Raw genomic sequence first — 57,671 nt, 5'->3', positions numbered from 1 at the left:
TACTGACCACCGCCCTGGCCAACAGCCGGACCTTCGTCATTGGCGCCAGCATCGCGCTGGTCGCCGCCGCCGGCGCCTTCATGCTGCTCGGCAAGAGCTTCATGCCGACGATGGACGAAGGCGACATGATCATGCAGCTCGAAAAGCTGCCGTCGATCGGCCTCGACCAGACCATCGCCATCGATAGTCGGGTCCAGCAGGCGATCCTCGCCCAGGTACCCGAGGTCAAGGCGATCGTCGCCCGGGCCGGGGCGGATGAACTCGGCCTCGACCCGATGGGCCTCAACCAGACCGACACCTTCATGGTGCTCCAGCCGCGCGACACCTGGCGCAACCCCGACCCGGCCTGGCTGGCCGACCAGCTGCGCGGCGTGATGGCCGACTTCCCGGGCATCGGCTTCTCGTTCACCCAGCCGATCGACATGCGGGTTTCCGAAATGCTGACCGGCGTGCGCGGCGATCTGGCGATCAAGATCTACGGCCCGGAGCTCGCCACGCTGAATCGGCTGGCCGGCGAAGTGGTGGCGACCATCAAGAAAGTCCAGGGCGCCGAAGACACCTTCACGCTGAAGAACGACGGCGTGCAATACCTGAAGATTGCCGTCGACCGCCTGGCCGCCGGCCGCTTCGGGCTGAACATCGACGACATCCAGAACGATCTGAAGTCGCTGCTCGAAGGCCGCAATGTCGGCATCGTCATCGACCAGGGGCGGCGCGTGCCCGTCGTGCTGCGCGGCCCAAGCAGCCTGCTCAACTCGCCGGCCGACTTTGCCGCCCTGCGCCTGACCTTGCCGAACGGCGCCAGCGTGCCGCTGGCCAGCATTGCCAAAATCGAGCGCATCGACGGTCCGGTCAAGGTCGACCGCGAAAATGCCCAGCGCTACGTCGTCGTCCAGTCGAATGTCCGCGACCGCGACCTAGTCGGTTTCGTCGAGGATGCCAAGGCCGCCGTCGGCCGCGACGTCAAGTTGCCGCAGGGCTACCAGCTGGCCTGGGGCGGCCAGTTCGAGAACCAGCAACGAGCCGCGGCGCGGCTGATGGTCGTCGTCCCGGTGGCGCTGGCGCTGATCTTCTTCCTGCTCTTCTCGACTTTCCGTTCGGTCCGCCAGGCGCTGCTGGTTCTCTCCAACGTGCCCTTCGCGATGATCGGCGGCGTCTTCGGCCTGCTGATTGCCGGCGAATACCTGTCGGTCCCGGCCTCGGTCGGCTTCATCGCGCTGCTCGGCATTGCCGTGCTCAACGGCGTCGTCATGGTGACCTATTTCAACCAGCTGCTGGCCCGTGGCCTGGCGGTCGGCGACGTCGTCGTCGAAGGCGCCAAGCGCCGCCTGCGGCCGGTGCTGATGACCGCCAGCATCGCCGCCTTCGGCCTGTTGCCGATGCTCTTCGCGACCGGCCCCGGCTCCGAAGTGCAGCGCCCGCTGGCCATCGTCGTCATCGGCGGCCTGGTCACCTCGACCGCCCTGACGCTGGTCCTCCTCCCCATCCTGTTCCGTCGCTTCGGTGTCAAAGACACCGTCGCCTTTAGCGAGGCCCGCCATGGCTGATGTCCTGCTCACCCTGATCATGCCCAACGATGTCGCCCAGCATGTCGAGGACCTGCTGCTCTCCCGCCCCGATCTCGTCCCCGGTTTCACCGCCAATTTGGCCGAAGGGCACGGTTCCGTCGTGCCGCTGGTCGAACCCGCCGAACTGGTCAGCGGCCACGCGCCGCGCACCGTCATCCGCACCGTCGGCCCAGAAGCCGACAAGCGCGAGATGCTGGCGCTGATCAAGCAGGAGCTGCCGCAAGCCAACATCTTCTTCTGGCTGGTGCCGGTCATCGACAAGGGGCGGCTATGAACAAGATCCTCGCCCTCCTCGTTGCCGGCCTGGCCGGCACGGCCGGCGCCGCCGAACCGGCGCCCAACCTGCCGCCGGCCGAAATCGTCGCCCGCGTCCTCGCCGCCCATCCGACGGTGCAGGCCGCCGGCAGCCAGATCCAGGTCGAGGAAGCCAACCGCCAGCGCCTGGAAGCCGGCCCCTACGAATGGAGCATCCGGCTCGGCGGCCAGCAGCGCAAGGCCTACCCGAGCACCGGCCCGAACGAGCGCTTCAACGAATGGAATGCGGCCATCGAGCGACCGCTGCGCTTGCCCGGCAAATCCTCGCTCGATGGCGAGCTGGGTGCGGCCGGCGTCGCCCTGGCCGAAACCGCGCGCGGCGATGCCCGCCATGAAACCAGCCGCAACCTGTTGAAATCCTGGTTCGTCTGGCTCAAGGAAAATGCCTCGGCCACCCAGTGGAGCGAGCAGGTCGCGTTGCTGGAAAAACAAAGCAAGGCCGTGCAACGGCGCCAGCAACTCGGCGACGCCGCCCGCCTCGAAGCCATCCAGAGCGAGGCGGCGCTCGCCCAGGCCGCCGCCCAACAGGCCCAGGCCCAGGCTCGCCAACGCACGGCGGGCGAAGATCTGAGCCGGCGCTTCCCCGGCCTGCCGCTCGTTGCGCCGCGCAGCATCGCCGAGCCGGTGCCGATTGCCGGCGACGCCAACGAGTGGATCAACGCCATTCTCGAACACAACCATGAACTCGGCGTGGCGCGCGGCGAAGTGCAGCGCGCCCAGATTCTTGCCGGACGCAGCGGCCGCGACCGGGTGCCCGATCCGACCTTCGGCCTGCATGTCGCGCGCGAACGCGGCGGCGAGGATCAGATCGTCGGCGCCTACATCAACATCCCGCTACCGGGCGGCGCCCGCCGCGCCACCGCCAATGCCGCGCTGGCCCAGGCCGATGTCGCCGGCCGCCAGGAAGCGGCCGCCTTGCAGCGCATCACCGCCGAGGCGGCGGCGCTCTATCACACGGCAAGCGCCGCGCATGCCTCCTGGCAATCCAGCCGCAGCGCGGCCGAACGGCTCGGCCAGGCGGCCGACCTGACGGCCCGCGCCTACCAGCTCGGCGAAGGCAGCCTGAACGACCTGCTGGCCGCCCGTCGCCTGGCCAACGAAGCGCAGCTGGCGACCCGCCTGCTCCAGCTCGAAGCGCTGGAACTGCGCTACCGCCTGCTGCTCGATACGCACCAGTTGTGGGATCTCGACGAGGACACGCCGGCCGGCGAATAAGCCATGCACAAGATACTGGTCTGGGACTGGCCGGTCCGCCTCGGTCACTGGCTGATGGTCGGCGGCTTCATCGTCGCCTGGCTGACCGGCGACAGCGAATACTTCCGCCGGCTCCATGTCGGCGCTGGCGCGACGGTACTGGCGGTCGCCATCTTTCGCCTGCCCTGGGGCTTCATCGGCACCCGTTATGCCCGCTTTGCCGATTTCGTGCGCGGCCCGACCGCCGTCCGGGACTACCTGGCCAACCTGCTCAAACTCGAACCAGCCCACCAGGTCGGCCACAATCCGGCCGGCAGCTGGGCCATCGTCCTGCTGCTCGGCCTCGCCATCCTGACCGGCCTGACCGGCTGGGCAACGGTCAACGAGCTCGGCGGCCACTGGCTGGAAGAAGTGCACGAAGGCCTGGCGACGGCGATGCTGACCGTCGTCTTCATACACCTCGCCGGCGTCCTCTCGGGCAGCCTGCTGCACGAGGAAAACCTGGTACGCGCCATGCTGACCGGCCGCAAGAAGGGGAATGCCGACGAGGCCATCCCCTCGGCCCGGCCGCTCGCCGCCGTTGTGCTGCTGGCCTGGGTGGTCGCCGCCGGCTGGCTGATCGCCAGCTGATAGAATCCGGCCATGCGCATCCTGCTTGTTGAAGACGATCCCCAGCTCGGCGACGGCCTGACCATCGGCCTGCGCCAGGCCGGTTTCGCAGTCGACTGGGTGCAAGATGGCATGGCCGCCGACCACGCCTTGCAGAGCGAGATTTTCGATCTCGTCGTCCTCGACCTCGGCCTGCCCAAGCTCTCCGGCATGGAAGTGCTAAGCCGGGCCCGCGGACGCGGCCAGACCATGCCCATCCTCATCCTGACCGCCCGCGACGCCACCGGCGACAAGGTCTCCGGGCTCGATGCCGGGGCCGACGATTACCTCGTCAAGCCGATCGACCTCGACGAGCTGACCGCCCGCCTCCGCGCCCTGACCCGGCGCAGCGCCGGGCGCGCCGACCCGCTGCTGACGCACGGGTCTATCGTCGTCGACCCGGCCGCCCACAGCGTCACGCTGGCCGGCCAGGCGGTCGAACTGTCGAGCCGCGAATTCTCGCTGCTCCAGATGCTGCTCGAAAGCGCCGGCCGGGTACTGACCCGCAGCCAGCTCGAACAATCGATCTATGGCTGGCGCGACGAGCCGGACAGCAATGCCCTCGAAGTCCATATTCACCATCTGCGCAAGAAGCTGGGCAGCGACCTGATCCGTACGCTGCGCGGCGTCGGCTACACCATCGCCAAGTGACCACCGCCTGGTTCTCGCTGCGCCGCCGCCTGCTCGGCCTCCTGCTCGGCGGCGTCGCCGCCGCCTGGCTGGTGACCATGGTCTTCAGCTACCTCGATGCGCACCATGAAGTCGACGAACTGTTCGACGCCCAGCTCGCCCAGGCGGCGCAAACCCTGCTCGCCCTAGCCAGTCACGACGGTGGCGACGGCATCGAGGATCTCGGCGACATTACCCACAAGTATCAACGCCGCCTGCGTTTCCAGATCTGGCAAGCCGACGGCAAGTTGCTGATGCGCTCGAAAAATGCCCCGACCACCCCGCTGACCGAAGCCTACGGCTTCTCCGAGACGCGCGGTCCGGAAGGCCACTGGCGGCATTTCAGCCAGTGGAACGAGGCGCATGGCCTGCAGGTCCAGGTCAGCGAAAACCACCACATCCGCGACGACCTGATCGGCCACATCGCCTGGCGCCTGCTCTTCCCGGCCCTTTTCGGGCTGCCGCTGATCGGCTTCTGGGTCTGGCTGGCGACCCGCCAGGGACTGGCCTCGCTCGACGGGATCGCCCGCCAGATCGCCAGCCGCGCCCCGCAGCAGTTGCAGCCGCTCTGCCCGGCCTCGGCACCGGAAGAAATCCGGACCATGCTCGAAGCGCTGAACGGCCTGTTTCAGCGCGTTGAAACGGCGCTCGAAGGCGAGCGCCGGTTTACCGCCGATGCCGCCCACGAACTGCGCACCCCGCTCGCCGCCCTGCAGACCCAGTTGCAGGTCGCCCTACGGGCCCGCGACGGCGACGAACGCGACCGTTCGCTGCAGCAGCTGCAAAGCGGCCTGAGCCGCGCCTCCCATCTGGTCGACCAGATGCTGCAACTGGCCCGCCTCGACCCGGAGTCCGGTCTGCCCGATCCGCAAGCGGTCGATCTCGGCCGGCTGGCCGAAGCGGTCTGCGCCGACCTCGGTCCGCTGATCCTCGGCAAGAATATCGACTTCGACCTCGACGCCGCGGACGACTGCATAGTCATCGGCCAGAACGAATGGCTGCGCGTGCTGATCCGCAACCTCGTCGACAACGCCATCCGCTACACCCCGGACGGTGGCGCGGTACGCGTCAGCCTGAGCCGAGCCGATGGACATTGCCGGCTATCCGTTCAGGACAGCGGTCCGGGTATTCCGGTCAACGACCGGGCCGCCGTGCTGCGCCGTTTTCATCGCCTCGACCAGGGCGGCCAGCCGGGCAGCGGACTGGGGCTGGCGATTGTCGCGCGCATCGCCGAATTGCATGGCGCCCGGCTCGAACTGGGCGAAACGGCGGTCACCGGCGGCCTGACGGTGACGGTGCTCTGGCCGGCTTGAGCGGACCCGAGATGCCCCGAACTGGAGCATGGCGCACCAAAAGGATTCACTGCGGCCCTACCCGACGCGGCAAGCCCGAACATAAACCGTTGATAATCAAGATCTAGCAAAACAGTCGACGCGCAGCACGAGTTTTGCTTCAGAATATCGGCCTGCTTATTACCAAAGTCGTAATCGATGACCATCGTGCACCTCCTTGACCGCGCCCCGATCTCCGATGAAACCCCGCCCGAGGGAACTCGCCGGCTCATCAACGGCGAGGAACGTGTGTTCTACGATGGCTACTGGATCAAGAGCTACCCGGTTCCGGCCGATTCACTCGATGCCAAGAAGCGCCTGATCGAAGCGCTGACCCGCCGCCTGTTCAACCATACCGAACACGGCCTGAACATTCCGGGCACCCGGCTGGCCGAAGCGCGCCAGGCCTATACCGAGGAAACCGATCCCGGTCGGCGGCGCGTCAAGGGAGCGATGCTGGCCGGTACGCTGTTCAACCGGGCAACCGACATTTTCCGGAAACTGGTCGAACTGCAGGGCGACGGTATCGAAATCCGCAGTGACGATGCGCTGATGCGCGAATGTGGCAATTGCCTGCTCGAAGCCATGGAACTCGGCCGCTTCGTGCTGCACCGCAGCGGCGACGAGGGGATCGACGAGCTGTGGGGCGAACCGTTCCGCGCTTTTTCGATTCCGGTCGAAGACTTCTACGAAAGCCGCTACATCAAGATCGGCCAGAGCATGCGCGACATCGACAAAATCGCCAATGCGATGGTCGCCAACTTCACGCAGATTGCCCCCTTTGCCACCATCGAGTCGCCGATTCGCGACTTCGCCAACGCCGCCAAGGTGAAGACCGAAACCCTGCGCACCGACCCGGACATTTTCGAGGTCTGGTCCCGCTTGGTCACGGCGGCCGAACGCCTGGCCAACTATGCGCCGCAGCCAGCCCTGGTCGATCAGGCTTGCGCCGCCCACAATATTTCGGATGGCCTGCAATTGATTCGCAACGGCCGCGATCTGGTTTTTTACATCACGCGCGCCAGAACCCCGATGCCGAAAAGCACCCGTGAATACATCGAGCGCTGCGAGGTCTACCTGAAAACCGGCCTGGTGCCGATGATCCCGGCGCCGCTCCCGGCCTGACCTGGTCCTCGGCGAATGGCCCCGGCTACGGGCCGGCCAGCCGCCTCAGCGACTTTCCCGGACGGCCCGCAAGACGTCGGCCTCCAGCACCTGCGTATCGGTACCGAAGCAGCTCTGCGCTTCGATTTCCTCGATGACTGGCGCCTCGTCGACGCCGCTCTCGGCAGCTCCGACCAGATAACCATCGCGCTGCGCCTTCCATTGCGCCAGCGTCAATTCCTGTTCGGTCAGGCCGCCGCTCATACCGGGTGGCACTTCGGCACCCAATTCAACCAGCGTCCGGAAAACCTCGGTCCGCCCGCCGCGCAGCGCCATGCTCAAGGGCGATGTCGGCAGCCGGTTGTCGCCCAGATTGACCTTGCCACCGTGTTTGACCAGTTCGCGCACAATATCGCCAAAGCCCATGAAACAGGCGATCCCCATCGGCAAGCCCGGATCGCCCTGGCCATCGGCCAGTTCGGCCGGCGCCCCGGCCGCCAGCGCCGCCTGCACATCGGCCAGGCGACCGGAACGAATCGCCTTGAGCAGTAATAATTCCGAGCTCACGCTAGCCTCCCCCATCGATAGATATGCTGTTGGTTGATGTCTGCATGGTACCGGCTCGCGTCGCTCGTGTCAGTCGCGGTGCGCTCAAGTCAGTTAAAGTCCTGCCGATAGGGCTAATCCGCCGCAATTATTGATCTGCCTCGCCTTGCGCCGGCCGGCGGCTTTGTATAATCGATCGCTTATGGCAACCCATAATTCACTCGCGCAACACCTGCACCGGGCGGCTGACCAATACCCGGACGCCCCCGCCCTGCTGGCCGCCGAACGATCCTGGTCGTTCGGCGAACTGCTGGCCGAGATGCAGCATCGGGCCGCACCGCACGACGGCGCGCAAGACGCCGCAGTCGAACGCGGCGACAGCCTCCACCTGGCCCACCAGGCCTATGCCTGCAGCCAGGCAAAGCGGCCATTCTGGCCGGTGGACCGGGAGCCGCCGGCGACCGACGCCAAGCTGCCCGGCATCGCCCTGATCATCTCGACCAGCGGCAGCGAAGGCCAGCCGCGCGCTGTGCTGCTCGGCAATGCCCAGCTCGACGCCGCCGCTACGGCCGCCAACCAACATCTGCCGCTCGGCCCCGGCGACCGCTGGCTGAACTGCCTGCCGCTCTATCACATCGGCGGCCAGTCGATTCTCTGGCGCTGCGCCCGGGCGGCGGCGACGGTCCTGCTGCACGATGGCTTTGCCGCCCAGGCGGTGGCCGACGACCTGGCCCGCCAGCCGGTAACCCACATCTCGCTGGTCCCGGCCATGCTCGCCCGCCTGCTCGAACTCGGCGTCAAGCCGCCGGCCAGCCTGCGCGTTACGCTGATTGGCGGCGCCGCGCTGTCCTTGCCGCTCTATCAAGCGGCCTGCGCCGCCGGCTGGCCGCTGTTTCCCAGCTACGGCATGAGCGAAACCGCGGCCCAGCTGGCCACCCATGCGCCGGCCGATGGCCCGTGGCGCGAAGGTCTGGTCGGCCGGCCGATGCCGGGTCATGAAATCCGCATCGGCAACGATGGCCGCATCCAGCTGCGCGGCCCGCAGGTGATGCTCGGCTACCTCAACGGCGGCGGAGCCGATGCCGACGGCTGGCTGACCACCGGCGACCTCGGCGAGCTCGCGGCCGACGGCCGGCTGACCGTCACCGGGCGGGCCGACGACATGCTGGTCAGCGGTGGCCGCAATGTTCATCCGCTCGAAGTCGAATCCTGTCTCGCCGCCTGCCCGGGCGTCCGCGATGTCGCCGTCACCGGCCGCCCCGACCCGATCTGGGGCGACCTGGTAGTCGCCCTGATCGTCGGCCCGGCCGAACCGGCGGCGCTGCTCGCCCATGCCCGGCAGCACCTGCCGGCCGCCGCCGTGCCGCGCCAGCTGCTGTTTCTCGAACGCCTGCCGCGCAATCCGACCGGCAAGCTGGAGCGCGCCGCCCTGCGCCGCCTGGCGGCCGAAACCGGGAGCGCGGCGTGATCGACCGACTACACCGGCAACTGGCCGCGCCGGAACTGCTCAACCGCCTGCACCAGCTGGCCGGCGGCGCCCCCGCTTCGGCCCCGCTCAGCCTGCATCTCGATCTCGGCAAGCTCGACACCGACTGGCTGGACCAGTTGCCGGGCGGCCTACCCTTCTGGTATCGCGCGCTGCCCGCCCGGAACGAATTCCGGCTCGGCATCGGCCATGCCTTTCAGCTGGCCAGCGCCGGGGCCAACCGCTTTGCCGCCCTCGACAGCGCCTTTGCCGGGCTTTGCCAGCACTGGCGACATGAACGGCGACCACTGGCCTTTGCCGGCTTCGCCTTCGACGCCACCAGCAATGGCCCACTGCCCAACGCCCTGCTCGCCGTTCCGGCCATCCTGCTGGAGTGCATTGACGGGGCCTGCTCGGCCACCCTGAGCGTTCCGGCCGGGCGCATCGGGCAAGCGGTAGCCGACTGGCAGCTGTGCTTGAACTCTCCGGCCCGGCCCTATGCCGCCGAACTGCTGGAAAGACGCCCGGAAACGCTCGCCGAGCGCGCCTGGGTGGCCCGGGTAAACATCGCCTTGCGCGACATCGCAGGCGGCCGCATCGACAAGCTGGTCCTTGCCCGCAGCCGGAAAATCAAGGCCAGCCGGTCCTTTTCGCCCGCCCACATTCTCGGCTGCCTAGTCGGCCAACAACCGAACAGCCTGATCTACGCGCACGGCAACGGCCAGCAGACCTTCCTCGGAGCAACGCCGGAACGACTGGTTCGCCTGACCGACCGGCGAGTCGATGCCGATGCGCTGGCCGGTACCGCCTGGCCTGGCTCAATGGCGCTCGCCGAACAGAAAAACCGGCGCGAACAGGCATTCGTCGTGCACGCGGTTTGCACGGCCCTCGCCCCGCTTTGCCTCGCCCCGCCCGAAGTCGGCGCGGCGCGCGAGCACCCGGCCGGCGAGTTGCGCCATTTGCGCAGCCGGATCTCGGCCACGGTAAAAGCGGGAACCACCCTCTTCGACCTTGTCCGTACCCTGCACCCGACACCGGCCGTCGGCGGTTTTCCCGTCGCCCCCGCCCTCGACTGGCTGAGCGACCACCAGGAACAACGCCACGGCTGGTACAGCGGCGGCTTCGGGCAATTGAGCGCCGATGGCAGCGGTGAGTTTTCGGTCGCCCTACGCAGCGTCCTGCTCGATGGCAACACCGCCGAACTGCAGGCCGGCGCCGGCATCGTCGCCGGTTCCGACGCCTGGCTCGAACTGGCCGAGACCGAGGCCAAACTCGGCACCATGCTGACCGCGCTCAGCCCGACCGAACCGAACGCCATCCGCCATTCCCGTTAGCCGGGACTGGCGGATGCGTCGCCCGGGCCTTAACGATTCACATCGACCACGACGCGACCGCGCACCTTGCCCTCGAGCAGCTCGGCCCCGACTGCAATCGCCTCGTTCAGCCCGATTTCGCGGCTGATCTCATCGAGCTTGGCGATATCGAGGTCTTGCGCCAGACGTTGCCAGGCTTCCAGACGCACGGCCAGCGGCGCCATCACGCTGTCGATCCCGTACAGCGTCACGCCGCGCAGGATGAAAGGGGCGACACTCGACGGAAAATCCATGCCCTGAGCCAGACCACAGGCGGCCACGGCGCCGCGATACTTGGTCGTGGCGCAGGCATTGGCCAGCGTATGGCTGCCGACGGCATCGACGACCCCGGCCCAACGTTCCTTACCGAGCGGCTTGCCCGGCGCCGACAGTTCGTTGCGATCGATGATGGCGGCGGCGCCGAGCGCCTTCAGATGAGCCTCTTCGGCCGCCCGGCCGGTCGATGCGACGACCTGATAGCCGAGCTTGGCAAGCAGCGCGATGGCGACACTGCCGACCCCGCCATTGGCCCCGGTAACCAGTATTTCGCCGTCGGCCGGCTTGATGCCGTGGCGTTCCAGGGCCAGGACGCAGAGCATCGCGGTATAGCCGGCGGTGCCGATGGCCATCGCCTGACGGGTGCTGAAAGCCTTGGGCAGCGGCACCAGCCAGTCGCCGCGGACGCGCGCCACTTGCGCCAGCCCGCCCCAGTGGGTTTCACCGACGCCCCAGCCATTCAGGATCACCTGGTCGCCGACCTGCCATTTCGGGTGGCTGCTGGCGCTCACCGTACCGGCAAAGTCGATCCCCGGCACCATCGGAAAGCGGCGGACGACCGGCGATTTGCCGGTGATCGCCAGACCGTCCTTGTAATTGAGCGTCGACCACTCGACCCGGACCGTGACGTCGTCTTCCGGCAACTGCGCTTCGTCGATTTCCTCGAGGGCGGCGCGATAGCCGGCTTCATCCTTGTTGATCAGTATTCCCTTGAACATATCTCTCTCCATCGGTGGCTCTGAATCGGTGACTATAAATCAGCACGGCGGAAAATGGCCTTTCCGGGCCGTTTGCCAAATCAATCGGGGGAAGGCATCGATGACCTCGGCAAGCCGCCAACCGTCATCGAACTGAAACATTAATGCAACAAAATGATGGGCTTGAGGCATATACTTTATAAATAACATGGAGCGCGCGATGACCCATCCCCACCCAAAACCCCGCTTCCCGACCGAGAACTATCTCAACCGCGAACTTGGGCTGCTCGCTTTCAATCGTCGGGTTCTTGCCCAAGCCGAAGACGAGCGCGTCCCGCTGCTCGAACGCTTGCGCTTTCTATGCATCGTCTCGAGCAATCTCGACGAATTCTTCGAAATCCGCATGGCCGGCCTGAAGGAACAGGTCCGCGCCAAGGCGCCGATCGTCACCACTGACGGCAAGACCCCTCAGGAAGCCTACCGGATGGTCTCGGCCGAGGCGCATGCCATCGTCACCGAGCAGTACCAGCACCTGAACGACGTCATCCTGCCGGCCCTGGCCGACCAGGGCATCCGTTTCCTGCGCCGGTCGACCTGGAACGAGGCGCAGCGCGAGTGGATCCGCAATTACTTCATCCGCGAAATGGTGCCGGTACTGACGCCGATCGGACTCGACCCGTCGCATCCGTTCCCGAAGGTGCTCAACAAGAGCCTCAATTTCGCCATCGAACTGGAAGGCAAGGATGCCTTCGGCCGCAGTTCCAACTCGGCCATCGTCCAGGCACCACGCGTCCTGCCGCGCGTCATCCAGCTGCCGGAGGAACTGGCCGGCTGCGAATACGGTTTCGTCTTCCTGTCATCGATCCTGCACGAGTTCGTCGGTGAGCTATTCACCGGCATGACGGTGCTTGGCTGCTACCAGTTCCGCGCCACGCGCAACTCCGACCTGTTCGTCGACGAGGAAGAAGTCACCAATCTGCGGACCAAGCTGCAGGGCGAACTGCCGCACCGCCACTTTGGCGACGCCGTCCGCCTTGAAGTTGCCGACAACTGCTCGCCGGCGATGACCGAATTCCTGCTGGCCCAGTTCGCGCTCAAGAACGGCGACCTTTACCGCGTCCAGGGGCCGGTCAACCTCGTCCGCCTGATGCAGGTGCCGGACTGGGTCGATCGCCCGGACATGAAATTTCCGTCGTTCGCTCCCGGCCTGCCCAAGGCGGTCGGCAAGGGCGCCAATATATTCGACAGCGTCCGGCGCAACGACATCCTGCTGCACCACCCGTACCAGTCCTTCGCACCGGTCATCGAACTACTGAATCAGGCGGCCCTCGACCCGCAGGTCGTCGCCATCAAGATGACGGTTTACCGCACCGGCACCGACTCGGTATTGATGCAGTCGCTGATCCGCGCTGCCCAGAACGGCAAGGAAGTCACCGTCGTCGTCGAACTGATGGCGCGCTTCGACGAGGAAGCCAACATCAGCTGGGCGACCAAGCTGGAAGAAGTCGGCGCCCATGTCGTCTATGGCGTGGTCGGCTACAAGACGCACGCCAAGGCGCTGCTCATCGTCCGCCGCGAGGACAGCGGTCTGAAACGCTACGCCCACCTCGGCACCGGCAACTACCACCCGCGCACCGCCCGGCTTTACTCCGACTTCGGCCTGATGACCGCCAACGAGGAAATCACCCACGACGTCAGCGAGGTTTTCAAGCAACTGACCGGGCTGGGCAAGGCGCGCACGCTGAAGCACCTGTGGCAGGCGCCGTTTACACTTCAGCCGAATGTCGTCGCCGCGATCCGCGGCGAAACCGAAGCGGCCCGTGCCGGCAAGAAGGCGCTGATCGTCGCCAAGATGAACTCGCTGCTCGAACCCGAAGTGATCAACGCGCTCTATGAAGCGTCGCAGGCCGGCGTCAAGGTCGACCTCATCGTCCGCGGCGTCTGTGCGCTGCGCCCAGGCGTACCGGGGCTATCGGAGAACATTCGCGTCCGTTCGATCATTGGGCGTTTTCTCGAACATCACCGGATCTCCTATTTCTACGCCGGCGGCAAGGAAAACGTCTATCTGTCGAGCGCCGACTGGATGGAGCGCAATTTCTTCAAACGCATCGAACTGGCCTTCCCGGTCCTCGATCCCAAGCTGAAAAAACGGGTCATCACCGAAGGCTTGAAGTTCTACCTCGCCGACAACCAGCAGGGCTGGGACATGAACAGCCAGGGCACCTACCAGCGCCGTCGTTCGGCCCGGGCCAAGCCGCACCATGCCCAGGGCGAACTGATGCTGACGCTGGGTGGCGGCTGAAAGTCGATCATTGACCAGCGCAAGAAACACCGCTGGCGCCCCCGATGCGACATCCGGGGCGCCGCTTGCAGCCGACCAGCCGGCCCGCTGCAACAACTGTGCGCACTATTTCATCACCCACGAAGTGCATTTCCGCTACGGTTGCCGGGCCTTGGGCTTCAAGAGCCAGCAGCAACCGATCCGTGTCGTGATGGCAGCATCGGCACAACAGTGCCTCTATTTCCAGGCGAAGAAATAGCCCTGTAACAAAAGGGTGGGATGACCCGCCCGCTTCCTAGCGCGCCGGCTCGGCCACGAAAATCTCGACACGGCGGTTAGCCGCCCGCCCAGCCGGCGTGCCGTTGTCCGCCACCGGGTCGTGTGCACCACGCCCATCGATCGCCATACGATTCATCGCCACGCCACGACCCGCCAGGTAATCGCGAGTTGCGCTGGCGCGATTGATCGAAAGCGGATTATTCACCGCGTCGCTCCCCGTATTGTCGGTATGCCCGATGATCTTCACCGTGGTCACCGGGTTCTGGTTCAAGGTCGTGGCAAAGCGATCGAGGATCGGCCGCAGGTTGGACTTGATATCGTAGCGCCCGGAGTCGAAGGAAATATCGCTCGGAATATCGAGCTTGAGCTGGTTGTCGGCAGTCTGGCTAACCCCCACGCCGGTTCCGGCCGTTGCCTGCTCCATCGCCGCCTTCTGTTCCTGCATATGGCGCGACCAAAGATACCCGCCGCCAGCCCCCAGCGCCCCGCCGATTACCGCACCGGTCGCCACACCCTTGCCACCGTGCCCGGTCACCCCGCCCAGCAAGGCACCAGCGGCGGCGCCGATCGCCGCACCGGTCGCCGTAGTCCGCTGCGATTCATCCATGCTGGCGCAACCGACCAGTCCGCTTGAGCTTACTGCGATGACGATTAAAGAAACAATGATTTTTTTCATGGCTTTGACTCCCATCCACTCTGCAATTTTTCAACCTATCCGCTGGGTACGAAACCGGCAGTGCCGGCTTCGAAGCGCTGGCCAGAGGGAGTTCATCCAACCGCCTGGCAAGCTCTTTTGAGTATAGACAGGCGACCGGCGACGGCAATGTACCCTGGCACTCATAGGCTTCACATCGGGGGTGCCGACAGGTCTTTTTACAGGAGATTTTTCACTGTCAAGACTTGACTTATGCACAAAGTGAAAAAAATGACATCGCCGCAACCGGACGAAAAATGGGACTTCGAAACATGTCAAGGAAAATAATAAAGTCACATATATTCATATAGATACAACTATGCATAGAGTTTTTGCACAGTAAGGCAAAGCCTTTAGCGACGGGAGTTTAAGCCCACTTTTTACAGCTTATCCCCATAGTTATCCACAGGTTTTGTGGGTAATCCGAATTTCTCCTTTGCTGTTATGAACTTAGCTGATGTTCTTAAGCCATGGGGTCAGCCAACAGCAGTACCGGGCGACCTCCTGACCGATCACGTGCCGAGGGGGTCGGCCCAATGTATGCAATCGACATTCATTTCGATGCACGACGGCCGGCGTGCCCCCAGCCACCTGAATTAACAGCCGGTACATCATCGCTGTGGAAGTGATCCGGCTAACGCCAACGCCCGGCAATCTCTAAGGCAAACGGGGCGCACAAAAGAAAAAAGCCTGAATATTCAGGCTTTTGACTAACTCGATCGTGGTGGGCGGTACTGGGATCGAACCAGTGACCCCTGCCGTGTGAAGGCAGTGCTCTACCGCTGAGCTAACCGCCCACTTGAGAGGCGCGCATTTAACCATAAGTCTCGCAGAGGGTCAAACCAGTCGGCTAAAATAGCCGACTTTGTACCCGTATGGATTCCGCACCCCAATGAAGCCAGTCCGCACCCGTTTTGCCCCCAGCCCCACCGGTTACCTCCACATCGGCGGCGCGCGCACCGCTCTCTTCTCCTGGGCGTTTGCCCGTCGTCATGGTGGCACCTTCATTCTGCGCATCGAAGACACCGATGTCGCCCGCTCGACCCCGGAAGCCGTGCAGGCGATTCTGGACGGCATGCAGTGGCTCGAACTGGGCCACGATGAAGGGCCGTTCTACCAGATGCAGCGCATGGATCGCTACAAGGAAGTAATCCAGCAGATGCTGGTCAGCGGCGCTGCCTACCGGTGCTACACAACACGCGACGAGCTCGATGCCCTGCGCGCCGAGCAGGAAGCGCGCAAGGAAAAGCCGCGTTACGATGGCCGCTGGCGTCCGGAAACCGGCAAGGTCTTGCCGACGCCGCCGGCCGATGTGCCACCGGTCATCCGTTTCAAGAACCCGAAGGACGGCGTCGTGGCCTGGGACGACCAGGTCAAGGGCCGCATCGAGATTGCCAACGGCGAACTCGACGACCTGATCATCGCCCGGGCCGACGGCACGCCGACCTACAATTTCTGCGTCTGCGTCGACGACTGGGACATGGGCATCACCCACGTCATTCGCGGTGACGACCACGTCAACAACACGCCACGCCAGATCAACATCCTGCAGGCTCTCGGTGCCGAAGTGCCGCAATACGCGCACCTCTCGATGATCCTCGGCGACGATGGCGCCAAGCTGTCGAAGCGCCATGGCGCGGTATCCGTGATGCAGTACGACGACGAAGGTTTCCTGCCGGAAGCGGTCATCAACTACCTGGCGCGTCTCGGCTGGTCGCACGGCGATGACGAAGTATTCACCCGGCAGCAATTCATCGAGTGGTTCGATCTCGACCACATTACCGCTTCGGCGGCCCAGTTCAATACCGAAAAGCTGCTCTGGCTGAACCAGCACTACATGAAGCTGATGCCGCCGGCCGAGTTGTCCGCCAAGATCAAGGCTCGCCTCGCCGCGCGCGGAGTCGACACCGATGCCGGCCCCGACCTGGAAAAAGCGGTGACGCTGTATGTCGATCGCAGCAACACGCTGAACGTTCTGGCCGATGCCGTCGAAGTGTTCTACGCCCACGTCACGCCGAATCCGGAACTGCTTGCCCAGCACCTGCCGGATGAAGCCCGCCCCGCACTGGCCGATTTTGCCGCAGGCATTGCCACGGTTGCCTGGGAAGCGCCGGCGATCAATGCGCTGATCAAGGAAACGGTGACCAAACATGGCTTGAAAATGCCGAAGCTGGCGATGCCGCTGCGCGTCATCCTGACCGGCCAGGCACAGACCCCTTCCGTCGATGCCGTAATCGCGCTGATCGGCCGCGATAAGGTCATCGCCGCATTGAGACAAAATATCTAAAAAACGGAGAAGGCCTATTTACAAGGGTCGGTGAGATCCCTATAATGCGGCCTTCTTTCGCGGCGGGGGTATAGCTCAGCTGGGAGAGCGCTTGCATGGCATGCAAGAGGTCCGCGGTTCGATCCCGCGTACCTCCACCAAAGTGCGAAAGAAGTTGGTCCAGGGTCCCCATCGTCTAGAGGCCTAGGACACCGCCCTTTCACGGCGGTAACCGGGGTTCGAATCCCCGTGGGGACGCCAAGAATTTGGCAGTAAAGGTTTTGCAGTACTGGAGTGGTAGTTCAGTTGGTTAGAATACCGGCCTGTCACGCCGGGGGTCGCGGGTTCGAGTCCCGTCCACTCCGCCAATATTTTGAAGCCGGATTATCCCGGCTTTTTTATGCAGGTTGCCAACCTCGGTTGGCAGTCTGGGCCGAAAGGTCGAAGTTGGTTCGGCTATCTCTCGAATGGGGGTATAGCTCAGCTGGGAGAGCGCTTGCATGGCATGCAAGAGGTCCGCGGTTCGATCCCGCGTACCTCCACCAGATACCGAACCGGCAGTGTTGTAATGTTGCAGGTAACGTCCGGGTCCCCATCGTCTAGAGGCCTAGGACACCGCCCTTTCACGGCGGTAACCGGGGTTCGAATCCCCGTGGGGACGCCAAGAATTTGGCAGTAAAGGTTTTGCAGTACTGGAGTGGTAGTTCAGTTGGTTAGAATACCGGCCTGTCACGCCGGGGGTCGCGGGTTCGAGTCCCGTCCACTCCGCCAACCATTAAAAAAGCCGTTGAAATCGATGATTTCAACGGCTTTTTTTCTTTGTTGCCCGGGTTGCCTATTTCTCGACGAAAGCCCGCTCGATGACGTAATCGCCCAGTTCCCCGGTGTGGTGGTGGCCAACCTTGAATCCCCGCGCATCGAGCATGGCTGCCGTGTCGGCCAGCATGGCCGGGCTGCCGCAGATCATTGCCCGGTCGGTGACCGGATCGAGCGACGGCAAGCCGATATCGGCAAAGAGCTTGCCGGATTCGATCAGGTCGGTCAGCCGGCCTTCGTTGCGGAACGGCTCACGGGTCACCGTCGGGTAGTACACCAGCTTTTCACGCGCCCAATCGCCAAAGAACTCGTGCTGCCTGATTTCGTGCTCGATATAGTCGTGATAGGCCAGCTCATTGGTCCAGCGAACACCGTGAATCAGGATGATTTTCTCGAACTTTTCGTACACTTCGGGATCGTGAATCAGGCTCATGAAGGGCGCCAGACCGGTGCCGGTGGCGAACATGAACAGGCGCTTGCCCGGTTTCAAGTCATGCAGAACCAGCGTTCCGGTCGGCTTCTTGCTGACGATGATCGGGTCACCCGGTTGCAGGTGCTGCAGGCGCGAGGTCAGCGGTCCGTTCGGCACCTTGATGCTGAAAAACTCCAGATGCTCTTCATGATTGGCGCTGGCGATGCTGTAAGCGCGGGTCAGCGGCCGGCCATTCACTTCCAGTCCGATCATCACGAACTGACCGTTGATGAAGCGCAGACCGGGATCGCGCGTCGTGCGGAAAGAAAACAGCGTGTCGTTCCAGTGATGGACGGAGATGATTTTCTCGGTAGCAAGGTTGCTCATGGCGGATGTTCTCGGCGGAATTTTTGTATGTCCTGAATCATAGGCTTCGCACCTTATATATTTAAGCGGATAATTTCTCTAACAATTACCTATTAAGTCGATATGCGAATCACCCTGCGCCAGATTGAAGTCTTTGCCGCCATCGCCCGGAGCGAAAATGTCTCGCGCGCCGCCAGACAGCTGTCGATGTCGCAGTCGGCGGCAAGCAGCGCGCTGGTCGAACTGGAGCGCCAGTTCGACTGCCCGCTGTTCGACCGTATCGGCAAGTCGCTGCGCCTCAACAGCACCGGACGCGGCCTGCTCCCCCAGGTGCAGGACATGCTGGCTCGCGCGACGGACATCGAAGCCTATCTGGCCGGCGGCGTCCTCGGCCCGCTGGCGGTCGGCGCCACCTTGACCATCGGCAACTACCTGGCCACCCTGGTTGTCGCCGAATACCTGCGCCGCCATCCGGCATCAAAGGTCAGCCTGCATGTCGCCAACACCCACAGCATCGTCGAACAACTCTCCCGCTTTGAACTCGATATCGGCCTGATCGAAGGCGAGGCGGACGATCCCAACCTGTTGCTCGAACCCTGGCTGGACGACACGCTGGTTGCCTTTTGCGCCCCGCAGCATCCGCTGGCCTCGGCCGGCGAGGTCAGCCGGCAACTGCTGAGCGAACAGAAGTGGATCGTCCGCGAGCATGGCTCGGGAACCCGCGCCCTGTTCGACCGCGTCATTGCCAAAGCCTTGCCGGATATCCACATCCAGCTCGAACTGGAACATACGGAAGCGATCAAGCGGGCCGTCGAGTCCGGGCTGGGCATCGGCTGCCTGTCCCGCCTGTCGCTGCGCGAGGCTTTTCGGCGCGGCAGCCTGGTCGAAATCGCAACCCCGCAGTTCGACCTGCGCCGGCATTTTTATTTTGCCCGCCACCGGCAACGCCCGATCAGTCCGGCGGCCCGGACCTTCCTCGAGCTGTGTCGGGAAACCAGCGGCACGGCCCAGGGAACCGACACCCTGCAACTGCCGTTTATCAGCTGATTGCCACACCGGAGCGCCGACAATCCAGTTTTTGCCGACCGGGCGAAGCGATCCCCAGATGTAACAAGGCCTTCAGACAGGCCAAAGCCCTTGCGGGGGTCAGGTATAATCGCTGGTTTAGTCGACCCCGTTCGCGCCAGGAGTTACCCATTCAACACCGCAACGTTCTGTCGCTGTTTCGCCGTTTTGCCGGCGCCTGCCTGGGCGCAACTGCCCTGACGCTCGCCCTGCCGACGCTGGCTGATGCAGCCGACAACGCCCCGCTGGATTCCCTGCAAATGTCCTCGCCGAGCGATGCAGAAACCGGATCACCGGACGGCGCCCTGACCATCCATGAAGTGCGCGCTGCGCTGCAGCCGCCAACGACCATCGACCTGACGGCCGAAACGGACAATCTGTGGGATCGCATCCGCAACGGTTTTGCGATGACCAATCTCAATGATGACCTGGTGCTGCGCCACCAGCACTGGTATCAGAGTCATCCGGATGCCCTGCGCCGCATGGTCGAACGCAGTCGCCCCTATCTGCACCACATCGTCGAAGAACTCGAAGCGCGTGGCATGCCGACCGAACTGGCGCTGCTGCCGATGGTCGAAAGCTCGTTCAACCCGATGGCCTACTCGCGTTCGCATGCCTCGGGCCTGTGGCAGTTCATTCCGGCCACCGGCAAGCGTTTCAATCTGGAACAGAACTGGTGGCAGGACCAACGCCGCGATATCGTCGCCTCGACCGACGCGGCGCTCGAATACCTGCAAACCATCTACGACATGCATGGCGACTGGCATCTGGCGCTGGCTTCCTACAACTGGGGTGAAGGCGCCGTCAAACGCGCCGTCGACAAGAACAACGCCCGGGGCCTGCCGGCCGATTACGCCAGCCTGACCATGCCGAACGAAACCCGGAACTACGTCCCGAAACTGCAGGCCTTGAAGAATATCTTCGGCAACCCGGTCCTGATGGTCCAGCTCGGCCTGCCGGAAATCCTCAACCGTCCGTATTTCGCGACCATCGATACCGAACGGGCGATCGATGTAAAAACCGCCGCCCGGCTGGCCAACATGCCGGTCGAGGATTTCCTGGCGCTCAACCCGTCACATAACCGCCCCGTCATCCACGCGGATTCGGCAGTTGTGCTGCCGGCCGACAAACTGGCGATTTTCCGCAGCAACCTCGAAAAAAATTCAGCGCGGCTGACCGAATGGCAGACCTACACGCTGAAGAATGGCGAAAAGCTCGACAAGGTCGCGCCACGCTTCGGTATCGCCTTGCCCGAATTGCTGCGGATCAACGGCCTGCCGGTCAAGGTTCGTTTGGGGGCTGGCTCGACGCTGCTCGTCCCGGCCGGCGACGGGGCCGAGGACCTGGGTAATCTGCAAAGCGTCGCCGCCCCGCAACAGATCATCGAGCCGGAACCGGTCGCCCCGGCGCGCAACAGCCGGACGACCACCGGCAAGACCGCCAAGGCGCCGGCCAAGGGCGGCGGCAAGGCGGCCATCCAGGCCAGCAGCAAAGGCGCCAAGCCGCTCGCCAAAGCGCCAGCCAAGCTGCCCACCAAGCCAGCCGCCAAGGCGGACAATGGCAAAAAAGCCGCCCCGACCAAGCCGGCCGCGCCAAGCAAGGGTGGCAAGCCGGGCAAAGGACGACGCAACTGATTTCTGCCGGTGATCGATAAGCGGAAAGCTGCCTTAAACCGCCCGCCAATGGCAGTTGACCGTATGGGTCGCTGAAACGTCGCTGCTTTCCGGGTAGCTCTCGCGACAGACCGCCATGACGTGCGGACAGCGCGGATGAAAGTGGCAGCCCGACGGCGGATTGGCCGGCGACGGCGTCTCTCCCGGCAAACGGACGACCGCACTTTGGCCATCGAGGCGGGGCACCGGCACCGCCGACAGCAGCGCCTGAGTGTAAGGATGGCGCGGTGAGCGCAGCACTTCTTCCGCCCTGCCCCGTTCGACAATGCGGCCGAGATACATCACCGCCACATCGTGCGCCAGATATTCGACCACCGCGAAGTTATGGGTGATGAACAGGTAGGCGACGCCCAGTTCTTCCTGCAACTTCTTCAACAGATTGAGAATCTGCGCCTGCACCGAGACATCGAGCGCCGAGGTCGGCTCGTCGCAGATCAGCAGCTCCGGCTGCACGGCCAGGGCGCGGGCGATCGCGATGCGCTGACGCTGGCCGCCGGAAAACTCATGCGGATAACGCCCGGCTGCTTCGTCCGGCAGCCCGACCTGACTGAGCAAGGCGGACAGCGCTTCAGCCTGCGTCGCCCGGTCGGCGGTCAGAGCCAGCGCCGCCATCCCCTCGGCAATGATCTCGCCGACCCGCATCCGTGGATTGAGCGACGCGAACGGATCCTGGAACACCATCTGCATGTGCCGCCGGGCGGCGCGCAGGCGCTTCGGCTTCATGCCGACCAGCTCGCGGTTAGCGAGCTTGACGCTGCCGGCCGTCGGCTGGATCAGTTGCAACAAGGCCTTGCCGACCGTCGTCTTGCCGCAGCCGGATTCGCCGACCAGGGCCAGCGTGCGGCCGGCCGAGATGGCCAGCGACACGCCATCGACCGCCCGCACATGGCCGACCGTCCGTTGCAGCAGGCCACGGCGGATCGGAAAATGGACTTTCAAGGCATCGACTTCGAGGAATGGCCGGGCCGGTTCGATCTCCAACTCGCTGACAGCGTGGCGCGCCGGCCCTGCCTCGGCCGCCTCGCCGGTCCAGTGGCAACGGACGACATGGCCTTCACCGACCGCGCGCCAGGCGGGCGACTCGCTGCGACACTGCGCCATGACATGGGCGCAGCGGTCGGCAAAACGACAGCCGGCGGGCATGGCCGAAAGCACTGGCACCTGACCAGGAATCGTGGTCAGCCGCAAGCCGCGCCGCGACACTTCCGGCAAGGCGGCAAACAGCGCCTGGGTGTAGGGATGCCTCGGCCGGATGAAAAATTCCTGGCGGCTGGCCACCTCGACCAGTTCGCCGGCGTACATGACGCCGATGCGGTGCGCCATGCGGGCGACGACGCCGAGATCGTGGGTAATCAGCAGCATGCCCATGCCGCGCTCCGCCTGCAGGCCAGCCAGCAGGTCGAGGATCTGCGCCTGGACGGTAACGTCAAGGGCGGTGGTCGGTTCGTCGGCGATCAGCAGCTCCGGCTCGCCGGCTAGTGCGATGGCAATCATCACCCGTTGCTTCATGCCGCCCGAGAGCTGGAAGGGATATTCGCCGAGCCGCCGTTCCGGGTCGGCGATGCCGACCAGACGCAGCAATTCGAGCATCCGCCCGGTCGCCGCCTGGCCGACCAGTTGGCGATGGCGTTCGAGCACTTCGCCAATCTGCCGGCCGACGGTGAGCACCGGGTTCAGGCTGGTCGCCGGCTCCTGAAAGATCATCGCCATCCGGCCGCCGCGATAGGCGCGCATGTCGGCCTCCGGCAGGGTCAGCAAGGCCTCGCCATCGAGCCGGATGCTGCCGTCGAGAATGCGGCCGGCGGCCGGCAGCAGGCGCATGATGCCCTGCGCCGTGGCCGACTTGCCGCAGCCCGACTCGCCGAGCAGGGCAAAGGTTTCGCCTTTGGCAATGGCGAAGGAAATACCGTCCACCGCGGCAAAGGTCTGGCCATTGGCCATGAAGCCGAGACGGAGATTTTCGACCTGTAACATTTACGCCGCCCTCGGATCGAATGCATCGCGGATCGCGTCGGCGAACAGGTTGGCCGCCAGCACCAGCGTGAACATCGCGACGAAGGCCGCGGCCAGCGACCACCAGACGACCGGTTCGCGGCCCAGTTCCATGCGGGCGTTGTTGATCATCGTGCCGAAGCTGTTCATGTTTGGATCGACCCCGATGCCGACGTAAGAGAGTACCGCTTCGGCCAGCACCAGCCCGGAGAAATCCATGACCAGCGCGATGATCACGATGTGCATCAGGTTGGGCAGGATGTGACGGACGATGATCCGCCAGTTCGAGACACCGAAAGCCTGCGCCGCCTGGATGTATTCGAGTTCGCGCAGCTTCAGCGTTTCGCCGCGCAGCAGCCGGCACAATCCGGTCCAGCTGGTGATACCGAGGATGAAACAGAGCGCCAGCAGGCGCAGATCGGCGCGTTCGGCGGCGGTCGAGAACCATTGCGGGTGGGTGTCGATGACCACCTGCATCATCAGCACGGCAGCGGCGATCAGCAGCACGCCGGGAATCGAGTTGAGGACGGTATAGACGTACTGGATCAGGTCGTCGATCCAGCCGCGAAAATAGCCGGCGACGATGCCGAGCAGCACGGCCATCGGCAGCATCACCAGGGTCGTCACCAGGCCGATGATCAACCCGGTGCGCACGCTTTTCAGCACCTGATAGAGCACGTCCTGGCCGACCTTGTCGGTGCCGAAGACGTGATACTGACCGGCCAGCCAGAGCAGCGGCACGACAAGCAGCAGGATGAAGCCGAGCGCGATCAGCACGGCATTCCAGGCGAACGCCGTTTCGCCGCGCCAGATCTTGCGCCAGCCCGAACCGCCAGCCGCGCCGCGACCGGCGACGAGCGAAGCGATGCCGGCCAGGGCCAGCCAGCCAATGCAAGCGGCCAGCCCGGCCCGCAACGCGGTGAATCCGGCATCGGCCGCCACCTCGGCCTCGCGCTCGCCGAGATGGACGCCACCATGCTTCAGGCGCGGGTAGTCGCGGACCGTACCGCCGCCCGGCAGATCGATGCTTTCCTTGGCATAGAGGCGGGTGGCAAAGGGTTCGGAATAGGTTTTCTCATTGCGCAAACGCAGCGGCGCGGCAAGCGCATCGAGCACCGACAGCACTTCGATGGCGTAAGTGACTTTCTGCCCCGCCTCGCTGTTCATCTGCACCCGGTAGTGCAGCGAATCGAGCAGGCCGATCAGGACGAACGCCAGCAGCACGGTGGCCGAGGCCATGCCTACGCGGTTCGCGCCCAGCTTGCGCCATGACCGAATTAAGGCCTCATCCTTCGCCACGAGATGTGCAAGCCCCCATCCGGAGAAAACAAGCAACCAAACGAAGGCATCCGACCAGAGAATAACAATCTCAAACCGCATTACTGCAACCTTATTCTCGGATCGGCGATGGTATAGAAAATATCCGTCAACAATAGAGCGACGATGTAGAGGACGGCACCGATAAAAACCATCGAACGGACAACGGCGAAATCCTGCGAATTGATTGCATCGATCGTGTAACTGCCCAAGCCGGGAATTCCGAAGAAAGACTCCATGACCAATGCCCCCATGAAAAGCGTAGGGATTACAACAACCACCTGAGTGAGAATTGGGATCATCCCATTACGCAAGACATGGCGGAACAGGATGGCAGTTTCAGTAAGGCCTTTTGCCCTTGCCGTGCGCACATACTCTTTGGTGATTTCTTCCAGGAAGATAGTGCGATACCAGCGCGCACCTGAACCAATTCCCCCAATCACCCCGATCAGCACCGGCAGGATCAGGAAGCGCCAGGCCTCGAGCCCGGTGCCATAGCCGGAAATCGGCATCAGCCGCCAGATCTTGCTGATCAGGTACTGGCCGCCGATGATGTAGAAGAGGCCGGAAATCGACATCATCGCGACGCACAGCACGACGCCCCAGAAGTCGAAGGCGGTGGCGCGGAAGAAGGCCAGCGTCAGCGCGAAGCTGATCGAGACGAACAACCCGAGAATAAACGTGGGCAGCGCAATGGCCAGCGACGGACCCATCCGCGCCGAAATTTCCCGGGCGATGTCGCGGCCGTCCTCGGCGCGGCCGAAATCGCCGGCGAACATGCGCGCCGATTTCGCGAAGAACACGGTATCGGTGACAACCGCCAGCCCGCTGGCCGCCGGATTGATCATCAGCGGCTTGTCATAGCCGCGCTCGACTTTCCATTTCTCGATCGCCTCCGGCGTCACGCGCTTCACCCCGAGTTGCATGCGCGCCATGTCATCCGGCGTATTGACGACGAAGAACAGCGCGAAGGTGATCAGATTCACCCCGATCAGAATCGGGATGGCGTAGAGGAGGCGACGAACGATGTAGGCAAGCACAGACGGATTATGCCAAGAGCCGGCCCAGGATGAGCACAATCAGCGCAACAATCGCCGCAGCCCAGGCGGCCACGGCGTAATCCGAACGCAAGGGCGGCGGGGGCGACGCCTGCGGATCGCGCAAGGCGTCGGGAAAAATGCGCCGCGGCACCGGGATGATCTGCTGCTCGGCCGGGTCTTGCGGCAGCCGCGCCCGGTATTCGACACTGGTTTCCACCGGGTAATCGCCCCAGGCCCGACTGGAGGGAAATTGCGGCACGCGGACCAGCAAGATTTCGGCGACGTCCTCGGCCAGCAAATGCTCGAATGCCGTCAGTTGGCGGCCGGCGTGTCCGCTCGCCAGCTTCAGTAGATCGGCGGCCATTTCCTCGAAGGCGGCAGCCGGATAAAGCCGGGTCCGATCTTCCGTCAGATAATCGAAAATTGCCTTGCCCTTGCTCAGGCTTCGTTCCCGGAGCGTCCGCCAGGGCAGAGCGAACACCGCCTTGAGCCAGCTTTCGGCGCCTCTCGCCGGCACCCGCCAGCCAAGAATGCGCGATGTCGTCACACTGATGCCGGTGCAATTGGCACGGGCATGCTGATAAGCCAGCCGGTGCCGATAGAACTGCTCGTAAACGCGCGCCATCGCCGATTGCAGGTGCTGCGCCGTGCGTTCTTCCTTGAGCGTCGCCACCAGCATGTAGGACGGCCGATACCAGGCCTGGCCGCTGTTCAGGTCGGAGAGGTAATTGTCGAGCGGCACCGGCGCGGCGATGATGCCCTTCTCGCTTTCCGAATCCAGCGTGTAGAAGTTGTTCACCAGCCAGTCGTCGATTGCGCCCTGCTCGCCGATCCGCCCGGTCATCAGGGCGAAATGGCCGCTGTGCGCTTCATCGTCATCGCCCTGGGCGCCATTCAGCATCAAGCCGAGAACCGGCTGACCGGCCCGCGGCCCAGCTTGGCCAGGCCGCCGCCAGAGCGATTCGACGGCAAACGGGCTTTGCGCGCCGCCTCTGGGCTGCGCCCGCAACCACTGACACACGGCCGCCGACTCGGGAGCCTGCGCAGTGCTGACCGGTTTTTCCGGCAACCGGAAATCCTCGGGCCACACGGTGCGCGCCACAAAAGCATCTGTCGCAAGGCTTCCCCGGATTTTTACCGGGCGACCGCCGAAGAAGGCCAGGCTACTCGCGTCGAACCAGGATTTGTTGAGCGGCAACCTGGGGACCAGACGCCACGCCAGCGAGTCAGTCCCAACCGCGATCGACCGGCCATCCGCCGCCAGCACGGCGTGCTGCAGCACATCGGGCGCCCCGAGCCAGACCAGCGGCGGATGTTGCGGCGCCCCGCCGAGCGGATTCGCGTGATTCCAGGCCGCCAGATCGGCCCAGACCGGCAAATCGCCCTGAAGGCCGGCGGCGGACCAGCCGTTACGCGGCACGGCGATGGTCTCGTCCTGGAAATACCAGAGTATCTGGGGCGCCACCTCGCCATCCAGCGTACGGCCGGTGGCAATGACGAAGTGCTCGGCGGGAAAAATACCGTAATAAGGCATCAGGTCATTCTGGCCGATCCGGACCATTTGTGGGTTACAATGCGGCCCCTCAAAACAAAAAAGCCCGTGAAATCACGGGCTTATCTGTAATAGCTTTGGCGGAGAGGGTGCCCCCCAACATTGCGTTTCAGAGTGTCTCGAAAAGCCCAGAAAACCCTCTAAAACCTTCGCAAACACGGGGTTCTCGTAAAAATAGTTTCTTGTAGTGTCTCGATTGCCTCCGTAATATCTCACGCACCGTGATGGGACGGTTGATGGGACAGGAGGCAAGACCATGGCACTAACTGCACTGCAAGTGAAGAACGCCACTCCAGCAACCGGCAGAGACGGCAAGCCTACTACATCAATGATTTCCGATGGCAATGGCTTATACCTACGAGTTGCTATCAGTGGAAGCAAGTCCTGGATCTACCGATTCCAGCTCAATGGCAAGCGTCGGGATATGGGCATTGGCAACTTTGCCGATCATACTCTAGCAAATGCCCGTGAAGCGGTCGCCACGCTTGGCAAGCTAGTTCGCCAAGGGATCGATCCAATCGAGCACCGCAAAGCCCAACAGGAAGCACTGCAGCAAGCAGAAGCAGTAGCCAAGACCAAGGCTGTGACCTTCGCCGAAGCAGCGACTGCCTATATTGACAGTCGCAAGGCCGGATGGAAGAACGAAAAGCATATCGACCAATGGCGAAACACCCTGACAAGATACGGTGCGCCATTCAACAGCAAGCTGGTTGGCGATGTAACTATTGAGGATGTCGAAGCGGCCCTTCGCCCTATCTGGCTGGAGAAGACTGAAACCGCCACCCGCGTTCTTGCCCGGATAGTTAATGTACTTGGTTACGCCCACGACAAGGACTGGCGCGATGCTGACGATGCCGATGCATGGGGAACCCGTCTTCGCGAACGTCGCTTGCCCAAACTGCCAAAGAAGACCAAGCGGGTTCAACATCACCCCGCCCTACCCTTTGTGCAAACTCCGGCGTTCATGGCCGAACTTCGCAAGAGCATAGCAACCGGAAGCCGACTGTTGGAGTTCGCGATTCTCTGCGCTTCACGATCTGCAGAAGCCCGCGATGCTACATGGTTGGAAGTTGATCTAGGCGCAGCTCTTTGGGTCATCCCTGCCGAGCGCATTAAAACCGAGATTGAACACCGGGTGCCACTATCTACCCAAGCGGTTGCATTGCTGCGGGCATTGCCAGCGGGTAAACCTACCGACTACATTTTCCCTGGACAAAAAGATGAGAAGGCGCTGTCGGCAATGACCATGACAGCATTCATTCGTCGTCAGAACAAACGCGAATTGAAATGGAAGGATGAAAACGGCGAGGCAATCACGCAACACGGATTCCGCTCAACTCTCATGGATTGGGCAGCAGAGACAACCTCGTTTCCTGCCGCAGTTGCAGACATGGCTCTGGCCCATGTAATCAGCGACAAGGTCAGAGCTGCTTACCAGCGCGGAGACCTTTTCGAGAAGCGCCGCGCCATGATGCAGCAATGGGCGGATTACTGCGTTCCTGAAGTAACTCACCAGTAGTTTACAAATATGTCTTGATAGTTCTCGGTAAGGCACAGAAAGTGTGGTCAAATGACGGCACTGCCTGTCGATGGCAGTGCGTGACAAAGGGATGAAACAGGGATCAAGCTGTTTCCCGACTCGGTCTTCCTGACTGCCGATGAAGAATAGCGCGGAACGTATATCAGCGATTCCATCACACTTGCACCGATGAAGACAGTGTCCTAGACACGAGCACACAGAGCGCACCTTCACACCAACAGTTCTTCTTAGGAAGATGACCACCCCAAGCAATGGAGTGGTTTGCAAAGCCGTCACGCAATACGGCCACCAGGCAAAAAATAGCCCTCGTGGGAGTATCGAAAATGACGATTCAATCAAAAGTAGTTGGCACCAGCGAAATATATCGCTGCATGTGCAACATTAGCCGTGCAACGTTTTACCGAGTTGTAATGGTCGATCCAACTTTCCCCAAGCCGTTCAAAATTGGCCTTCGCAAAAATGCTTGGCTGCGTGCTGACATCGTGGCGTGGATCGATTCCCTTGCTGCGAGGGTTGCAGCATGATCGCCACTCAACCCACTTGTGAAGAAGCGGCTCTTAAAGAGTTTAATAGCCTTTATGCCGCATTGTTCGATGACGAGCCGATGCCTGACGATGGTCATTGCACCGGAACGTTGGCAACGTTCTACACTAACAAACAACTTGCCCCCGATACATGCACAGGGTGCGTGAAGCATCCAGCTTGTAATTCAACGCATGAAAACCACATGGACCGGATCACACGGTTCCTAGCGGATTGCTTCGGACACAAGCCGGTGCATCCGCGGGGACTCGCCGAACCCGTCAAATGCGAAACTTGCTTTGTTCGCAAAGATTGCATTGACGCTACGACGATCATACAGACCATCCAGGTTCAGTCTGTAGTTGCTTCCCCGACCACACCAAGAGCTAAAGCCACCCCCGAAGCTGTATGCCCAGTACAGGACGACAGAGGCTCCCCTGCGTTAGAGCCGGAAGTAGCTAATTTCATCACCGCTCAAGAACTCGCCCAGACCATCGAAAGGTTTCAGTCCAAGAGCAACGAGAACGTCACCGCGGCTCTTCAGGACATATCACAAGAAATCCGGCGCACCGGCAAGACCGAGTACAGCCACCCGCTACGAGTTCAGTTCGTGGCAGCCTCCATCGAACTGAACAATCGTGGAATCATGCCAGCGTTTCGCCCTGCTTGCCGCGCGACTGCACCAAAGAAAGGGGAAAGCTACCCAGCCGACGATACCAAGCTGGCGAATGACCTTCGCCTGATTGACGTGGACTATCTCTCCAAGCACCACCCGCACGGGCATGGCAGGATATTCAAAAACCTACTTAATGATGACGGCACCCTAGATAATAAGAAGGCTTGGGAATTTGTGACCACGCCCGGGAATGCCGAAAAGAAAGCCGAACTACTGATCCTGACGCCCATCGAAATAGCCGAACTATTCATCATCCGTGACAACAAGACGCGCCTTCGCTGGGAGCGCTTGCGAAAGCACCAGCGCTCGCACATGGGCATGATTCGCACCGCACTCAATGCTGGTCGCAAAGGCGGCACCGCCGATGAACACTGGCAGCTTTACGCCCTGTGCGTGATTCTGGATTGGAGCGTAAAGGCCATTACCGATGCCGCAACGAGAATGCCAGGGCTGACCATAAGTGAAAGAACCATCCGGCGCTCGATTCCGTGGCTGACGGAATCCGCCAAGTTACCACGTGGTGACGAATGACATCTTCCACCACCAGCCAAACTGGGAACACTCAGGTAGTTTTCTGCACTCCCGCAACCTCAACCTCAACTAGATGCCACCCAAATGCCAACCACTTGCCAACCAGATGCCAACCACTTGCCAACCACTTGTCAGCTAAATCGTTTCACAATATTGTTTTAATTGGGTTTTTTAAAGAACCGTGACCGTAAGAAAGTAAGAAAGTAAGGAAAGAGGAGAGAAGGAGAGAAGGAGAGAAGGAGAGAAGGAGAGCCAATTTTTCATCTTCTTTTTTCTTTTTTCTTCAGGAATTCAAGAGACGAAGCAAGGATTGCAACGACATCTACAGCTTGGTTTCAAATAAACGTTCGCGGAATCAAAAGCTGTTCGTCTTCAGAACTAATTAAATGGAAATTAAGTTCGCGGGAGCGAGGGCCTTTCTCTAGTTAAGGTCACTGCCGTGACCTTAACTGCAACGATAACTGTGACACTTTCACGCACATATGCCTCCAGGGCCGACATGGCGGGCCGCTGTGAGGTCGCAGTCGTCCCCGCCCCCCCCATCATCCGAAAATATCTTGCTGACGTTGTAGCGGACCTGTATTCGAGAGACGCCAGGCCAGTAATTCACGCTTTGGCCTTAAATGTGGCAGCGCGGTCTTCTCGTTGCTTCTGCCCCTTGGCAGGCGATCTCCATCGCCCGATGAAGCTGAGATTTCACAAAATCCAACGTCAGGATTTGCGGGACCATCTCTTCTACCCTTCCAACAAAAACTCGACCCTGTTTCCGACAGAAGCCCTCCACCCGATATCTCAGGTGAGGATGCTGCTGTCAGATGTACCCAATTCGGCTATAAACCCATATTATATTGACATCACAACTTGATGACCTAGACATGGCGAAGCAACCTATACGAGGATTTTCTAAGGAGGTCGAAGCCTTCGGGGTAAGCATCGTGTTCGTCATCGTCTTACCACTGGTACCTGTTTTCGCGGAGTACGTGATAAAGAATGACCTAGCATCTGCGACGGCGACGTTAGCGGCTTCGATGTATTCGCTAACAATTGGGACAAGTAGCAGAAACCCTCTGTTGCTGGCCCTTGGGGTTGTAGCCGGCTTGGCATTCGCAATGCTATTTGGCGCAGTACTTAATGCAGCTAATATTCCGAGTTACACCACGGTTGCTGCATTGATAACCATTGCAGCCTTCGCCTTGGTTCATGCTTGCGAACGATGGAATCGCCACGCAGTGGAAAAGAAATCTTTCTTGGGGTAACGAGTGATGGAAAAAGTACTCCTTCTCCTACCTATTCTTGCTGCAGGCGCAGCATTGACCGCCTGTGGTTTAGCAATATTTAATCTTTTCTCTGATCGATCGAAAGCACTCCACGTCAAGAAAGACCCCGGATTTGACTCCAAAACCACAGAAGCTAGACACCAGGAGGCTGCACTTGATGCGCGCTTTGAAAGAATTGCCTTGTCCGTTGATCATTCGTTAGAGGCGATCAGTACTATGGCCAGTCAAGCGGAGAAAGTGGCTTCGATAGTCGGCGTGATCAACGATATTTCCCAACAGACCAACCTCCTTGCACTTAGTGCGGCCATAGAGTGCGCGCATGCAGGGGAGCAAGGACGCGGGTTCGCAGTAGTGGCAGAAGAGGTCCGCAAGTTGGCCGAGCGCTCCTCCCAAAACGCACAAGGAATTAGCGTGATGCTCCAAACGCTGCGGCAGGCGGCCCACAGCGCGAAACATGAGATGGAACATGTTCGTGATCAGATCAAGGTTCCCGGCGATCTCAGCACCCAACCCAGATAACCACCAGCATCGCAATGAACTGAAGCCCAATCGGCGAAAGAGTTTTTTCCAACGTGCCCTAGTAAGGGTCTCGCTTTCGTGCAGTAGCACCCAACTAAATCTACAACCCCAATGAGCGCATTGGTCAAACCGTTGCCTGAACAGAGTGCCAATCTGAGATCTGCTTTCTGGTCCATTTCCACTTGTTAATGCCAGCAGCATCTCGTTCGCCAGCAGAGATTGAAAATACCGACTGTTTTCACCCGAATATGCGGTGATGGCTCCGATCTCCAGCGGTGATACCAAAAATTACCAAAAAAGTCGTAGAGAAGCGATGTGAGATACTATACTTAGGATGCTGTCTGATGATGACAGAACGCGATGGTAGTTTCCTGTGAGTAATTGTCTTGCTGGCGATGAAGCACGGGATAGCGTTTAGGGTATATCAATCCTAGCCAAAGCAACGATGAAGGTTGCGACGAGTCGCAAGCGCAAACAGCGCACCTTCACACCACGAGGTCTTCTTACGAAGACAGTTACTTGAAGCATTCTAGTAACTTGCAGCCGTCACGCAATACGGCACCACCAGCGCCCAAGAAAACCGCCCGTGGAGTATTGCGAGAACTGACTCATACCGAGTCTCGCATCGCCCCGTGCAAGCTGTGGAGTAGCGACAATGACGACTCAATCCCTTGTAGTAGGAACCAACGACATTCTTGGCATAACCAACATCAGCCATGCGACGTTTTACCGCGTCGTATTTAATAACCCAACCTTTCCGAGGCCCTTCAAGATTGGACTACGCAAAAACGCATGGATGCGTGCTGATATTGAAGCTTGGATATCTACCCGCGCCGCAGCGGTGACAGCATGATAGCCACTGAATCAATTTCAAAAGAAAAAGTCTTTGCCATGCTCGATCACATTCTTGCTAACAGCGAATTGCCAGCAGATGGCTAGTGCCCAGGAAAGCTAGAAGCGTGCTACACGAACAAGCGCCTGTCACCCGGAAAGTGAGCTGCGTGTCATCACTTTTCGTCTTGCGAAAATAACCACCGTAATCAATTGATTATTAACCAATCGCTCAACTTTCGACATTCACAATGCGACCCTAACGCCACCCTAACGCCACCGTAAATTGAGCTAAATCTAAGGCTTGGAGCTGGTAACGTTGCATTGTGTTTCAATCCTCTTCGCAAACACTTATACATGGTCAATACATAGCCATCGAAATAAGCGGGACCGTGAATTGATGTTTTGGTTGCGACAGTGATCCGTCATCTGGCAGATGAGTCGGCCAGTAGCCAGACACCGGCCGCAAGGCCCTGTGGTTCGTCGGACGGCTCCTCGGCCAATGCGGTCAGTGGGGTGCTTTGTCTCCAACGGCTGCAATGGGGCAGGTCAGCAGTCGTATGCTCTGATGTAGGGGTTGTAAGCCGGAACCCCAGAAATTTCCGTCACCCAAGATCAAGCCCCGCCACGAGAGCATCGAGGTCCTCAGGTTACGTTGCCAAGGCCATTGTGTGCTGCCTTACACCGCCTCCAGCGCGAGCAGCTCAGCCACCGTCTGCCTTCGTCGAATAAGCCGGGGCTCACCATTTTCCATCAGCACTTCGGCAATCAGCGGGCGCGCGTTGTAGTTCGATGACATGGAGGCGCCATACGCACCGGTGTCGTGCAACACCAGCAGATCTCCCACCTGCGCCTGCGGCAAGGAGCGGTGCAACACCACGCCACCGTCTCCCTGCGTAAACACATCTCCCGACTCGCACAGAGGTCCGGCAACCACCGTGTCAAACTGCAGGCCATTAACCGCTGTGCCATCAGAGTGGATCAACTCCATGCCGTGGTAGGCGCCGTATAGGACCGGGCGAACCAGATCACTGAAGCCGGCGTCCACCATCACAAAATGGTTGGCGCCCTGTTGCTTCGTGGCGCGTACCTCGGTGACCAGCACGCCGGACTCAGCCATTAAATAGCGGCCCGGTTCTATTTCCAGTTTCACTGGGTGCTCCAGCAGTTGTTCCACTGCATGGCGCACTGCATCCCATAATGAAAAGTAGTGCGCCGTATCAATCGTGGGTTCACCGGCCTGGTAGGGAACGGACAGACCGCCGCCCGCGGAGATGGCGTGCAGGTCCAAACCCTGCGCATTCACTACCTCTACCAGCTTCAGCATGGCACCGCACACTTCCTGCAAGTGCGCGTAGTCCACGCCTGAGCCGATGTGCATGTGCAGGCCCTGCAAGGCCAGGCCGTTGGACTGGATCTTTTCGCAGGCGCGTACTAGGTCGCCATGCCAGATGCCATGCTTGCTATGCTCGCCACCGGTATTTGTTTTCTTGGAATGGCCATGCCCGAAACCTGGGTTGATGCGTAGCCACACCGGGTGCCCTGGGTTGACCGCACCCAATTGGTCCAGCATGTCCATGGAGCCGCAGTTCACGGGAATATTGAGTTCCACCACGCGCGCAAGCGTAGCGCGGTCCAGCAGATCGGCCGTGAACACGATGTCTGCGTGCCCGTTGTGCAAGCCCGGCGTAAAACCACCAGCCAACGCGCGTTCGATTTCACCCAAAGACACCGAGTCCACCACTGCGCCCTGTCGCTTCATGAGGCGAAGGATGTGTGTATTGGAGTTGGCTTTCTGAGCGAAACGCACTACGTCAAACAACCGCAGAGCGGCAATCTGGCGCGTAATGGTGTCGGCATCATAGATCCACAGCGGGGTACCGAACTGCTGGGCCAAAGGAGCGATGGTAGCGGGAGTAAAAGGGTTCATGGGTGGATGATCCCCTTCATAGTTAATTCAATCAATGCTATTCTTATTGTGTAGCTATTCAATATTGATATGAATTTAACTCATCGCCAGCTGACGATTTTTCGCGCCATCATGCTGCACGGCAACTTGGGGCGTGCAGCTGACGCGTGCGCGTCAAGCCAGCCCACTTTGAGTCGCGAGCTGGGTCGTCTGGAGCAGTTACTGGGGTTTAACCTTTTTGACCGGGTGCGGGGCCGATTACGACCTACCGTGCGGGCACTTGCGCTGATGCAGGAAGTAGAACGCTCGTTTATAGGCTTGGAACAGATCGCAGCGCGCGCCAGCGAATTGCGCACGCAAGCGACAGGTCGCTTGCGCATTGCGTGTTTGCCGGCATTGGCCCATGCCTTGGTACCCCGCGCACTGGTATATCTCTCACATGCACATCCTGAACTAGGAGTCAGCGTGCATCCCTTAGAGTCGCCCTGGCTGGAGCAAGCCATGAGTGAACAGCGTTTTGACCTGGGACTGAGTGAAACCCAAGAGGCACCTGCTGGAGTTGCCTTGCAGCCCTTACTGAAAGTCAATGAAGTGGCTGTTTTGCCACGTGATCACAGCCTGTGCCGCAAGGCGCGACTGCAACCACGCGACTTTACAGGCGAGCGCTTCATCAGTCTCGCGGTTGGCGACCCGTATCGAACCGCCATTGATGCGATGTTCGAGGACGCTAAAGTACATCGCGCAACCCTGCTTGAAACCACGAGCGCAGTGGCCGTCTGCGCCATGGTGCGTCAGGGCCTGGGCGTTGCCATCGTAAACCCGCTCACCGCACTGGAACTCAGCGGACCGGACCTAGTAGTGCGGCCGCTTACCGTTGCCATCGGTTACCAGGTGAATATGCTTCTTCCGGACATCGCAGCTCCGCACCCCCTGCAGGGCGTTCTCGCAGACACCGTCCGCAAAGCCTGCGCCGCCTTGAACCACCATCACTCGCTATGAGTTCCATAGCTCACAGAATCGGATCGAGTCCTACCACCAGCTACGCGGGGCCATTGCCCAAGTTGGCGGCAAGAAAGAGCTGACCGGGCGCACCGACATCGAGATCGAAATCAGCAATCCTGTGGCAAGTTTTTGATCGGAGCAGTCGCCCAGCGCGGTAACTGGCTGAGTGCTGTTCGGCGGAGATCACATATCGCTATGACAAATTTATCGCAGGAAGGCCCAGTGAGCTACTTCTTGTCGTAATGCATATTCACCTGAACGCCTAGCAGCTTGCCGGCCGCCGAATCGTCCTTTAGGGTCAGAACGATGTTGTCGGTGAAGATGCGCTGGAAATCAGCCTCGGTGAATTCGGCTTCCATGCCAGATATGAAATCGGGATTGAGTGTCGCGATGTACTGACAACCCAATCTGGTAGTGACTTCATCAGCGAGTTTGAATAGCACAGCACGTTGCCGAACATCCATGTTGGCGAACAAACGGCTGTCGTGGAATACAAAGCCCACTTTGTGGCCCTGCTTCAGGGAAAGAATGGACAGGTCGTAGCAGAAGATTCTGACCTCGTTGATCCCGTCCGAACTGTCGTCCTCAATCTGCACGGCCAGGTCGAAGCGCGTCTTGTTGTCACCGTCGTTGTTGTTGACGGAGATGCCAGCGACCTTGTTCGGATAGAACCGCGCCACGTAATCCTTGAAGACGCCCGTGTGTTCGTCGCGCACTGCGCGAGTCTCTTCAAGGTACGTGTTGCTCGCGATCACTTCATCACTCATCTTTCCCTTGAGGACGGCTTCCTTGTTGCTGTATTCCCGGTCGATGTTTTGGTAGTCGCGCAGCTTCTGCGCCTGAGCGCTCAACTCGCCGATCTGATTGACCAGCGCCGTGTATTGGTCGAGCGCCTTGGCTTGGCCAAGCGTCTGGATGTGCTTGTCGAGAGCAGCCTGTTTTGCCCTGAGCGTGACTTCCAACTCCTTGAGTTGTTCCAACAGGCGCAGCTTCTCGCGGCTCAAGCGAGCAACGCGGTTGGTCAATAGACGCCTATGGAAGTCGGATAGGTCTTCTAGGCGCTTGAGCGATTCCGGTTTGAATGCCTGGGTCAGTTCCCCATACAAAGTCTGGAGTCTAGCCAGCGGGACATCCGGCTGCTCGTTGAGGCTCTTGTTGATGTTCTCAACGGCACTTCGGAAAAGGAATGTCGTGTTCGTGTCGTTGGCAATCTGCTCTGACAGTTCGTCGGCCGAATTTTGTAGGTCGAAGTAGTTCTCGGCTACGACGAATTTCTCTCGATCCTGTTCAAGTTTCTTGATCTGCGTCTCAAGGTGCCCGAGATGAATCGCCGCATTCTTGCCGCCGGAGTAGAAGTCCCGAAGGAGCTGATCCGTCTTGAAGTTGTTGCGCAGTTGCTGGACATGCACGAGTTCGTCGCGTAGTTCAGCCTTGCGAGCCACCAAATGAACCTCTAGGCCGAGCAGGAAGGCATTCCGAACCAACATGTCGTAATCACTGCGGTCGCTAGTTTCCAGTGGCTCTACGTACTCCTTTTGTCCTCGACGCATGAACTTGGGAAGTAGCGCCCGATACGTCAGGCTCTTCACGCCGTCCGGAATTGAAAACAGCCTATCCTCCATCCATACGTTAAACGCGGTGACGTTCTTTTCCACGTTGTCCAGCAGCATGATGTTCTGCTTGGATGTGTTGCGCGACACTGTGTGGTGCTGTCCCAGAAGCTCGAACTCAAGCGTGAATTCCCACTGGGGAATCTTGGCCTCGAACTCCCCGTTCTTACTGGATCCAAGGCAGAAGTGTAGCAACTCGACGATGAGCGACTTCCCGACGCCGTTGTAGGTCTGGCCCTCCCGAGTCTTCGATCCAACGATCAGTGTCAGGCCGCTCTCGTTGAACTTGACCGACTTGAAGCTTTCGCGATTGGCAGACAGGCAGATCAACCGCATCGACTTAACACCCCGTTGTGCTCGTCCTCTGTAAGCGCTCCGATTGCGTAGAGTGCGTCTACGGCCAGGACGAGATTTTCAAAGGAATGCGGGGCCGGGTACTTGCCGCTTTTTCGGTGTCGCCCAAACAGCACCCACAATTCGTCGATGCTACGGGGCTCGTCCAGCACTTCCAGGACGAAGCTTCCCAACCCAATCAACGATTCGGCGAAGCGGATATGCTTGTCCGGCATCAGCACGCGACTGGCTCCTCAAAGACATCGCAGGACTCGAAGAAGTAGGCGAGGATGACAAGAGCCGCGTCCTGAAGCTCCTTCTCAAAGCGCCTATCTTGTTTTGGCGGGGTCGGAGTGACTTCCTTGAGGATATAAAAAAGTCGCTGGTCTGCCAACGTGGCATCTCCGCCGCTGCCAGGGAAATCTATGGTCGCGCTCGCTTCATAGATGCCCTTTAATCGATTCCGCACTTCTTGCCGGGTAAAATTGCTGTTGGCTTTGAAATATTCCTCCAGCGTTCCGCATCGATAGTTGGCATTGCGCAACCATACCCCGGTAGCCACCAACTGGTTGAACGTGATCTTTTCCTCAAAGTCGGGATCGACGAGCGATTGGTTCAAAGATTGAGGCGTCGTGCTTTCTATGATGTGCGTCACGATCTCGTGTACCAAGTCGAGCTTGAGAACTTTGAGATCAGCCGGGTTCGGCGCGTACCCGACGACAGCGATGATCTGATCCTCCGGCAGCCCCAGCAGCACGTCCTCAAGGTGTTTTGCGAGAAACAGGCCGCATGCCGTTAGGCCATGGGCCTGCTTGAGCTTTTCGAGAGTGGCAATGGTCGTCGGGTAACCGCCCGGCGTTACGCGGTAGTGATCGTTCAAGACGAACCAGAATTCCTGCACACCATTGGGATATAGCGTCTTGTCGCCCCAGTAAGCCATGAGTCCAGCGAAGTCCTCATCCAGCTTCTTGATAGCCGAGGACTCATCGAATACCTCCGGAGAATAGACTTGGTAATATTGACCTGCTTGGGGATCGTGGCCGTCGTTCTTGCGGTCGCCGATATTCCCCTGGGGCTTGACCGGCTGGAAGTTGGGGTTGGCGTACCCCATGATTTCGGAGAAGAAGTTCTGAAACGCCATTCCTGCCAGCTTGGAAAGCCGGTTCTGGAACAACATCCGGTACTGTGCCTTCTGTTGCGGCGTCACGCTCCCCCTGTCTACCGTATGCCGGTGTGGAATTTACTTGGCATTCTACTTGATGCTTGCCCACCCCTCCTAGTACCTGTATTCACCCTATGCGCTAGGTGCCGCAGTCGGATTTAGTCATTCGTTATTTCAGTTTAAACCGGCATTGATGGCTGCTAACTATCCTGTGGCAGACAGATACTGTGCGATGCGCCAACGCCCGCATTATCTGACGAAAAGTCGTAGGTCGTCTGGCAGGTTTCGGAGTGGAGCAGCCTTTTGAACGCCCGTATCGAGGGCGTTCAAAAGGCTGGTTGTACTCAGTGATGCCCGTTCCGCATTTCGGCCATTCAAAATTCTAGGTTTTAGCGAATGTCGGCTTAAAGGCGCGCGTGCCAGCTCACCCAATCGGCCAGGAGCAGCCACTCAAGAAAACGCCGCATAGCCGACCTTGGCTCTGTCCGTATGATTCTTGATTGATAAGGAGACCCGCATAGGATAATCTCCATGTCATTCAAAACCTTACAGGCGATTCAATCGTGTCCGTATTATTAGCAATAACCCGGACGTTTCTGCTCGTGAATAACTGTTGGGCGTCATGAAATTCAGTATCCAGGTCACATGCGGCGGGGAGGTTATCTTTGCCGGGCATTCGCAAAAGGATCGCCCTGTCTACTACGGCGCACCGCCAGAAACCGGGTTGTGGCGGGTGAGCATTCCAAAGTTTGAAGATTTTGTAGCCGGCAAACTGTTGGCAATGTCATTTGGGGACTCAATCGACGAGTTCCGCTTTGGGTTCGAGATCGGTGAGTTGGAGGAGTGGGGGACGTGGTTCACTTCAATGAGTAACTACATGAGCTACCGGCCAAAGCACAAGACATTCATCTCCGTTGGGCAGTTGGAGTGGAAGGCAGTCAAGCACCTATCCACGTCTGAGCAGTTGAAAATGCTTGGCGATGCGCTCGTTTCATCGATCGAACGAATAGCCACGGCTAAGTGCAAGCCCAAGGATTTTGACCACACGGCTCTGGCTCAAACCGTTCGTGGCATCCTGCGCTCGTGCGAGCCATCTCTCGTCGAGGCTGACGCATGACGCCCAACCCATCATTCCACCGGACCTCGCGCCTGCGGCGCGCGTCCGGTGAATTCAAACGTTCCTGAGCGTCCGCTTTCCCAACTGGCCGATGTCCGCAAAGGGCACGAAGTACGCATTCGCCAGAAAGGAAAGCTGCCGTTCCCGACCTCTCAAGGATGAACGGCAGGTAAGCGGCGGATTACTGCCCGATTGAGCGCCTCAGGCCAATGGCCGTTATGGCCGAGCAGCACTCAGTCAGTCTTTAGGCTGTACGACCGCTCCACTCAGAAACCGACCGGTGGACCGCCGTCACGACGGATGCCACTTCAGGGCACAACTGAGACAGTCACAGATCCATGGACTCTTCCTGTCAGGCGGGTCCTAATCGTCGAAGTACGCGAAGGACTTCAGGAGTCGGCCCAATCAGTATGCATGGCGCTAGAATGCCATCGTTATTACCGAGGCCGACTACCTTGAAAACCAATTATGTTCTGATCGACTATGAAAACGTCCAGCCAGGAGCCATGGCTGTCCTAGATCAGGAACACGTCAAGGTTCTCGTCTTTGTCGGTGCCAACCAGTCAAAGGTCACTTACGAGGTTGCTGATACCCTGCAGCAGATGGGAAATCGGGCTGAGTACATCAAGATCACCGGCAACGGTTCAAATGCGTTGGACTTCCACATTGCGTTTTACATCGGGGTGTTGGCAGGAATTGAACCCGGTGCGTACTTCCATATTGTTTCTGCCGACAAGGGATTTGATCCGCTAATCCAGCACCTGAAAGCCAAGAAGATATTGGCTTGTCGATCCAAGGACGTTACCGAGATTCCAATCGTCAAGGCAGCATGTTCTAAGTCACCGGCTGAGCGAGTGGAGATTGTTGTTGCTGATCTTCAACGTCGGGGTGCATCGAAGCCACGGAAGTTAAAAACCCTGGGCAGCACGATCAACAGTATTTTTCAGAAGTCGCTTTCTGAGCCTGAAATTGAGGCTCTTCTGGCCGCTTTGCAGAAGCAGGGGCATGTGACTGTGACTGAGAGCGGGGTTAGCTACTCTCTGCCGAACTGAATTGAGCTGCCGGATTACTTACAAATATTTCCAAAATGAAGAAAATCGAAAAGCTTGAAGTGAGCTGGAACGGGTTGTTGCAGGTCATTTCAAAGGTTGTGAGCCAGTGGAATCCGCCACGGCTAAAGTCCGAAATTTCATACCGGAATAACCTCCTTGCTGTGCTTCGCGAAGTATTGCCTGCAGATACTCAGCTGGAGAAGGAATATCGGCACCGAGGCACTACAATCGATATCTGGCTCAAGTGGCAAGGTATCCTTCAATGCGACGAGCTTGCTTTCGAGTTGAAGGTCAATTTGAAGAAGAAAACCGAATTTGATCGCCTGGTTGGTCAGATCGAAGGCTTGGACCCACGCCGAAATAAGGTGCTAGTCGTCCTAATTGGCGAGACAGAACGAGATCTACTTGGAAGACTTGAGGCCAAGTACGTTACCCAGATCAAAGGTGATGTGGCCGGGGATAAATACTTGGCAATTGTCCAGGTTAGCATTCCTGAAAACTAAGCTGGAGTGGATTTTTCGGCGGTGTTATCGTCTGAAAGTCGGCCAAAGCCGCCGCTCAGATCCGTCGAGCAATCCGGCCGGTTTAGTTGCCAAGCCGACGATCAGAACCATCTACGAAATACGGGGCGATTCAGTCGCGTAACCATCATCTCCATGTTGCGCTTGCACAACCGTTGAGTGTTCTCTGCAAAGCGACCAGCGATCTGCCATACTGCGATTGTGCGCGGCGCAACTTTTGGAGAGTAATTGCGTGTCAGACTCCAAAGTAGGTACAGGTTGGTTTTCTAGGGGCCGGCTTGAACTGACGCTTCGTTAGTACTCAACTGGTTGGGCTAGCGCACACCTACTCTTGCTTGACTCCTCGGCGTAGTTCATAAACCGAAAGAAACCAAACTTTCTGCTGTGGCGGCGTAGATGCTGATGTAGTAATCACTCTTTCCCGCCGAAGTACAACCTGGATTACAGCCTGGTGCCGATGCGGAAAAATTACGTTGGCGCGCAGTCCCAAATGGTCAGTTATCTTCTGATCTCCTCCACCCAGCGCTTCGACGGATGCCCGTCCAAGCATTTCGACGTCGTCTAGCTCGTTAACCATCCGTTTCGCGATTCCGAGCAGCGTAAGACTCTGAAACTGGCGCTCCCTCAACCGGCTCTGACCAGTTATATGGCGCCAGCCGACCCGATTCACTAGTACATGCCCGATGCATGGATTGCCCGTCAGAGAGGCATATGCATCAATCGACCATTGCTTGTAGAAGCCCCGCGCGGCTTTATGCATTGTCTGATTGGCGGCTGGAATGATCAGATCAGCCCTTTCAGCCGTGATAACCGGTAGTGTCTTGTCGATAGGTCCGGAACCACACAAACGATGAAAATCACCTTTTGTGTGGGAGCCAAAGCGCTGCCCCTTCGGAATGAGAAGCAAGCCAGAATTCGTCTTCGAGTACGTATCCTCGCTCTTCAGATCGGCCCACCACGCAGGCGGATTCTTTTTATCCACGGCGTCGTCGACGAAAACGATGACGCAAGGACCGTTTACCGCCTTCCAGCGATTCTTGTGTTTTATTAAGTAGCTGCCGCCGAGGCTGACCCCAACTTTATCGGGGTGCTGCTGCTGATCCTGACGATACCCATTTCCGCCGCACTTGACCTGGACAAAAACAAGACCGCCGGTCTCCCTTTGCCCCTTGCGCATAATCACGACCCCGTCTACCCCGTTGTCGTTTCTGGCCTCATACTCCTGCCAACCGCACGCCCACGGCTCACGCACAAATGTGGCGACAACCCTTATGCCGACAGCTTCTTTCTGAGAATTTGAGTACATCAGCAATATGAGCCAGCTAAGCATTAGGACCAGGTCATTTTGCACAAAGACCGACGCGAGAACAACAGCACATCAACATCCCGTACAAATACCAATGTTTTACGATTATCAATATGCGGACCGGTGGGGCCGCTGAATAACTGTTGGGGGTAGCAAGCCGTGAAGATGCTTCACTCTTCTGAAATGGACTGCCTATCTGTTCCGGATCAGTATTTCTCTTTGGCACGCAGCTATCTTGAGGGCAGTCGCGTTCTTTGCGAAGCAATGGTCAACGACGATTACACGCCTCAGTACTCCAACAGTCGAGTAATTCTTCATCTCTGCCGCCATGCCATTGAACTGTTTCTCAAGGGTGCAATTTCAAAGGCGAGGAATCGGCAACCACCAAAGACCCACAACTTGGTGAACCTCGTCGGTGAGTATGAGCAAGCTCTTCCCGGCGAAAACTTTCGGTTTGAAGTTCCCTTTGGCGTTGAAGCTCTCGGTAACTTGGCACTATTTCCCGAGCTGGAGGCACTTATTGATGAACACCACAAAACCCTTGACCAACGGTACCGATATCCCACGGACTCAGCGGGAAAACCATTTTCTGGCGTGGAAGGTTTCATCGCACGAAGCTACTTATCCGACCTAGCTCGCTTGTCCAAGTCCTTTCTAAAGGTCGAACTTCAACTTAAAGGGGTGGGCTCGTGACACCTACCCCCAACCCAGCAGTCGAGCGGACCTGCGCAAAGAGCCGCGCAGGACGCTCACTTCTACGTTGGCCATCATGAGCACCATACCGATTTCTCTGTTTGTCGACAGCAACGCTTGGGATGCATTCTTCGACAGGGGCATTGATTTGCACTTGGAATTTCCTAGCGATCAATTTTCTATTCAGATAACAAAGGAAGCGGAATTTGAAATCGCTCAAATGCCCCCTGACAAACGTCAGTATGTCGAGGCCGCTCTGAATGACAAAATTATTTCTACCGATACGTATTTTGGGTTCAACGATGAATCTCTACCGCCGGAGCAACAACGAGTCGCTGGCTTTGATTGTGGGCGTTTTGCAAGCGAGGAAGAGTTGGCGGTTCTCCGCGCGGAGAGGTCTTCGGTTGGCCCAACCATGAGACCCACCGGTCTATACAAAAATGAGGCCGACGTCTCGCTTGCCGCGAGATCGACGGTATCAGTTGTCCTGACCTGCGATGGAAAAGGAGCGCTAAAGCGCGCCAAGAATATGTACGGTGGCACCGTCGTCGATCTAAAGAAATGGAACGCCGGAGAACCGCTTGCAACTTTTATTCGGGCTGAGCTTTCCAAATGATGGCTACCCCGCCGCTCCAGGGCGCCCGAGAAGCTGCGTATCTCGGTTCCCTTCGGCCTTCAGCCTCCGGTCGCCCCTGAGCGAGCACATTGGGCATCATCATTCACAATGCGCGGCGGCCTCTAATGTCCGAATCCACCAAGCTAGAAAATAAGACTCAATGAATGCTTATCCCCTCGGCGCTATAGTAGTCGGACCCGCCGCGAACCACGTATCGCGGCTCCGGCCACCGACAGATGCCGCACGAGCCTATGCATATGGGCAGCGACAACGGCTGAGGTGTTTCCGCGTTGGCTGCGGTCGAGACTTAATCGGAAGTTAGTGACGGAGATTGTCTTGACGAAACGAAGAAACAAACGAAAACGCAGTACGGAATCCGCAGTGGATGGGCCGTCCGAACAGCTCTTCGGTGGGCTGTCTCCCGAAGAGGGGCGAGCCTACGCGCTAATAACTGCTATGGAACGTAGGTTCAAGGTGTTCTACTTTGTTCCTCATCTGCCCCAGAATATGGAGGAAGCGAGCCCGCTGGGGTGGTACACCCCAGGACTTCATGCCGCGGCGGAACCTCTAATGGTGGCTGCAACGCTTCCCGCCGACATTCGCGAACCTCACTCCGATCGAAGTTTTGTGCTGGTTCAGCGCCTTCTCCGGGGAATCTGGCCAGTTGTTACTCCAATCAGTATCGACGCGGTTGCTGAAGTCCACCGGATGGTTGGCACACCGTTTCAGGTCTTCTTGACCAACGACGACACGGTGGCGGATGCAGTTGACTTGATTCTCAAGGATGTCGAAACGCCGGTCCTTCATGCTTCATCAATTCCGGGTGGTAGCCACATCAGCATAAGAGACCTATTCACAAACGGTATCTCCAAGTACACAAGAGAAGTGCTGGACGCGCTAGCCAGTCGAGATGAATGGAAAGCATTTGTGCGCCAAGCAAGACAACTCATAGCGGCTCAACCCCAGGTTCGTCCGAGAAAGCACCACCTCCAGGCTGGACACCACAATCTTGTGATGCCTAACGAGATCGCGTTAGCGGCATTCGGATGGAAGTTTCACCGAAGCAAGCCCATAAGCCAGCCTTTGATGGCCGACAACAGCTCCGAGACCTACATAAGCCGAATTTGCGAAAGCGCCGACGCAGTAGCTGAGGAGCGCGAGCGCTTACTTAAGGGCATGCCAAATGTGCCACGAGACCACCGCTACGTATTGGCTGTAGCAAGCGTGTACTGGGGGCACTACGAGAACTGGAGGGCACTAGTCCAAGAGTCGGCACCAGAAGTCCGCGAAGACCTCAAGCTCGCTTATGCGTCAGTCGTGCAGGCGAAGACCTACTTCGACTCGGTCAAGGTGGACGAGTTCGGCAAACCTGCAGTCGGAAAGCTTTACTTGGCTATGAACCAGCTGCGGGGGGATGACATGCGCACTTTTACCTCCGGCTTGTCACTGCTTGCGGCGGCTTCTCTTGTTCCAGTGTTACGTCTTGAACCGAGGCTCAATTCGATTCGAGGTGACCTGAAGATGCTTGCAGACTGCACAAGAGCAGAAGCGCAGAGAAGGATCGAGTGGAAGACTTCCCGTCTCATGACAAGGTTAGGACAAAAGATGCGGTCACTAATCGCCCCCCCCTTTCTCCAGCGTATCGATGCGCCGGCAAGGAACGGGCAAGTCGAGGGCATGAAACTCGTAAGCGACCTGCCGCTTGAGCTGTTACCCACCGATGGTCTTCCGTTGGGCCTTCGTTACGACACGTCGCGCCTTAATCCTCTTCCAGGGAACATGTTCCTGCAGCAGTGTTCCCTACCTCCAATAGTGTTGCCACAAGAAAGATTCGAGGAAATCCTCGTCATACGTTCATTTGCGCCGGACGATCGGCTCAAACCTCTATTTGAGCGAGCGACCAATATTGTCACAACGAACGAGCCATCTCAGAAGATACGGTATCGGATCGTTGACGTTGAGAATGAGGGTGAATTCGTTGCAGCTGTGAACGATTACGAGGGCGCGATTGTCGTTTTTGATTGTCACGGTCGATTTGACGAAACCTTGGGGATGGGCACTTTGGTAATCGGTGGTGCCTCCTTGAATCCATGGGATCTCAAGAACCGAATTCAAATGCCACCGATTGTTATGTTCAGCGCATGCGACACCCAGCCCATAGATGGATCGCATAGTTCTGTCGCCACTGCGGCTTTTGCGCTTGGCGCACGTGCTGTGCTTGCTACCATTCTCCCAATACGAGCGCTGGAAGCAGCAGTATTCAGCGGGAGGATGAGTTTACGACTCGCACAGTTTGTTCCCGATGCGCTTAAGTACAGGACGTTGCTCACTTGGCGCGAAGTTGTGTCTGGCATGTTGCGAATGTCTCACTGCACGGAGGTGCTTCGCAGGCTAATGAGCCATGCTCGCTTGTCACTTAGCGAAGACGATTTCCATAACGTGTTACTCACGGCAAACGTCGCAATCAATGGTCGCAAAGCTCACTGGTTTGAGGCGTTCTTGAAGGAGCTGGCGACTTGCTCGGGAAGGACTTTGGGTTCCCTGAAAGAAGATGTCGAAAGGTGGGCGGGGATGACCGAAGCAATGAAACACACACAGCTTGGTGCTCCTGAAAGCATTATCATTGTCGGAAAATATCCCGAACAGGTTCTTGCCGAGCGAGGACTACATTCAACGACCGCGAATGTGTAGCGGCAGCTCAGGTCACTGGCTGGCCGAGTTCACTACCGCACGCGCCCAAAGCGGAAGTGGCCAATCCTCCAAAGTGACGCTCGCTTTGGGCGCATAGCTGCCTAGGACGTCCTACTCACACAGCATGCGCCTGCAACCGCCTAGAAGCGGCCTTCGGTGCCCTTCTATTCAACGCTGTCATTGGCCCTAGCAACGTTGCTTGCCTTGATAATCGAATCCCAAAGGGATAGTCTTTCGATCCTAGGCGTCACGGCGCTTACTCTCCACGGAGTAAGGTCTCAATGGCTCTGTTTCCTTCCTACGACGATCCAGCACCGACAATTAGCGGGCTTAGCCGAACGCAACAAGTTCATCGAATTGTTGATTTTTTCTCCGCGGCTCAAGTGGTTTCAGAGAACATCCTATATGTGCCGCTTACGACAAATTTTGAAGATCCAAATGAAGGACTCGACGCCGCAATTGACCTACTTGCGGTTTCAGCAGGTCCTTGTGCTGGGATAACGCGTGTCTTTCGTAGCCAGGCGGAATTTGTCGAACACCAGCGCACTATTGCAAGTCGCAGCTATGTGTCCTCTTGGACAATGACAAAAGAGTCGGTGGCAATGTGGGCGTTGTACTCAACTGACCATTCGTCCGTTCAAATTACCACTACTATTGCTAGCCTCGGACAGGCAGCCAACGCACTTGCCGCGGTTGACGCGGACCCCAGACCAGCCATTACCAGTGGGTCGCAGTCGGGGCAGTTTCTCAACAGCAGCAAGATATCAGCCGTCCAATACGATGATCTCAGTTCGATTGGAAGGAAAATTGATCGACGGCGACGTGCCTACGACAAGCTTAATGGGGCTGGAAAGATTGTGCCGCACAAGTCACTGACTGCTATGAGCGCTAGAGATAGTTTTCGCTCAATGCAGTATCGATTCTCAGCTTTGGAATTGAAAGACTCTTCATTTGCGCACGAATCCGAGATCAGATTAGTGCTTACCTATTCCCCATACACCCCATCAACACTAGCTACCGCAGCTATTAGTCTGCAGGAGATGCTTGCACGCCCAGATACCAATATCTCCCTTCCAGAGCATGATTCCGCAATGCTGGCCTACGCTAGAGCCATTTTGCGCGAAGAAGCTCTCAGGCAAAAACTTGTGTGTAAAGACAGTATCAGTCTCCCGCTACAGCCCGATTTCATTTCAAACGTCACAATAGATCCTCGTTGCAGCCCTCATAAAAGGAACTTTATTCAAGCATATTTCAAGACCCATGGAATTCCTGTGCTTGAATCTAAGTGCTTTGGGCACGCATCAAGCCACTTTTCAGTGACACCTCGAGTTCCCTTAAACCAAGAAGGTAATTAACTCATCGATCCCCGGTACATCACGAAATTAACCTTAGCAAACTGGCGACGTCAAAAATTGAAAGACAGCTTTCACACCCGCCATCTGGCCGCTTAGTGCACTCGGAGTACGCGTTCGCCAGATAGGAAAGCTGCCGTTCGCGACCTATCAGGGCTCAACGGCGGCAAATCGCCGGATTGCTGCCCGATAGGGCGCGTCAGGCCAACGGCCGTTGTGGTCGGAACAGCACCGATACATTGTGGTATCGAGAGAGACATTTTTTTAATCAGCAAGCCGACAATGCATATGGATATTTTCAGAACACGATAGGCTCTTGTTGGACGATGGCCGATTCGGATAAGGTCAAGAGGGGGTAGCCCTAGAACCACGTCACCCTCTTGATGCCCTATGTTGGAAATATTTTCGTGTTGCCTCGACTAATCCTTATACCCAGTGACAGCTACCTGTCGGCAAGCACTAGCGCGATTGCCCGTGTCGGTCCGAAGACCAGCATTTCTGGATCAGAATGTTCAGTACTGCGCCTGAACTGATCGAGTAGCTTGCGCTCGTTCTCGGTAACGATGGTCGTGCCGAGCGCGTGTTCCACCGCTTCGAACGTTGCGGGGTGGTATTCCCTGAAAACCAATCGCAAGAGATACACGGGGTCAACGTTAAGCGCGCGAGCGATTGGACCGACGGTATCAATCGGAAGTTTGGTCAGCCCCTGCTTGAACATCGTGATGACGTTGGCAGAATCGTATCCAATCTCGGTAGCAATCTCTTTCTGGCTTTTTCCTGATTCGTTGATCTTGATGGTAAGGAATTGAGCGACTGTCATTTTCGACATGTAAACCTCCAATACTGTGGGTTGAGAAGAGCATCACCGCTATTGGTGACACAACTCACAGTATTGGGGGAGGTAGATGGCAGGGCGATATCGAAGCGGGAAAGGTTGAATTCGCGGTGGAGCAGGTGATATACGGCATATTCGAAACAGCCCGGTAGCAATTGCCTCCCCGATTCCATCACCAAGTACCTCAAACTGGTGTCAATTGCTTTGTAACAGGCCATGGTGCTTTCCTAAACCCAATAGCGGTTGGAGTCTTGTTATTCCATATGGTTCACGGCACGATTCCGGCATGAATATAATTTTTCTACATCTTCGTTAGTAGGCACATCGTGGGCTTCCTCAACCGAGACTGGACAGACGCCGAGAAGTGGGCAATGGGCCTCGCTTCCACAGCAGTTATTGGCTCATTCGCTCTGATCTACAATGCCCTCGAACCAAGCGTTATCGCTGAGATTGCGAGCACTCGTGACAAGAACGGACGTTGCGTAGACGTCGAAGTACTCCTTCGCAACGATACAAAAGCCGATGCTACCGACATCGAGATCGCGTTTGCGGTAGATCATTTCACGACACAGGGTACGATCACCCTAGAGTACGGGGACGAGAGAGACCAGATGATTCCCTCTGGTCAGAAGACATTGTTGCAACGCCAACCATACATTCCAATTCAATTTAGGTTCGATCCGAGTGCCAATGTACTTCACGTCCCTAGGCTTCAACCTACTCAGTATCTCCACTTTTACTTTGGTGGCGAATCTGTTAACGAGCAAGAGCGGGCTAATAGCCGCGAACGATTGTTAGCGGCTCAAGATCCGTCAGTGATGGACATGCCGCACGTAACCGCTGTCACACGCAAAGATGGATCTGTTTTAGTCAAGCGAGCTGTAAAGTGTAAGGAGTAGCGGCTACGCTACTTTGCGCTCCCTCGCAGCCCCAGTAGCCCCTCATTATTCCCGATCATTCGTTATTCATAACCACCTACTTTCGCTTCGGGCACTCCTCGGATGATCGCTGATTGCGTAGATGTAAAGAGGGTGATTCGAAGATGCATTATTATTCGAGCATGAGAACTGCCGTTTCCTTCCAGCCTCGAATGCCCCGTGGATTTACCCTCGTCGAAATTTCGATTGTGTTGGTGATCATGGCTTTGGTGTTGGGGGCCGGAATGAGTTTGCTGATGGCGCAAGTCGATTCGCAGCGCCAAGCGGCGACTAGGGTGAAAGAGGAAACGATTCGGTCGGCACTGACCAACTTCATTTCCCGCAATAGTCGGCTCCCGTGTCCCGCCGATCCGACGCTTGCCGCAGGCGATGCCAACTTTGGCGTTGAGGCCGCAACGCCAGGGACTTGCACCGGAATTATCAGTACAGGTGCGGCACCCGCTGTCGTCGTAACGGGTTTGGTCCCATGGGTCTCATTAGGCTTGGCCGCCGAGACGGCTGCCGATGGTTTCTTCAACCAATTCTCCTATCAAGTGGTAGCCAGCGCCACAAACCTGAATCTCAGGACAATCCCAGGTATGCGGGGTTATATCTCACTGCATTCGAGTGGCCCTGGTGTGCTCGGCCAAGCCCCTGCTGGCAACCAGATCAACGACTGCAGCAATGGGCTAGCGTTCAATCCTTGCGCAGCGGTGGCGGTGATCGTTTCCCATGGTAAGAATGGCTTTGGTGCCTTTCTGGCCGGAGGGGCGAGATCCTCCACAGCCGGAACGGGTGCCGATGAACGAGCCAACGCAGATAACGACAGTCAGTATGTCCGGAAGGATTTCTCCGAGATCGCCGGCAATCGGTTCGATGATGTTCTGCTCGCGCTGACACCGAATGACCTATTGGCGCCCCTTACACAAAACGGATCGTTGAAGGATTCTCGCGCCGCGATCATTGCGACGACAGAGCAAATGAAGGGAGCAATCATTGCCAATGCGGTGTCCCTTCGATCTGGTGCCGCGGGTGCAATGCAATACCCATTACCAAATGCGCTTTGGTTCGCAACCAATCTGACTGCACCCGACCCATGGGGGGCCGCCTTTGAATACACGCCCGTCACGTCGCCCATATCAGCCACAACACTGCCTGGGGCCATCGCATTCACCATACTGTCGCGAGGCGCTGACAACGCGACACCAACGACGGACGATACCTTGGTGGCGGTGACAGCAGGGGAATTGCAGGCAGCTTTCGCCAAGGTCGGCTTATAAGCACCGCGATGTTGAACTTCATCAAGAACCTGGTCACTCTCAACGGCGCTCTGCTGAACAAAGCTCGGTCAATTACTGCCTATACAGAGGCATTGGCCTTTCAGGAGGCAAACGAGCACGACAAAGCGCTGGCGCTAATGATCGAGGCATCCGAACTGGGCAATGTCCAGGCCATGTCTGTTCTCGGCTCGATGTACCTCCTTGGCAGAGGCGTGAAGGAGGATGGGCGACAGGCTGTGGCGTGGCTGCAAAAGGCCATTGATGGCGGATTTGAGGATGCCATTTCTGTACTTGGCATGGCTTACGCGACGGGCAAGGCGGGCATTAAGGTCGACATCCCGAAAGCTCGCGAAATGCTTATTTTCTCGGCTGATCGAGGTGATGAACAATCGGCGCGCATGCTCGGCATGATGGACCGGGGCGAAGGAGTTTTTCGGGGCCAGAAGAAGAGCCGACGTTGAGTTACTGCCAACGTGACACTAGCCAACGTGGTGTCTGCGCGAAATTCCAAAGCCTCCACTGCCTCATCCTTGCAAGCCTCGCGTCTATGCAGCCAGCCTTTGCTCAATATCATTGCACCTAGAAGTACCGCGCCCCTTTGACGCTCACAGTGAAGCTCTCTTGCCAAGACTAATTTTGATCCGTCATCTGGGTGAAGTCGGCCATCCAATTGCCGGAAAACACACAAAATGAACGTCAGCAGCCCCCCCGGACAGCAAACACTCGGTGAATCGGTGACCGTCCGAAAGTAGCGCCCCCAACCCGGCCTGTTCCGTCAATGCCAAACCGCCAAACGATATGGCGACATTGCCGTCGTCATAATACAATGAGCACCCTTTTGGCATATCCGGTGCGCCGATGTCCCTATCTTCCCTCTCCGACATCTTCCTCTCCCAGCACGCCCGCCTGCTGGAAATCACCACCGCACTCCCCGACGCTTCGCTGCTCGTCGAACGCTTCACCGGCCGGGAAGCCGTCTCGGAAACCTTCCGCTTTGAAATCGACTGTCTGTCCACCAACGCCTATCTCGATCTCAAGGCGCTGATCGGCGAGGAAATCACCCTGCGGCTGTTGCAGGCCGACGGCAGCAAACGGTCCTGGCATGGCTACGTCACCGAAGCCTTGCAGCTGGGGGCCGATGGCGGCCTGGCCCGCTACCGGGTAATCATGGAACCCTGGCTCGCCTTCCTCGGCCTGCGCCGCGACAACTACCTGTTCCAGGACAAGACGGTCATCGACATCCTGACCCAGATCTTCGCCGACTACCCGCCCGCCCAGTGGACCAGCCAGGTCACCCAGAAACTGCGCCAGTACAGCACGGCGACGCAGTACCGTGAAACTGACCTGGCCTTCATTCAGCGCCTGCTCGCCGAAGAAGGCTTGTCCTACCGCTTCAGCCACGACCAGTCGGCCAGTGCCGGGGATGACGCCAGCCACGCCCGCCATCAACTGGTCATCTTCGACCGCGACAGCGAACTGCCGGTTGCCGCCCAGCCGGACATCCGTTTCCATCGCAGCGCCGCCACCGAAACCACCGACACGATCCAGGTCTGGCAGGAACAGCGCTCGGTCCAGCCCAATGCCGTGTCGCTCGCCGGCTGGGATTACAAGACACTGGTCGCCACCGGCGCCGAAGCCACCAGTGCGCTGGATAACGGCGAACTGCCGCGCCTCGAAATCCACGATGCCTCGCAAGCCTACCGCTTCGAAGACAGCAGCGCCGCGCAGTTGCGCACCGACCTGTTGCTCGCCGCCCACGAAGCGAAATACCGTTGCTTCACCGGTGAAGGCAGCGTCCGCCAACTGGCCGAAGGCACCGTCTTCACGCTGACCCAGCACGCTTCCTATAGCGGCGACGATGCCCGCTTCACCGTGCTCGGCGTCGACCACCACGGCGCCAACAATCTCGGCGCCCAGGCCGCCGCACTGCTCGGTAGCACCGATATCGAAAGCGGCAGCTACCGCAACCGGTGCACCGCCCAGCCGGCGACGGTGCCCGTCGTGCCGCTACCCATCGCCAAGCCGCAGGCCCGCTCGCAAACCGCCCATGTCGTCGGCCTGCCCGATGCCGTGCTGACCACCGAGCGCGATCATCGGATCAAGATCCAGTTCCCCTGGCAACGCGGCGCCACCCCCAATGCCGGCGGCCTGACCGAAACCGCCGGGGCCGGCAAGACCGGCAATGCGCCGGGCAACGACCAGTCCGGCACCTGGGTGCGGGTCGCCGAATGGCTGTCCGGCGCCAACTGGGGCAGCCATTTCCTGCCGCGCATCGGCAGCGAAGTGCTGGTCGACTTCCTGGGCGCCGACATCGACCGCCCGATCATCGTCGGCCAAGCCTACAACGGCGCCGACCTGCCACCCTTCAGTGCCGGCCATGAAGCCGGGGCCAATCACCCCGGAGTGCTCTCCGGCTGGATGAGCCACAATTTCGAAGAAGGCCATAACCAGTGGGTGCTCGACGACTCGCCGGGCCAGTCGCGCACGCGCCTGGCGACCAGCGAGAACGCCGGCCAGCTCAGCCTCGGCCATCTCATCCATCAGGCCCCGGAAAGCGCCAGCCGGGGGGCGTGGCGCGGTAGCGGCTTCGAACTCCGGAGCGATGCCTGGCTCGCCGTACGCGCTGGCGAGGGCATCCTGATCTCGGCCACCGCCCGCCCGAACGGGCAAAGCACGCAGATGGACGTCGCCGAAACGGTCGCCCAACTGAAAGCCGCCGAAGAAACCGCCAAAGCCCTGTCCGATGCCGCCAGCGGCCAAACCGCCCTGCCACTGAAAGGCAATGCCGAGCAGACGAAATTCATCAAGACGATCGACCCCCAGCAGGACGGCAAATTCACCGCCAGCGTCGGCGGTCAGCCGGCGCAGAAAGCCCGGCCCGGCAGCCGCGAACTTGGCGAGCCGACCGAACGCTTCGCCGAACCGATCATCCTCAACGAAGCCCCCAGCGACATCGGCCTGTCCACCCCGGCCAGCACCCTGCTCTATGCCGGCGGCCACCTGCACGCCACTGTCCAGCAGGACTTGCACATCGCCAGCGCCCACACCATCGCCACCACCGTCGGCGCCGGGGCCAGCTGGTTCAGCCATTCAGGCGGCATCAAGAGCATCGCCGCCGCCGGCAGCCACACCATCCAGGCCAACACCGACCAGATGGAAATCCTCGCCGACCAGTCGGTGACGATCACCAGCAGCAACGACGAGATTCATATCCTGGCGAAAGAGAAGATCGTGCTGCAGGCCGGGCAATCTTCGGTGACGCTGGAAGGCAGCAACATCACCTTCGCCTGTCCGGGGACGTTCTCAGTGAAGGGCGGCGGGAATGCGTTTGTGGGGCCGGGAAATGGGGCGGCGGGGTTGGAGCGGTTGCCGGAAGGGAAAGCCCAGGAAGCATCCAACTGGATCGACATTTCGCACATGGATGCCGATGGGGATGCGCTTGCCGGGCAAGGCTACAAGATTCATTTTGAAGACGGCTCAATCATCAGCGGAAAACTCGATGGCGCCGGCCAGGCCCACCACGAAAATGTGCCGAAGCTTGCTCAGTACGTCGAGTACGAACCCCGGCAGCCGGAACAAGGCTCTCCTTGGGATGCGCTTGATCAGTTGATTAATGCCGCACGAGGAAAGCTTGGGTAAAGCTATGTGGAATGACCTTGAAAATGCCTTGGCATGGTATGCGGCGGCCCCCTCGCGCTGGCTGGGCAGCGCAAAACAGGATTTGTCGGCGGCGGCCGAGTGGATCTGGATCGTCCTGCAAGGTGACTTCGTTGAAGAACAAAGCACCGCACAAGTCGTAACCGGAACCGTGATCTCCATGATCCCGCTGGTTGATCAGCTCTGCGATATCCGGGATGTGGTCGCCAATTGCAAAAAAATCAATCAGGACAACAGTAACCGGTGGGCCTGGGTAGCGTTGGCGCTCACCCTCATTGGACTGTTCCCGACGCTGGGCAGTCTGGTCAAGGGCTGCTTCAAGGTGATGTTCGCCTACGGACGCAAAGCCATGTTCAGCGCTGGAAAGGTGGCGCTTGACGCCGACATGTGGAAGGCTAGCAAGCCTTTCGTGGAAAAGGGAATCGGCAAACTGAACGATTTCCTGGCCCGCCCGGAAGTGCGCAAGACGCTCAAGGCGCTGAAAATCGACAGTCCCTACAAATACTTGGCTGACCAGTTGCGTACGGTCTCCAGCAGTCTTTCTGTCGGCAAGCTGAGCGTCGCCTTCGACACCGCCATCGGCGCCCTGAACAAGTTGCTCGACCTGGTGAAGAAATGGGGGACGACGGCCATGCAAACCCAGGCCGGCCAGCTACTGCAAACGGTCAAGAAAGTTCGGGAACAAGCCAACAAGGCAATGGCCGATGCCCTGGCGCCGGTTCAGAACTACCTCAATCGACTGGCCCAGCGGCTTGATGTCGAACGCCGTGTGAATCACCGTGCCAGCACCAATGTGCCGAATCCGCATGGTTCGACGCGGATGCAGTTGGATGAGGAAATTGCGGAGTTGAGGAAGGCAAAACCGGAGTGGGTGAAGGTTGGGAAGAAAGGGACATATCAAGCAGCGGAAGTACCGCCTACCATCCCCGCGACTCATTTCGATATCGGCAACACAGCGCCCAAGCCATTGCGGGATGTCTTTTCAACCTTCCACGGCACCATCACTCCCGACATCCTGCAGCCCGGCACGGTGCTCTATCGGGTACTCGACGCCAAGTCGAACGACAATGCCGTCTATTGGATGAGCAAGGACGAATTCGATGCCCTGCACGCCAAACCGGAATGGCGCGAGCGTTTCGCCGTCTGGAAGCACTGGAACAGCAATGGCGAATACTTGACCTACACCGTGCCGCCCGGCAAGGGTATGCCGGTCTGGCGAGGCAAGGCAGCCTCGCAGCGTCTTGAAGACAAGGGAATCCCCGTTCCTGCCGACAACAGCGGCAACTACTTCTGGCTCGAAGGCGGCCACGAGCAGATCGCCGTCAATCCCAAACTGCTCAATCCCGAACACGCCAGCAAACGCGAATTCACCGGTTGGGGCTACGACGACGGCGACATCGAGGTTAACCTCGTCGGCGTGCCTATTCTGGAACGGAACTGGAGATAAGAATATATGTTGAAGCCCGCCCCACTGATTCCGCAGGAAATCTACCTGCTCGAACGATACAGCTCCCTCGATTACTTCGGACAGATGCGCGATGCCTTTGAAGCTTGCGTCAAGGCTGCCGAGAATGCGCTTGGCGAGTTCATGAAACATCTGCCGCCGGATTACCGGAATCAACCGCTATGGAAACAGCCGGACGCCGTCTGGGGCGAGCGGGTGATTCCAAACCTGCAATTTTCATTACAGGGAGTCTTCAACGGGTACATCCGACTTAGTCATGGAGACTTTGAAGGTCTCGCACTGGCTGGAAACGTCACGTCATCATTTGCCGGCGTCAACCGCGATTACGATATCGAATGGATGCCAGAACCGTTCCAGTCGGAGTACGACCGAAACGAAAGAATCGCTTCTGAACTCGCCTCAAATATTTTCCATACCCAGCAAGGTAATTGGAGCATCGGGTCTTTAAGCAGTCGGTACCATGATTGCCGAGGACCACTCAACGCTCCGCCAAGTTGGCCCATCTACCGATTGAACCACGCCATCACGGTAAAAACTGACGACAAGGTTCCGCAAAACGGAGTTTACCTCCCCGATGCCCCCAATAGCGCGGCCCAGTTCCTGATCAAGGGGTATGAAGCCTGGGAAGCCAACGTTCAGCCTACGCCCGAGGAACTTACCCCCTCTGGCTATTTCAAGGACCCAAGCATCCACCAAGCCTGCACCTGGACCCTGGTCGAGCGCGTTGCCGATAGCGGCGGTGGCACTGGTTGCGGTCCGCAAGGGGAAACCGGAGGTGCAATCCGCCGCCCCAACGTCCCCGCCAACCATCCCTGCCCCGAAACCGGCTGGTGGTTCACCCCGGCCAAGGCCGGTTCCCGCCGCTACTTCAAACAAGGTGAAGCCATGCCCTCTCTTGGTGGCGATTACGGCATCACGTTCTGGCAATGGTCGCCGGATCAGTCTGCGCCTACGCTGTAATGTATGGGCGGGCAAAGTGTGATCAAACCAGACAAAACCATCGAACCCGAGCACGTGATGTACGGCATTCGCCTGATGACCCCGAAAGGTCGTGATCCGGGCTATCTGGTAAAAGTCGAGCGGCGTCATGCCAGATATCTTCAATGGTTCGGCTTTACCCTCTGCGGCGGTCAGGCGGAAGCCCTGATCGCGGCCCAAGCCTGGCGCGATGAGCAAACTCGCCAACTGGAACCGCTGACCAAGCAAGAGTTTGTTTCGCAAATACGGACCAATAACACTTCAGGGGCGGCCGGTGTCGTGCGGACGACACAACGCAGTAAAACCCGTTCGGGACGGGTTTGGTCGGCCGATTACTGGGTTGCCCGACCGCCACGTGGC

At 59.1% G+C, this 57,671-nt stretch carries 48 protein-coding genes, 7 tRNA genes and 1 pseudogene (2 of these 56 cut by a window edge); 41 read left to right on the top strand and 15 right to left on the bottom strand.

Annotated features, from left to right (window positions below; all coding sequences use genetic code 11):
• The 7 genes from KI611_RS07100 to KI611_RS07070 form a co-directional block, all read left to right on the top strand.
• Positions 1–1,547: the 3' portion of an efflux RND transporter permease subunit gene (locus tag KI611_RS07100; protein WP_226419123.1), read on the top strand. It extends 1,540 nt beyond the left edge of the window; 1,547 of the gene's 3,087 nt are visible here — the last part of the coding sequence; its start codon lies beyond the left edge, outside the window; it ends in the stop codon at positions 1,545–1,547.
• Positions 1,540–1,842: a DUF3240 family protein gene (locus KI611_RS07095; RefSeq protein ID WP_226419122.1), complete on the top strand. Its 303-nt coding sequence runs from the start codon at positions 1,540–1,542 to the stop codon at positions 1,840–1,842. Before KI611_RS07100 ends, KI611_RS07095 begins: the two co-directional genes overlap by 8 nt.
• Entirely contained in the window at positions 1,839–3,098 is a 1,260-nt protein-coding gene (locus tag KI611_RS07090; RefSeq protein WP_226419121.1) for a TolC family protein, read from the top strand. The genes KI611_RS07095 and KI611_RS07090 overlap by 4 nt, the downstream gene beginning before the upstream one ends.
• A 3-nt stretch (positions 3,099–3,101) precedes the next feature.
• Positions 3,102–3,707 carry a cytochrome b/b6 domain-containing protein gene (locus KI611_RS07085; RefSeq protein ID WP_226419120.1) on the top strand — a complete coding sequence of 202 codons (606 nt, stop codon included), beginning with the start codon at positions 3,102–3,104 and terminating at the stop codon, positions 3,705–3,707.
• 12 nt (positions 3,708–3,719) lie between these two features.
• Positions 3,720–4,376, top strand: coding sequence for a response regulator (locus tag KI611_RS07080; RefSeq protein ID WP_226419119.1), 657 nt, complete (start codon positions 3,720–3,722; stop codon positions 4,374–4,376).
• Positions 4,373–5,707: an ATP-binding protein gene (locus KI611_RS07075; RefSeq protein WP_226419118.1), complete on the top strand. Its 1,335-nt coding sequence runs from the start codon at positions 4,373–4,375 to the stop codon at positions 5,705–5,707. Before KI611_RS07080 ends, KI611_RS07075 begins: the two co-directional genes overlap by 4 nt.
• Positions 5,708–5,884: 177 nt before the next feature.
• Positions 5,885–6,850: a hypothetical protein gene (locus KI611_RS07070; protein ID WP_226419117.1), complete on the top strand. Its 966-nt coding sequence runs from the start codon at positions 5,885–5,887 to the stop codon at positions 6,848–6,850.
• A 45-nt stretch (positions 6,851–6,895) separates the two neighbouring features.
• On the opposite strand, the gene KI611_RS07065 is transcribed toward KI611_RS07070, so the two are convergent.
• Positions 6,896–7,396 (bottom strand): ankyrin repeat domain-containing protein, encoded by a 501-nt coding sequence (locus KI611_RS07065; protein ID WP_226419116.1) that lies wholly within the window; start codon positions 7,394–7,396, stop codon positions 6,896–6,898.
• A gap of 181 nt (positions 7,397–7,577) precedes the next feature.
• On the opposite strand from KI611_RS07065, the gene KI611_RS07060 reads away from it, so the two are divergent.
• Together KI611_RS07060 and KI611_RS07055 are read left to right on the top strand one after the other, a co-directional pair.
• On the top strand, positions 7,578–8,843 hold the full coding sequence (locus tag KI611_RS07060; protein ID WP_226419115.1) for a class I adenylate-forming enzyme family protein: 1,266 nt from the start codon (positions 7,578–7,580) through the stop codon (positions 8,841–8,843).
• Positions 8,840–10,174: an isochorismate synthase MenF gene (locus KI611_RS07055; protein WP_226419114.1), complete on the top strand. Its 1,335-nt coding sequence runs from the start codon at positions 8,840–8,842 to the stop codon at positions 10,172–10,174. The genes KI611_RS07060 and KI611_RS07055 overlap by 4 nt, the downstream gene beginning before the upstream one ends.
• 29 nt (positions 10,175–10,203) lie before the next feature.
• Here the strand turns inward: KI611_RS07055 and KI611_RS07050 are convergent, their stop codons facing one another.
• Positions 10,204–11,187, bottom strand: a complete 984-nt coding sequence (locus KI611_RS07050) for an MDR family oxidoreductase (protein WP_226419113.1) — start codon at positions 11,185–11,187, stop codon at positions 10,204–10,206.
• A gap of 199 nt (positions 11,188–11,386) precedes the next feature.
• Here KI611_RS07050 and ppk1 point away from each other — a divergent pair, with 199 nt between their 5' ends.
• Both ppk1 and KI611_RS07040 read left to right on the top strand, forming a co-directional pair.
• Positions 11,387–13,468: a polyphosphate kinase 1 gene (gene ppk1 / locus KI611_RS07045; RefSeq protein WP_226419112.1), complete on the top strand. Its 2,082-nt coding sequence runs from the start codon at positions 11,387–11,389 to the stop codon at positions 13,466–13,468.
• A 10-nt stretch (positions 13,469–13,478) separates the two neighbouring features.
• Complete coding sequence (locus KI611_RS07040; RefSeq protein WP_226419111.1) at positions 13,479–13,706, top strand: hypothetical protein; 228 nt, start codon at positions 13,479–13,481, stop codon at positions 13,704–13,706.
• Positions 13,707–13,742: 36 nt separating this feature from the next.
• Here KI611_RS07040 and KI611_RS07035 read toward each other — a convergent pair whose 3' ends face one another.
• Both KI611_RS07035 and KI611_RS07030 read right to left on the bottom strand, forming a co-directional pair.
• On the bottom strand, positions 13,743–14,402 hold the full coding sequence (locus KI611_RS07035; RefSeq protein WP_226419110.1) for an OmpA family protein: 660 nt from the start codon (positions 14,400–14,402) through the stop codon (positions 13,743–13,745).
• A gap of 740 nt (positions 14,403–15,142) precedes the next feature.
• A tRNA-Val gene (locus KI611_RS07030) sits at positions 15,143–15,217 on the bottom strand.
• A gap of 95 nt (positions 15,218–15,312) precedes the next feature.
• Here KI611_RS07030 and gltX point away from each other — a divergent pair.
• The 7 genes from gltX (at position 15,313) to KI611_RS06995 (ending at position 17,457) form a co-directional block, all read left to right on the top strand.
• Positions 15,313–16,707 carry a glutamate--tRNA ligase gene (gltX, locus tag KI611_RS07025; protein ID WP_226419109.1) on the top strand — a complete coding sequence of 465 codons (1,395 nt, stop codon included), beginning with the start codon at positions 15,313–15,315 and terminating at the stop codon, positions 16,705–16,707.
• Between the two features lie 64 nt (positions 16,708–16,771).
• A tRNA-Ala gene (locus tag KI611_RS07020) sits at positions 16,772–16,847 on the top strand.
• A gap of 24 nt (positions 16,848–16,871) precedes the next feature.
• A tRNA-Glu gene (locus tag KI611_RS07015) sits at positions 16,872–16,947 on the top strand.
• Positions 16,948–16,977: 30 nt separating this feature from the next.
• Positions 16,978–17,054 (top strand) — tRNA-Asp (locus KI611_RS07010).
• Positions 17,055–17,155: 101 nt separating this feature from the next.
• Positions 17,156–17,231 (top strand) — tRNA-Ala (locus tag KI611_RS07005).
• Positions 17,232–17,274: 43 nt separating this feature from the next.
• Positions 17,275–17,350 (top strand) — tRNA-Glu (locus KI611_RS07000).
• Between the two features lie 30 nt (positions 17,351–17,380).
• Positions 17,381–17,457: transfer RNA gene (locus KI611_RS06995), tRNA-Asp, on the top strand.
• A 64-nt stretch (positions 17,458–17,521) separates the two neighbouring features.
• On the opposite strand, the gene KI611_RS06990 is transcribed toward KI611_RS06995, so the two are convergent.
• Positions 17,522–18,301: a ferredoxin--NADP reductase gene (locus KI611_RS06990; protein WP_226419108.1), complete on the bottom strand. Its 780-nt coding sequence runs from the start codon at positions 18,299–18,301 to the stop codon at positions 17,522–17,524.
• A gap of 102 nt (positions 18,302–18,403) precedes the next feature.
• Between KI611_RS06990 and KI611_RS06985 the strand changes: the two genes are divergently transcribed.
• Together KI611_RS06985 and KI611_RS06980 are read left to right on the top strand one after the other, a co-directional pair.
• A complete protein-coding gene (locus KI611_RS06985; protein ID WP_226419107.1) occupies positions 18,404–19,327 on the top strand; it encodes a LysR family transcriptional regulator in 924 nt (307 codons plus the stop codon).
• Between the two features lie 278 nt (positions 19,328–19,605).
• Positions 19,606–20,979 carry a transglycosylase SLT domain-containing protein gene (locus KI611_RS06980; protein WP_226419106.1) on the top strand — a complete coding sequence of 458 codons (1,374 nt, stop codon included), beginning with the start codon at positions 19,606–19,608 and terminating at the stop codon, positions 20,977–20,979.
• Positions 20,980–21,012: 33 nt separating this feature from the next.
• Here the strand turns inward: KI611_RS06980 and KI611_RS06975 are convergent, their stop codons facing one another.
• The 4 genes from KI611_RS06975 to KI611_RS06960 are packed head-to-tail and all read right to left on the bottom strand — an operon-like array spanning position 21,013 to position 26,901.
• A complete protein-coding gene (locus KI611_RS06975) occupies positions 21,013–22,992 on the bottom strand; it encodes an ABC transporter ATP-binding protein (RefSeq protein ID WP_226419105.1) in 1,980 nt (659 codons plus the stop codon).
• Positions 22,993–24,390, bottom strand: coding sequence for an ABC transporter permease (locus tag KI611_RS06970; protein ID WP_226419104.1), 1,398 nt, complete (start codon positions 24,388–24,390; stop codon positions 22,993–22,995). It abuts the gene before it with no gap.
• Positions 24,390–25,367 carry an ABC transporter permease gene (locus KI611_RS06965; protein ID WP_226419103.1) on the bottom strand — a complete coding sequence of 326 codons (978 nt, stop codon included), beginning with the start codon at positions 25,365–25,367 and terminating at the stop codon, positions 24,390–24,392. The genes KI611_RS06970 and KI611_RS06965 overlap by 1 nt, the downstream gene beginning before the upstream one ends.
• 7 nt (positions 25,368–25,374) lie before the next feature.
• Positions 25,375–26,901 (bottom strand): hypothetical protein, encoded by a 1,527-nt coding sequence (locus tag KI611_RS06960; RefSeq protein ID WP_226419102.1) that lies wholly within the window; start codon positions 26,899–26,901, stop codon positions 25,375–25,377.
• Between the two features lie 274 nt (positions 26,902–27,175).
• Between KI611_RS06960 and KI611_RS06955 the strand changes: the two genes are divergently transcribed.
• From KI611_RS06955 to KI611_RS06930, 6 genes and pseudogenes are all read left to right on the top strand, one after another.
• Positions 27,176–28,438 carry a tyrosine-type recombinase/integrase gene (locus KI611_RS06955; protein ID WP_226419101.1) on the top strand — a complete coding sequence of 421 codons (1,263 nt, stop codon included), beginning with the start codon at positions 27,176–27,178 and terminating at the stop codon, positions 28,436–28,438.
• A gap of 344 nt (positions 28,439–28,782) precedes the next feature.
• Complete coding sequence (locus tag KI611_RS06950; protein WP_226419100.1) at positions 28,783–28,983, top strand: helix-turn-helix transcriptional regulator; 201 nt, start codon at positions 28,783–28,785, stop codon at positions 28,981–28,983.
• Positions 28,980–30,188, top strand: a complete 1,209-nt coding sequence (locus KI611_RS06945) for a hypothetical protein (protein WP_226419099.1) — start codon at positions 28,980–28,982, stop codon at positions 30,186–30,188. Before KI611_RS06950 ends, KI611_RS06945 begins: the two co-directional genes overlap by 4 nt.
• An 875-nt stretch (positions 30,189–31,063) precedes the next feature.
• Positions 31,064–31,444: a hypothetical protein gene (locus tag KI611_RS06940; protein ID WP_226419098.1), complete on the top strand. Its 381-nt coding sequence runs from the start codon at positions 31,064–31,066 to the stop codon at positions 31,442–31,444.
• A 264-nt stretch (positions 31,445–31,708) separates the two neighbouring features.
• A pseudogene (locus KI611_RS22165) lies at positions 31,709–31,984 on the top strand (methyl-accepting chemotaxis protein); the annotation flags it as partial.
• Between the two features lie 655 nt (positions 31,985–32,639).
• Complete coding sequence (locus KI611_RS06930) at positions 32,640–32,837, top strand: helix-turn-helix transcriptional regulator (protein WP_226419097.1); 198 nt, start codon at positions 32,640–32,642, stop codon at positions 32,835–32,837.
• Positions 32,838–33,494: 657 nt separating this feature from the next.
• On the opposite strand, the gene lysA is transcribed toward KI611_RS06930, so the two are convergent.
• Positions 33,495–34,745 (bottom strand): diaminopimelate decarboxylase, encoded by a 1,251-nt coding sequence (lysA, locus tag KI611_RS06925; protein WP_226419096.1) that lies wholly within the window; start codon positions 34,743–34,745, stop codon positions 33,495–33,497.
• A gap of 69 nt (positions 34,746–34,814) precedes the next feature.
• On the opposite strand from lysA, the gene KI611_RS06920 reads away from it, so the two are divergent.
• Positions 34,815–35,723 (top strand): LysR family transcriptional regulator, encoded by a 909-nt coding sequence (locus KI611_RS06920; RefSeq protein WP_226419095.1) that lies wholly within the window; start codon positions 34,815–34,817, stop codon positions 35,721–35,723.
• A gap of 230 nt (positions 35,724–35,953) precedes the next feature.
• Here KI611_RS06920 and KI611_RS06915 read toward each other — a convergent pair whose 3' ends face one another.
• Genes KI611_RS06915 through KI611_RS06905 form a run of 3 tightly spaced genes read right to left on the bottom strand, consistent with a single transcriptional unit; the run spans position 35,954 to position 38,876 of the window.
• A complete protein-coding gene (locus KI611_RS06915; RefSeq protein ID WP_226419094.1) occupies positions 35,954–37,672 on the bottom strand; it encodes a DUF2326 domain-containing protein in 1,719 nt (572 codons plus the stop codon).
• Positions 37,663–37,905, bottom strand: a complete 243-nt coding sequence (locus KI611_RS06910; RefSeq protein ID WP_319002338.1) for an ABC-three component system middle component 6 — start codon at positions 37,903–37,905, stop codon at positions 37,663–37,665. The genes KI611_RS06915 and KI611_RS06910 overlap by 10 nt, the downstream gene beginning before the upstream one ends.
• Entirely contained in the window at positions 37,905–38,876 is a 972-nt protein-coding gene (locus KI611_RS06905; RefSeq protein ID WP_226419092.1) for an ABC-three component system protein, read from the bottom strand. Before KI611_RS06905 ends, KI611_RS06910 begins: the two co-directional genes overlap by 1 nt.
• Positions 38,877–39,453: 577 nt before the next feature.
• On the opposite strand from KI611_RS06905, the gene KI611_RS06900 reads away from it, so the two are divergent.
• The 3 genes from KI611_RS06900 to KI611_RS06890 all read left to right on the top strand — a co-directional run bounded on the left by KI611_RS06900 (position 39,454) and on the right by KI611_RS06890 (position 41,503).
• Entirely contained in the window at positions 39,454–39,948 is a 495-nt protein-coding gene (locus KI611_RS06900; RefSeq protein ID WP_226419091.1) for a hypothetical protein, read from the top strand.
• Between the two features lie 455 nt (positions 39,949–40,403).
• Positions 40,404–41,000 (top strand): PIN domain-containing protein, encoded by a 597-nt coding sequence (locus tag KI611_RS06895; RefSeq protein ID WP_226419090.1) that lies wholly within the window; start codon positions 40,404–40,406, stop codon positions 40,998–41,000.
• Between the two features lie 35 nt (positions 41,001–41,035).
• Positions 41,036–41,503 (top strand): hypothetical protein, encoded by a 468-nt coding sequence (locus KI611_RS06890; protein ID WP_226419089.1) that lies wholly within the window; start codon positions 41,036–41,038, stop codon positions 41,501–41,503.
• Positions 41,504–41,846: 343 nt separating this feature from the next.
• On the opposite strand, the gene KI611_RS06885 is transcribed toward KI611_RS06890, so the two are convergent.
• Positions 41,847–42,851 carry a DUF4365 domain-containing protein gene (locus tag KI611_RS06885; protein WP_226419088.1) on the bottom strand — a complete coding sequence of 335 codons (1,005 nt, stop codon included), beginning with the start codon at positions 42,849–42,851 and terminating at the stop codon, positions 41,847–41,849.
• A 135-nt stretch (positions 42,852–42,986) separates the two neighbouring features.
• Here KI611_RS06885 and KI611_RS06880 point away from each other — a divergent pair, with 135 nt between their 5' ends.
• The 4 genes from KI611_RS06880 (at position 42,987) to KI611_RS06865 (ending at position 48,182) form a co-directional block, all read left to right on the top strand.
• On the top strand, positions 42,987–43,520 hold the full coding sequence (locus KI611_RS06880; RefSeq protein WP_226419087.1) for a hypothetical protein: 534 nt from the start codon (positions 42,987–42,989) through the stop codon (positions 43,518–43,520).
• Positions 43,521–43,596: 76 nt separating this feature from the next.
• Positions 43,597–44,136, top strand: a complete 540-nt coding sequence (locus tag KI611_RS06875; protein WP_226419086.1) for a hypothetical protein — start codon at positions 43,597–43,599, stop codon at positions 44,134–44,136.
• A gap of 456 nt (positions 44,137–44,592) precedes the next feature.
• Entirely contained in the window at positions 44,593–46,827 is a 2,235-nt protein-coding gene (locus tag KI611_RS06870) for a CHAT domain-containing protein (protein ID WP_226419085.1), read from the top strand.
• Between the two features lie 281 nt (positions 46,828–47,108).
• A complete protein-coding gene (locus KI611_RS06865; RefSeq protein WP_226419084.1) occupies positions 47,109–48,182 on the top strand; it encodes a hypothetical protein in 1,074 nt (357 codons plus the stop codon).
• A gap of 439 nt (positions 48,183–48,621) precedes the next feature.
• On the opposite strand, the gene KI611_RS06860 is transcribed toward KI611_RS06865, so the two are convergent.
• Entirely contained in the window at positions 48,622–49,008 is a 387-nt protein-coding gene (locus tag KI611_RS06860; RefSeq protein WP_226419083.1) for a helix-turn-helix domain-containing protein, read from the bottom strand.
• A gap of 377 nt (positions 49,009–49,385) precedes the next feature.
• Between KI611_RS06860 and KI611_RS06855 the strand changes: the two genes are divergently transcribed.
• The 7 genes from KI611_RS06855 to KI611_RS06825 form a co-directional block, all read left to right on the top strand.
• Positions 49,386–49,913 carry a hypothetical protein gene (locus tag KI611_RS06855; protein ID WP_226419082.1) on the top strand — a complete coding sequence of 176 codons (528 nt, stop codon included), beginning with the start codon at positions 49,386–49,388 and terminating at the stop codon, positions 49,911–49,913.
• A gap of 191 nt (positions 49,914–50,104) precedes the next feature.
• Positions 50,105–51,211 (top strand): type II secretion system protein, encoded by a 1,107-nt coding sequence (locus KI611_RS06850; RefSeq protein WP_226419081.1) that lies wholly within the window; start codon positions 50,105–50,107, stop codon positions 51,209–51,211.
• A gap of 8 nt (positions 51,212–51,219) precedes the next feature.
• A complete protein-coding gene (locus tag KI611_RS06845) occupies positions 51,220–51,672 on the top strand; it encodes a tetratricopeptide repeat protein (protein WP_226419080.1) in 453 nt (150 codons plus the stop codon).
• 397 nt (positions 51,673–52,069) lie between these two features.
• The gene (locus KI611_RS06840; RefSeq protein ID WP_226419079.1) at positions 52,070–54,850 is read left to right on the top strand and encodes a type VI secretion system Vgr family protein; all 2,781 of its coding nucleotides are present in this window, start codon (positions 52,070–52,072) and stop codon (positions 54,848–54,850) included.
• Positions 54,825–56,315: a hypothetical protein gene (locus KI611_RS06835; RefSeq protein WP_226419078.1), complete on the top strand. Its 1,491-nt coding sequence runs from the start codon at positions 54,825–54,827 to the stop codon at positions 56,313–56,315. Before KI611_RS06840 ends, KI611_RS06835 begins: the two co-directional genes overlap by 26 nt.
• A 6-nt stretch (positions 56,316–56,321) precedes the next feature.
• On the top strand, positions 56,322–57,293 hold the full coding sequence (locus tag KI611_RS06830) for a hypothetical protein (RefSeq protein ID WP_226419077.1): 972 nt from the start codon (positions 56,322–56,324) through the stop codon (positions 57,291–57,293).
• A gap of 18 nt (positions 57,294–57,311) precedes the next feature.
• Positions 57,312–57,671: the 5' portion of an AP2/ERF family transcription factor gene (locus KI611_RS06825; RefSeq protein ID WP_226419076.1), read on the top strand. Its footprint extends 153 nt past the window's final position; only the first 360 of its 513 coding nucleotides appear in the window; it begins with the start codon at positions 57,312–57,314; its stop codon lies beyond the right edge, outside the window.

The organism is Dechloromonas denitrificans (assembly GCF_020510685.1).
Classification (GTDB): Bacteria; Pseudomonadota; Gammaproteobacteria; order Burkholderiales; family Rhodocyclaceae; genus Azonexus; species Azonexus denitrificans_A.
This window is presented reverse-complemented; position numbering and strand designations above follow the sequence as displayed.

Excerpts from the sequence above, each read along its gene's own strand:
- KI611_RS06975 (WP_226419105.1), bottom strand. The coding sequence starts at position 22,992 with ATGTTACAGGTCGAAAATCTCCGTCTCGGCTTCATGGCCAATGGCCAG.
- KI611_RS06840 (WP_226419079.1), top strand. The coding sequence starts at position 52,070 with ATGTCCCTATCTTCCCTCTCCGACATCTTCCTCTCCCAGCACGCCCGC.
- KI611_RS07035 (WP_226419110.1), bottom strand. The coding sequence starts at position 14,402 with ATGAAAAAAATCATTGTTTCTTTAATCGTCATCGCAGTAAGCTCAAGC.
- KI611_RS07095 (WP_226419122.1), top strand. The coding sequence starts at position 1,540 with ATGGCTGATGTCCTGCTCACCCTGATCATGCCCAACGATGTCGCCCAG.
- KI611_RS06910 (WP_319002338.1), bottom strand. The coding sequence starts at position 37,905 with ATGCCGGACAAGCATATCCGCTTCGCCGAATCGTTGATTGGGTTGGGA.
- KI611_RS07085 (WP_226419120.1), top strand. The coding sequence starts at position 3,102 with ATGCACAAGATACTGGTCTGGGACTGGCCGGTCCGCCTCGGTCACTGG.
- KI611_RS06865 (WP_226419084.1), top strand. The coding sequence starts at position 47,109 with ATGGCTCTGTTTCCTTCCTACGACGATCCAGCACCGACAATTAGCGGG.
- KI611_RS07090 (WP_226419121.1), top strand. The coding sequence starts at position 1,839 with ATGAACAAGATCCTCGCCCTCCTCGTTGCCGGCCTGGCCGGCACGGCC.
- KI611_RS06855 (WP_226419082.1), top strand. The coding sequence starts at position 49,386 with ATGGGCCTCGCTTCCACAGCAGTTATTGGCTCATTCGCTCTGATCTAC.
- KI611_RS06830 (WP_226419077.1), top strand. The coding sequence starts at position 56,322 with ATGTTGAAGCCCGCCCCACTGATTCCGCAGGAAATCTACCTGCTCGAA.
- KI611_RS06940 (WP_226419098.1), top strand. The coding sequence starts at position 31,064 with ATGGCGAAGCAACCTATACGAGGATTTTCTAAGGAGGTCGAAGCCTTC.
- KI611_RS07060 (WP_226419115.1), top strand. The coding sequence starts at position 7,578 with ATGGCAACCCATAATTCACTCGCGCAACACCTGCACCGGGCGGCTGAC.
- KI611_RS06870 (WP_226419085.1), top strand. The coding sequence starts at position 44,593 with ATGGAACGTAGGTTCAAGGTGTTCTACTTTGTTCCTCATCTGCCCCAG.
- ppk1 (WP_226419112.1), top strand. The coding sequence starts at position 11,387 with ATGACCCATCCCCACCCAAAACCCCGCTTCCCGACCGAGAACTATCTC.
- KI611_RS06990 (WP_226419108.1), bottom strand. The coding sequence starts at position 18,301 with ATGAGCAACCTTGCTACCGAGAAAATCATCTCCGTCCATCACTGGAAC.
- KI611_RS06890 (WP_226419089.1), top strand. The coding sequence starts at position 41,036 with ATGAAGAAAATCGAAAAGCTTGAAGTGAGCTGGAACGGGTTGTTGCAG.
- KI611_RS06900 (WP_226419091.1), top strand. The coding sequence starts at position 39,454 with ATGAAATTCAGTATCCAGGTCACATGCGGCGGGGAGGTTATCTTTGCC.
- KI611_RS06850 (WP_226419081.1), top strand. The coding sequence starts at position 50,105 with ATGCCCCGTGGATTTACCCTCGTCGAAATTTCGATTGTGTTGGTGATC.
- KI611_RS07070 (WP_226419117.1), top strand. The coding sequence starts at position 5,885 with ATGACCATCGTGCACCTCCTTGACCGCGCCCCGATCTCCGATGAAACC.
- KI611_RS06920 (WP_226419095.1), top strand. The coding sequence starts at position 34,815 with ATGAATTTAACTCATCGCCAGCTGACGATTTTTCGCGCCATCATGCTG.
- KI611_RS07080 (WP_226419119.1), top strand. The coding sequence starts at position 3,720 with ATGCGCATCCTGCTTGTTGAAGACGATCCCCAGCTCGGCGACGGCCTG.
- KI611_RS06835 (WP_226419078.1), top strand. The coding sequence starts at position 54,825 with ATGCCGCACGAGGAAAGCTTGGGTAAAGCTATGTGGAATGACCTTGAA.
- KI611_RS06860 (WP_226419083.1), bottom strand. The coding sequence starts at position 49,008 with ATGTCGAAAATGACAGTCGCTCAATTCCTTACCATCAAGATCAACGAA.
- KI611_RS06845 (WP_226419080.1), top strand. The coding sequence starts at position 51,220 with ATGTTGAACTTCATCAAGAACCTGGTCACTCTCAACGGCGCTCTGCTG.
- gltX (WP_226419109.1), top strand. The coding sequence starts at position 15,313 with ATGAAGCCAGTCCGCACCCGTTTTGCCCCCAGCCCCACCGGTTACCTC.
- KI611_RS06980 (WP_226419106.1), top strand. The coding sequence starts at position 19,606 with ATGTCCTCGCCGAGCGATGCAGAAACCGGATCACCGGACGGCGCCCTG.
- KI611_RS06915 (WP_226419094.1), bottom strand. The coding sequence starts at position 37,672 with ATGCGGTTGATCTGCCTGTCTGCCAATCGCGAAAGCTTCAAGTCGGTC.
- KI611_RS06955 (WP_226419101.1), top strand. The coding sequence starts at position 27,176 with ATGGCACTAACTGCACTGCAAGTGAAGAACGCCACTCCAGCAACCGGC.
- KI611_RS06930 (WP_226419097.1), top strand. The coding sequence starts at position 32,640 with ATGACGACTCAATCCCTTGTAGTAGGAACCAACGACATTCTTGGCATA.
- KI611_RS07050 (WP_226419113.1), bottom strand. The coding sequence starts at position 11,187 with ATGTTCAAGGGAATACTGATCAACAAGGATGAAGCCGGCTATCGCGCC.
- KI611_RS06885 (WP_226419088.1), bottom strand. The coding sequence starts at position 42,851 with ATGCTTAGCTGGCTCATATTGCTGATGTACTCAAATTCTCAGAAAGAA.
- KI611_RS06875 (WP_226419086.1), top strand. The coding sequence starts at position 43,597 with ATGAGCACCATACCGATTTCTCTGTTTGTCGACAGCAACGCTTGGGAT.
- KI611_RS06945 (WP_226419099.1), top strand. The coding sequence starts at position 28,980 with ATGATCGCCACTCAACCCACTTGTGAAGAAGCGGCTCTTAAAGAGTTT.
- lysA (WP_226419096.1), bottom strand. The coding sequence starts at position 34,745 with ATGAACCCTTTTACTCCCGCTACCATCGCTCCTTTGGCCCAGCAGTTC.
- KI611_RS06950 (WP_226419100.1), top strand. The coding sequence starts at position 28,783 with ATGACGATTCAATCAAAAGTAGTTGGCACCAGCGAAATATATCGCTGC.
- KI611_RS06970 (WP_226419104.1), bottom strand. The coding sequence starts at position 24,390 with ATGCGGTTTGAGATTGTTATTCTCTGGTCGGATGCCTTCGTTTGGTTG.
- KI611_RS06985 (WP_226419107.1), top strand. The coding sequence starts at position 18,404 with ATGCGAATCACCCTGCGCCAGATTGAAGTCTTTGCCGCCATCGCCCGG.
- KI611_RS06960 (WP_226419102.1), bottom strand. The coding sequence starts at position 26,901 with ATGCCTTATTACGGTATTTTTCCCGCCGAGCACTTCGTCATTGCCACC.